The sequence below is a fragment of the Mesorhizobium sp. LSJC269B00 genome (genome assembly GCF_000502815.1).
Lineage (GTDB): Bacteria > Pseudomonadota > Alphaproteobacteria > Rhizobiales > Rhizobiaceae > Mesorhizobium.
Window position 1 is genome coordinate 57672 of the sequence record NZ_AYVN01000012.1, and the last position, 55168, is coordinate 112839.

Consider the following 55168-nt stretch of genomic DNA (forward strand, 5'->3'; position numbering starts at 1 on the left):
GATCGACCCGGACCGGCCCTCGCCGGGCGTCGTCATTCCGTTCCATTCGCCGTCGCCCGACGAGGCTGCCAGCCCCGGCTTCACCGGCTCGACGGTGACGACGCAGATGTTCTGGGACTCCGATTGGGGCAAGACCATCGAGACCGCGGCCTATTCGCTCTACCGGCGCAAGAACGCGGCGCTCGAGAAGAAGATCGATGCCGTCATCGACCTCTACGGCAGACTGCAGCAGGAAGACGGTTATCTCTCCAGCTGGTACCAGCGTATCCAGCCCGGCAAGCGCTGGACCAATCTGCGCGATTGCCACGAGCTCTATTGCGCCGGCCATCTGATCGAAGGCGCGGTCGCCTACTACCAGGCCACCGGCAAGCGCAAGCTGCTGGATATCATGTGCCGCTACGTCGACCATATCGCCGACACCTTCGGTCCGGAGCCGGGCAAGAAGAAGGGCTATTGCGGCCATGAGGAGATCGAGCTGGCGCTGGTCAAGCTGGCGCGGGCGACCGGCGAGCAGAAATATATGGACCTGGCCAGGTATTTCATCGACCAGCGCGGGCAGCAGCCGCATTATTTCGACGAGGAGGCGCGTGCGCGCGGCGCCGATCCGAAGGCCTATCATTTCAAGACTTATGAGTACAACCAGTCGCACAAGCCGGTGCGCGAGCAGGACAAGGTCGTCGGCCATGCGGTCAGGGCGATGTACCTCTATTCCGGCATGGCCGACATCGCCACCGAATATGGCGACGACACGCTCAGGGTAGCGCTCGACCGTCTGTGGAACGATCTCACCACCAAGAACCTCTATATCACCGGCGGCCTCGGGCCGTCGGCGCACAATGAGGGCTTTACCAGCGACTACGACCTGCCCAACGAAACCGCCTATGCCGAGACCTGTGCCTCGGTCGGCCTGGTGTTCTGGGCCAGCCGCATGCTCGGCATGGGTCCCAACGCCCGCTACGCCGACATGATGGAGCGGGCACTCTACAACGGCTCGATCTCCGGCCTGTCGCTCGACGGCTCGCTGTTCTTCTACGAGAACCCGTTGGAGAGCCGGGGCAGGCACAATCGCTGGAAATGGCATCGCTGCCCCTGTTGCCCGCCCAATATCGGCCGCATGGTCGCCTCCATCGGCAGCTATTTCTACTCCCTGTCGGACGACGCGCTGGCCGTTCATCTCTACGGCGACAGCACCGCGCGCTTCGACATATCGAACCGGGCGGTCAGTCTGATTCAGACCAGCAATTATCCTTGGGATGGCGCGGTCTCGATCCGGATCGAAGCCGACGCGCCGGTCGAGTTCACCTTGCACCTGCGCGTCCCCTCCTGGTGCGGCAAGGCGGCGCTCAAGGTCAACGGCGCCGCGGTCGGTCTGGACGGCATCACCAGCGACGGCTATGCCGCGATCCGGCGCGAGTGGCGCCAGGGCGACCGGGTCGAACTCGATCTCGAAATGTCGATCGCCCGTCTGTTCGCCAATCCGGAGGTGCGTCAGGACATCGGCCGCGTCGCACTTGCGCGCGGTCCGCTGATCTATTGCGTCGAGGAGACCGACAATGCCGGCCAGTTGCATCGGATCGCTCTGCCGCGAACGGCAACAATCGAGGCGCATGCCGAGCCGAACCTGCTCGGCGGCATCGTCACGCTTTCGGCACTTGCCAGCAAGGAAGCCCAGGAAAACTGGGAAACCGGGCTCTATCGCACCGATCCGCCGGCGGTGAGCGAAACGAAAATCACCGCCGTCCCGTACTTTGCCTGGGACAACCGTAAACCCGGCGAGATGCTGGTCTGGCTGCGGGACGGATGAGTTAGAGGCTGACGAACGCCGTCAGCGGCAAATGATCCGACGCAACCCGCGACAGCGGCGTGTCATGGGCTTCCACCGACGAGACCATGCCGTGCCGGTTGGCCATGATCCGGTCGAGCGCCAGCACCGGCAGGCCTGAGGGGAAAGTCGGCACCGCCGCCGGCGTGAAACCAAAGGTGGCGTGCAGCGTCTTGAGCGCCGAGCGGTTGCCCAGCCGCCATTCGTTGAGGTCGCCGAGCAGCAAGGTCGGCCTTTCATCCTGGTTGCTCATGATGTCGAGCACGACGCGGGCCTGCTCCGAACGCGAGCGGCGCAACAGGCCGAGATGCGCGGCGATGACGCGCAGAGTGCGCGTTTCGTCGAGGTCGATCTCGGCAACCAGCGCTCCGCGGGGCTCCAGTCCCGGAAGCTTGATCTGATGGACGTCGCGCACGGTGCCGCGCTTGAACAAAAGCACATTGCCGCGCCAGCCATGGCCCTTGCCGCTTCCGGAAACCGGCACCGGCACAAGCCCGGTTTCGTGTTCGATCCGGGCAAGATCGAGCAGCCCGGCGCGATCGCCGAAGCGGTTGTCGGCCTCCTGCAGCGCGATGACGTCGGGGCCGATCTCGCGGATGACGCGGGCGGTGCGTTCGGGGTCGAACCTGCGGTCGGTGCCGATGCATTTGTGGACGTTGTAGGAGGCGACCACCATCTGGGCGCCTTCAATGTGCTTGCGCGGCGTCGCGTTCGCCTTGCGCGCTTTCCTGCCGCGGATCGACAGGAGCACTGTTTCAGGAAGGCTGCGTCCGTTTATGTCCATAGGCCTGCGTTCAATCTGTCCTGATTCTAAAGATAGGGCGATCCCAGCCATAACAACCGGTCAAAAACCCGGATGACAAATGGCCGCGCTCTTAGGGTTGCGAGTGTGACGGGTTTGGCGGAAGCGATTGCCGCTCCGATGCGCCCCTCGATCTCGGCGGCAAAGCCGGTATCCAGCACCTCCAGGTCGATTTCGAAATTCAGCCGCAGCGACCGGGCGTCGAGGTTGGAGGAGCCGACATAGGCCCAGACGCCATCGACCGACAACAGCTTCGAATGGTCGAACGACCCCTCATGCCGCCAGACGCGGCAATAGTGCTTCAGCACCTGGTCGTACTGCGCCGTCATGGCGCGGCCGACCAGGAAGAGATTGTTGACCGCGGGCACGACGATGTCGATCTCGACGCCGCGCCGGGCCGCCGTGACCAGCGCGCTGACAAATTCCCGGTCCGGCAGGAAATAGGGCGACATGATGCGGATCGATTTGCGGGCGACGGAAAATGCCCCCGTCAGCAATTTGTGGTTGGTTTCGATGCTGGCGTCCGGCCCCGACGCCACCGCCCGCACCAGGATCGGCTGACCGGGAGGCGGCGAGGGCTTTGCCACGTGCCAGACCTCGTCCTTGAGGGCCTCGTTGCCGGCAAAACGCCAGTCCTCGGCGGCAACCGCGAACAGGTCGGCCACGACCGGCCCCGTGACCTGGAAATGCGTATCCGCCGAGCTGGCAGTGCCAGCGAATTCAGCCGAGAACCCCTTGCGGATGTTCATGCCTCCCGTGAACGCCACCACACCGTCGACGATCAGGATTTTCCTGTGCGTCCTCAAATTCGCATAGGGAAGTCTTAGGCCCATGACGATGTTGCCGTTGAACAGATCGACGGTGACGCCGGCTTCCCGGAGTGTCCCAAGGATGCTGGGCACGGAATAGCGCACGCCGACCGCATCGATCAGCACGCGAACCGTCACACCGCGCCGGACCGCGCCGGCCAGCGATTCCACAAAACGTCGTCCGATCTCGTCATTGTCGAAGATGTAGGTCTCGAGCAGGATGCTGCGCCGTGCGCCGTCGATCGCCCCGCACATTGCCGCATAGGCTTCGTCGCCGGTCCTCAGGATGGTGATTGCATTTCCCGAAAGCAGGCCGCGCCGCGCCACCCTGTCGCCTAGCGTCTTCAGGCCGGCAAAGCGCTGGCCGAATTCGGCTGAGATGAGTGTTTCGAGCGCAATGTCGTGGTCGTGTTTGGCTGTCTCGGCTTCACCGGCGACGGGCCGCATGGCGCTGATCGTGGCGCGGCGGATGCGGTTGATGCCGGCAATGGCATAGATGATCGCGCCAAGGAATGGCGACAAGATCATCACGCCGACCCAGCCGGTGGCGGCGCGCACGTCTTCCTTGGTCATGATTGCGTGGACGATGCCGATGGCGGCCATCAGCATCGGAATGATCACAAGGATCAGAGGCCAGTAGGTCACAAAGGTCTGCCACATCGGCAGGACTATCGAGCCAGCGGCCGCAGAAGGCAATGTGGGGGATTAGTACCGGGCAAGGGATTAACCAGGACGGAGGCGCTCGCGCCTCAGTCCTTCGCCCGCTCCACATAAGCGCCATCGGCCGTCATCACCACCACGCGGGTACCCGGCGCGATGTGCGGCGGCACCAGCGTGCGCACGCCGTTGGAAAGCACGGCCGGCTTGTATGACGAGGACGCCGTCTGGCCTTTGGTCGTCGGCTCCGTCTCGACCACTTCGAAAGTAGCGCGCTGCGGCAGCACCAGGGCTATGGCGATGCCGTTGAACTGCGAAATCTGCACCGCCATGCCTTCGAGCAGGTAGGGCGCCATGTCGCCGACCACGCTTTCCGGCACCGCGACCTGGTCGTAGCTTTCCGGGTTCATGAAGTGATACCCCTCGGCGTCGGCGTAGAGGAAGGTGTGCTCGCGCTCCTCGACATAGGCGCGCTCGACCTGCTCGGTGGTGCGGTAGCGCTCCGAAACCTTCACCCCGTCGGAGATGCGGCGCATGTCGAGCTGGGTGACCGGCGTACCCTTGCCAGGGTGGATGTTTTCGGCAAAGAGGATCACGTAAAGCTTGCCGTCCTTGTCGACGACATTGCCTTTACGGAGCGAACTGGCGATGACCTTCACCACGGTTTTCAATCCTAGACTTCGTTGGCCTGAAACGATCGTTCGGCGCAAATCGGCTGCGAGAGCCGTCGCCGTAGCGCATCTTGGCCCGAACCGCCAGCCCTGTCAGCAATTCCGTTGCCCGGCAAACCCATGACTGGCGCTTCGCCCTGGTGGACGCCGGATGTTCACGCCGACCGCCGGCCGCGGCTGATGGCGCGTAACGCCATAGCTGCCGCAATGCGCAGCTGGTTTGGCGAGCGCGACTTCATCGAGGTCGAGACGGCGGCGCTGCAGATATCACCGGGCAATGAGGCGCATCTCTCAGCCTTTGCCACCGAGGCGATCGGCGCCGACGGTGCGCGCCGGCCGCGTTACCTCCACACCTCACCGGAATTCGCCTGCAAGAAGCTGCTTGCCGCCGGCGAACGGCGCATCTTCAGCCTGGGCGCCGTCTGGCGCAACCGCGAGCGCGGTCCTTTGCATCACCCGGAGTTCACCATGCTCGAATGGTACCGGGTCGGCGAAACCTATGAGAGCCTGATGGCTGATTGCGCCGAACTGCTGAAGCTCGCGGCTGAGCGGGCCGGCGCCAAAACCTTCCGCTTTCGCGGCCGCGAGGCCGATCCGTTTGCCGAGCCGGAACGCGTGAGCGTGGCGGAAGCTTTTGCGCGTTACGCCGGCATCGATCTTCTTGCCACCGTTTCTGCCGATGGCGGCACAGACCGCGCCGCACTCCATGATGCTCTGGTCAAGGCCGGCCTGCGCACGGCCGACGATGACAACTGGGCCGATTTGTTCAGCCGGGTAATGGTCGAGAAGGTCGAACCGGTGCTGGGGCAGGGGCGGGCCACCATCTTGTACGGCTATCCGATCTCGGAAGCGGCGCTCGCCCGGCCGAGCGCGGAGGACCAGCGCGTGGCCGAGCGCTTCGAGCTCTATTGCTGCGGCGTCGAGCTCGCCAATGCTTTTGGCGAACTGACCGATCCGGCCGAGCAGCGCCGGCGCTTTGCCGCCGAGATGGACGAGAAGGAGCGCGTCTATGGCGAGCGCTATCCGCTGGATGAGGATTTTCTCGCCGCCCTCGCCATCATGCCGCAAGCCAGCGGCTCGGCGCTCGGCTTCGACCGGCTGGTGATGCTGGCAACGGGCGCGACGAGGATCGATGACGTGATCTGGACGCCGGTCGCCACTCCTTGACGGAAATCGGCCTCGGTTAAACTCGCAAACCGGTCAAGCCGCGCGTCTGTGGCGGCCGCCGCGGATGGGCTTTGCGGGCCGCTTGGGCGCTATGCCGCAGCGGGACAATTGCCCGGGCGCCATTGCACAAGGCGCATCGGGACAATAGATGGTGCAACAGCCGCTACCGCCCGGCGCGGCTTCAGCCAGGACCATGCGCATGACCGATACATCCGAGGCAGCGAAATTGACCGACCGCGTCGCGGCACTGGTCGAGGCTGCCAAGCGGGCCGGCGCCGACGCCGCCGACGCGGTTGCCGTGCGCGGCCGCTCGATCGGCGTGTCGGTGCGGCTGGGAAAGGTCGAGAACACCGAAGCGTCCGAGGGCGACGATGTCTCGCTGCGCGTCTTCGTCGGCAACCGGGTGGCGAGCGTCTCGGCGACGGCGGCATCGGACCCCAAGGCGCTGGCTGAACGCGCCGTGGCCATGGCCAAAGTCTCGCCCGAGGACCCCTATCAGGGTCTCGCCGATCCGGCTTTGCTGGTCGGCAAGGTGCGCGACCTCGATCTGTTCGACGCCACCGAGGTTTCGGCCGATCAGTTGAAGGAAGCGGCCCTTGCCGCCGAGGAAGCGGCCCTTGCAGTCAAGGGCGTCACCAATTCGGCCGGCAGCGGCGCCAGCGCCGGTCTTGGCGGGCTGGTGCTGGCCACGTCGAACGGCTTCGTCGGCCACTATGTCGCATCGCGCTTTTCGCGTTCGGCCAGCGTTATTGCGGGCGAAGGCACCGGCATGGAGCGCGACTACGAATACTCCTCGAACCAGCATTTTTCCGATCTCGACGCGCCGGAGCTGATCGGCCGCAAGGCCGGCGAGCGCGCCGTGCGCCGCCTCGGCGCCCGCAAGGCGGCGACCGGTCCGGTCAACGTTGTGTTCGATCCGCGCGTCGCGCGCGGCATTGCCGGCCATCTCGCCGGCGCCATCAACGGCGCTTCGGTGGCGCGCAAGACCAGTTTCTTGCGCGAGATGATGGGCAAGCAGGTTGCGTCGGCTGCCATCACCGTCACCGACGAGCCGCTACGGCGTCGCGGCCAGGCCTCGCGCCCGTTCGACGGCGAAGGCGTCGAGGGCGAAAAGCTGTTGATGGTCGAGAACGGCGTGCTGAAGCACTGGTTCCTGTCGACGTCCGCCGCGCGGGAATTGGGGCTGACCACCAACGGACGCGGCGCGCGCAGCGGCTCGTCGGTATCGCCGTCTTCGACCAATCTCGCCATCGAGCCGGGCGACAGGACGCCGGAAGACCTGATCAGGTCGCTGAAATCCGGCTTTTATGTCACCGAAGTGTTCGGCCAGGGCGTCGACATGGTGACCGGCGAATACAGCCGTGGCGCATCCGGCTTCTGGATCGACAATGGTGAGCTTGCCTATCCGGTGGCCGAGGTGACCATCGCCTCCAATTTGAAGACGATGTTCCTCAACATGGTGCCGGCGAGCGATCTTGACCGCGATTTCGGCACCGCCGCACCGACGCTGCTGATCGAAGGAATGACCCTTGCCGGAGCGTGACCCGGTCATATCGGCCGGGGCCTCGGACGACCTCGATCTGCTGCGCGACGCCGCCCGCGAGGCGGGCGCGATCGCCATGCGCTATTTCGGCAAGAACCCGCAAGTGTGGATGAAGGGCGGCACCTCGCCGGTCAGCGAAGCCGACCACGCGGCGGACGCCTATTTGCGCGAGACCCTGCTTGCGGCGCGGCCGGACTATGGCTGGCTATCAGAGGAAACGACTGACGATCCGGCGCGGCTTCTGGCGCGGCGCACCTTTGTCGTCGACCCCATAGACGGCACCCGCGGCTTCCTCGAAGGCCTGCGCTCGTGGTGCGTCAGCGTCGCGGTGGTCGAGAATGGCCGCACGCTCACCGGTGTGCTCGAATGTCCGGCCAAGGGCGAAACCTATTGGGCGCTGCCTGGCCATGGAGCTTTCCGCAACGGCAAGCCGATTGCCGTGCGCGGCCTGGGTAAGACGGTCGAGATCGGCGGGCTGAAGCAGTTGATCGACCTGATGCCGGCGCAATGGCAGGGCCGGGTGCGGCGGGCGGCGCACATTCCCTCTCTCGCCTACCGGCTGGCGATGGTCGCCAACGGCACGCTCGACGCAACCTTCGTCAAGCCCAACGCGCATGACTGGGATATCGCCGCCGCCGATCTCATCTTGCGCGAGGCTGGCGGCGCCGTGCTCGACGGCCATGGCCGCGCGCCGCTTTATGCCGGGGAGATCATCCGTCACGGCGCGCTGGTCGCCGGCAGCGGGCAGTTGCTGACCGTGCTTGCCGGCGTCATTGCCGATACGGAAGCGTGATCGAAGGTTCCAAAGTCGGCAGCTTTGGGCTAGACCTGTCGCAAACTCACAATATGTGAAGGACCGAAATGGCCGCGGAAGACGGAAAGAAACAGCTTTTGCACCTGGTGTTCGGCGGCGAGCTGAAGAAGCTGGGAGGCACCGAGTTCCGCGATCTCGACGCGCTCGACATCGTTGGCGTTTATCCGGACTATCAAACCGCGCACACCGCGTGGAAGGCAAAGGCGCAAGCCAGCGTGGACAATGCCCATATGCGCTATTTCGTCGTCCATCTGCACCGGCTGCTCGACCCTGAAAGCAAGGCCGCCGGTTGACAGCGATGGAGCATGAAGCGGTGAAAGGGCAGCCCACCGGCGCCGCGGTCCGAAGAAGACGCGGCGGCAGTTCGAAGACGTTCTGGCGCAAGATCCGCGAGCCGTTGGCGCAGTCGCGAATCGTCAAGAGCATGATCGTCAGCCTGCTCGCCCAGTTCGTCCGCCTGGTGCGCCTGACCAACCGCGTGGTCGAAGGCTCGGCTAAATTTTCAGGCGGCGACTACGCCGAATTCGAACCCGGCATCATCGCGCTCTGGCATGGCCAGCATCTGCTGACCCCAGCCTATTATCCCAAGGGACGGCCGCTGGTCGCCATGGTCTCGCGCAGCGCCGACGCCGAACTCAACGCGCTGATGATCGAAAAATTCGGCATCGAGGCGGTGCGCGGCTCCGGCGGGCGTGAAAGCACGAAGCATCTCGACAAGGGCGGCGCCAAGGCGCTAATTGCCCTGAAAAAGTCACTCGTCGCCGGCAAGAACGTCGCCATGATCGCCGACATTCCCCACGGCACGCCGCGCGACGCGGGGCTTGGTATCGTTCTGCTGGCACGCCTTTCCGGCCGGCCGATCATGCCTGCCGCCATCGCCACCAGCCGCCGCAAGGTGCTGGAAAGGAGCTGGGACAAGACCACCATCAACCTGCCGTTCGGCCGCTCCTCGATCGTCATCGGAACGCCGGTTTTCGTGCCGGCCAATGCCGACGAGGCCGAGATGGAGCGCAAGCGCCAGGAAGTCACGGCCGCGCTCAATGCCGCAACCGCCGAGGCCTATCGGCTCGTGGACGGCAGGCCATGAGCGTCGGCTGGGCGCGCGCCTTCCTGGCGGCCTACCGCCTTGCCGGTGCAGCCGCCTATCCGCTGATGGGTCCCTATGTCGCCTGGCGCACATCGCAGGGCAAGGAAGACCGCAGCCGCAGCCGTGAGCGCTACGGCGTTGCCGGGCGGCCGCGCCCCGAAGGGCCGGTGATCTGGATCCATGCGGCAAGCGTCGGCGAGACCCTTGCGGTCGTGCCGCTGGTGCAAAGCATCCTCGACTACGGTGTCAACATCGTGCTGACGACGGGAACAGTGACCTCGGCGCAGGTTGCCGACGAACGGCTGGGCGACCGCATCATCCACCAATATGTTCCGCTCGACCTCAAGCCGGCCGTCAGCCGCTTTCTCGATCACTGGCGGCCGGACCTGGCTATCATCGCCGAATCCGAGATATGGCCGATGACGATCCTCGAGCTCGGCGCCCGCCACGTGCCGCAGGTGCTGGTCAACGGCCGGCTCTCCGACCGTTCGTTCAAATCCTGGAAGAAGCGCGCCAACATCGCCGAGGCGCTGTTCGAGAACCTTGCACATGTCGTTGCCCAGTCCGATGTCGACGGCGAACGGTTTCGCGCGCTTGGCGCCCGGCCGGTCACCGTGTCCGGCAACCTCAAGGTCGACACCTTGCCGCCGCCCGTCGACGAACGGGCGCTGGCGACGCTGAAGCGCCAGATCGCCGGCCGCCCGACCTGGGCGGCAATTTCGACCCATGACGGCGAGGAGGTGGTCGCGGCGGAAGTCCACGCCACGCTCTACAAGCGCCACCATGGCCTGCTGACGATCATCGTCCCGCGCCATCCCGACCGCGCCGAAGCGCTGGCCGCACAGATTTCCGGCATGGGCCTGAAGCTGGCGCGGCGCAGCAAGGGCGACCGGATCACCGCCGACAGCGATATCCTGCTCGGCGATACGATCGGCGAGATGGGGCTTTATCTCCGGCTGACGGAAATCGCCTTTGTCGGCCGCTCGCTGACCTCGGAAGGCGGCCAGAATCCGCTGGAGCCGGCCATGCTCGACACCGCTGTGCTGGCCGGCCGCAACGTCCAGAATTTTCGCGAGGCCTATCAGCGCCTGCTCGACAGCGGCGGCGCCAAGCTGGTGCGCGACCGCGACATGCTGGCCGGCGCCGTCAATTTCCTGCTGAGCAATGAAGTTGCGCGCCACGAGATGATGGCGGCCGGTGCCGCCACAGTCGACCAGATGCGCGGTGCGCTGGCGCACACGCTGAAGTCGCTCGAGCCTTATATCCAGCCATTGATCGTCAAGTCGCGCCTGAAGGGCGCCGACGGGCGATAGGTGGCGTCGGAAGCACCACCTTTCTGGTGGGAAGCGCCGGACTGGCGGGTCTTTGCGCTGTCGCCGCTATCAGCCGTCTATGGCATCGTCGCCGGCCGCCGCATGCATCGGGCGGTACGTGAAAAGATCGACGCGCCAGTGCTTTGCGTCGGCAACTTCACCGTCGGCGGCAGCGGCAAGACGCCGGTCGCCATCGCGCTGGCCAAGCAGGCCAGGCGCATGCAGCTCAATCCCGGATTCCTGTCGCGCGGCCATGGCGGCTCGTTTGCGCAGCCGCATGTCGTCGATGCCAGTCACGACGCCGCCAAGCATGTCGGCGACGAGCCGCTGCTTCTGGCCGAGCATGCGCCGGTTGCGGTAAGCCCGAACCGCGCCGCCGGCGCCAAGCTGCTCATGGAAGCCCATGGCTGCGATTTCCTGATCATGGATGACGGTTTTCAGAGCGCGCGCATCCATATTGATTATGCGCTGGTCGTCGTCGACGCCCGCTACGGCATCGGCAATGGCCGCGTCATTCCGGGTGGGCCGCTGCGCGCCAACGTCGTCGACCAACTGGTGTTCACCGATGGGCTGTTGAAGATGGGCGAGGGCACCGCCGCCGACCAGGTCGTGCGCCAGGCGGCGCGCGCCGGCCGGCCGATCTTCGAGGCGCATGCTGAACCGGGCGGCAAGGAGCGGTNAGGTCGTGCGCCAGGCGGCGCGCGCCGGCCGGCCGATCTTCGAGGCGCATGCTGAACCGGGCGGCAAGGAGCGGTTCGCCGGCCGGCGGTTCCTCGCCTTTGCCGGCATCGGCCATCCCGAAAAATTCTTCGAGACGCTGCGCGGCACGGGCGCGGAAGTGGCGCTGAGCCGGTCGTTTCCGGACCATCATTTTTATGCCCCCGACGAACTCGCCGAACTGGCGGCAACCGCGCGCCGTGAGGGACTGGGCCTCGTGACCACCGCCAAGGACGCAGCCCGGCTGCGCCATGGCGCAGCCTCGGCTGAATTCCTTGGTCAACTCGACGTGCTGGAGATAGACGCCACGTTCGAGCTCGACAATGTGCCGGAGCGGATCATCGACGAGACGCTGGATGCCTGGAGACAGCGCCGGCTGCGAGGGTAGGGCGCTCCCGCGTTGACACAGGATATTTCTCGCCGCTTATCACAATTATAAGTCAGACCGGCTTCAGCGCGGGGGGTGGAATGGTTAGGTTGCGGGCACTCTTTGTGGGCTTTGTTCTTGTGGCGATGGCGACCCCATCTTCGGCGCAGGCACCCACCGCGACCGACAGCGAATTTCTGGTCTCGGTCACCGAAGCGGACGGTGCTACCCACGTTCGGCCCTCAAACATTGTACCGCTTATCCCCGATAGCGCCTGCTTTGAATGGCGCGTACGTCTGGCGCAAGGCGACAGACTGGTATCGGTCACCGAGGTGTTCGCGCTTCCCGCGGAGCCCAGGCAGTGGGGTGGTATCGACGGAAACGAATACAGCTTGAGCAAGCTATCGGGCGATCGAAGGGTCTCCGAGACCACCATGTTCTACAAACCGCAGGACGGATGGATCTCGCATGGGTGGTGCATGGCCGAGGGTGATCCGATCGGGCCGTATTCCATCAAAGTGCTTGTCGGAGATCGGCTTGTTCATAAATTCGACTTTTCGGTCGAAAACGCGCCGGCATCCTCAAAGCCATAGTCCTGCAGGCGTTCCAGGAAAATCAGATCGACGGTGAGCCTTGCTTTCCGGTGTGCCGATCTAGCCCCGGCTGCGCAGGTCCGGATGCGTTTCGATCTCGCGGCGCAGCGAGGCGGCGGCGCTGACATAGGGCTCCTGCCTGGCGACGCTCCAATATTTGAGCTCGTCCAGCGGAATGCTCTCACCGGTCACAGCGCAGCGCACGAATGCGCCGGGGCTGGTGACCTGGAAGTCGCCGTCGAGATAGCGGATCCGGGCTTCCTTGCCGCCAGGGCCTTCGAAGCGGTTCATCATGGGGTGGTGCCAGAGTTCATGCTGATTTCATCGCCATAAATTGCCGGCAAGGTCAAGCTTGACGCAATGCTGAGGCGCTATTGTCGGCTCCAAACCATTCTTATGGGACCGGCATGGACATTTCATCCGCCCGCCTGACTGCGCTGCTGCGCGAGGCCATGATATTGGCAGCGGTGCCGTCGGCGAAGGCCGATCCGGCGAAAGCAGCACTTATAAAGGCGCTGGTGCAGCCGCCGACGCCATCCGGTGCGCCTTTGCAGCCGGCAGCGGCGCCGGCGCTGCAGGCGCTGTTGTCCGCAGCCGTCGCAAAGGGGCAGCAGACGGGTTCAGCCGAGATCCTGCAGGCCTATCTGGCGCTTGCCGAACCGGGTGACGCGGCGCCCGACGATTTCGGGCCGACAACGGCTGCGACAGGCAAGGCGACGCCAGCCAACGACGATGCACAGCGCGGTCTGCCGGTGCCGCCGGCCAGGGCCGATGATGGCGCTGCCGCAAAGCCGGCAGGACTGCCCTGGTTTGCGCTTCTCGCACCGGGGGTTTCGCCGCCGCGCCGCGCCTCCGCCACCGACGCGGCGGCGAAGCGGGGGCAGGCGATGTCTGGGTCGAATGACACGGTCCAGCCCGAAGGCCGGCAGCAGATGCGTGTCGGCCTGATGGCGCTGGCAGCCGGGTTTCTGGCCGTCGCCATTGTCGGGCTCGCCTTGCTGGTGCTTGGCTGAGCACCGAACAATCGCCGCTATCGCTCGGCTTCGAGGAACGCTTCCATCTTTTCCATCGCCAGCCCAGCCTCAATTGCGATGCGGCGCGAAAGCTCGGCGGCAGCCGTGCGCGGCCGCCCCAGCGGCCGGTCGAGCCAGTACGACACCGGGTTCAGCGCCGTGCGCTCATCGACGGCAACGATGCGGCCCGACTCCAGCTGATGTCGGGTCAATGGCGGCCGCGCCAGCGCGATGCCGAGCCCATAGGCGGCAGCGTCGAGCACCAGATTATAGTCCTCGAAGCGGCGGTCCTGCGGGCGCGGGCGGTAGTCCATGCCTTGCGCGGCAAACCAGGCACGCCATCCGGAGGCGTCGGAATCGTTGATCAGTGGAAATTTGAGCAGCCGGGCCGGGTCGCCGCGACCGATCTCGCGGGCAAGGCCAGGCGCGGCGACGGGAAAGACATGTTCCTCGAACAGCTTCACCGAGATCCGGCCCGGAATGCCGCCGCGCCCGCAGCGGACCGACAGGTCGATGCCTTCATCGGCAAGGTCGGCCTGGCGGATGTCGACGTCGAGCACGATGCGCAGCTTGGTGGGATTGTTCTCCAGCGCCGCCATGCGCGGCATCAGCCACAGCCCGCTGACGGAGGGTATCGATGTAAGCCGCACCACGGCGGTGCCGCGCGGCTCGACCCAGCGGTCGGAATGGCTGGAGATCAGCGCAAAGGCTTCCGCTGTGCGCAGATGCAGGCGGTTGCCCTCGATGGTCAGCGAGACGCCGCGGGCCCCGCGGTCGAACACTTTCAGGCCCAGCCAGTCCTCCAGCTTGGCGATCTGCCGGCTGACGGCGCCATGGGTGATGTTGAGCTTCTCGGCCGCGGCCGAAAAGCTCCCCGTGCGCGCCGCCGCATCGAAAGCACGCAGTGTCTCGAGCGGCACCATTGTGTCTGAGCTGTGATCCATAGTCACAGGTGATCCTCGATTTGATCGTTTGTCAACGGCGCCGAAAAGGCGCTTTCTGCGGTTCATGACTGAAAAACGCGAGGACAGTGGGATGAGCGCAGTAACCGGCACATCGAATCAGACACAGCGGATGGACACCACGGCAGCCATCGCCGTGGCTCTGACGGTGGTCGGCTGGGCGTCGGCCTTTCCAGCGATTCGTGCGGGTCTCGCCGCCTTCGGGCCGCTGGAACTCGGTTCGCTGCGCTTTGCCATTGCCGCGGTGCCGGCGGCGATCTTTCTTGCCGTCAAGCGCCCGGCACTGCCGAGGCTCGATGAAGTGTGGCGCCTCGGCTTTGGCGGCGCCATTTTCGTCGCGCTCTACACCGTCATGCTTAATTACGGCGAACTGACCGTGTCGGCTGGCGCCGCCGGTTTCATCATCAATGTCAGCCCGATCTTCACCGCCATCATGGCAATGGCATTGCTGGGCGAGCGTTTCTCAACGTGGGCCTGGTTCGGCACGGCCATTTCTTTCGCCGGCATCGGCATCATTGCGGTCGCCGACGGCAATGGCTTGAGTTTCGACACCGGCGCGCTGCTGGTTCTTGGCTCCGCGCTGTGCTCGGCCGTCAACACGATCGTCCAGAAGCCGCTCTTTGCCCGCCATCACCCGCTGACCATTTCGGCCTCGAACATGATCCTTGGCGCACTTTGCCTGGCGCCCTTTTTGCCAAGCGGCTTTGCGCAGGCAGCGGTCGCCAACACGGCCGGGATCGGCGCCGTGATCTTTCTTGGCATCGTGCCCAGCCTGATCGCCTATGCCGCCTGGGCAACCGCTCTGTCGCGTCTCCCGGCCGCCCGTGCCTCGAACTTCCTTTATCTGGTCTCGCCCATGTCTGCCCTGATCGGTTTCTTCTGGCTGGGCGAAGTGCCGACACTGCTCGGTCTCCTCGGCGGCGCGCTGGCGCTCGGCGGTGTGATCGTGGTGAATTTGAAGCGTTAAATCAAAAAGTTGGAACCGTTTCCGGACTCAAACCGGGAACCGTATCCCCAGCATGCAGACACCCGGAGGAAGGACCGTTATGGTGAGTTGCCTGGCTGGGGGATGGAATGGGAAAACTGTTCATATCGGCAATCTTTTGCGTTTTGCTGCTGACCGGGAAAGCCTTCGCTGGCTGGTACCAGGTCGAAAACTACGAAGGGTCCATCGGGCCTAATCCAGTCCATCTGTCACTGCAGAGATATGACAGGGCAGCGGGATTACGGTCGAAGGAAGCTATTTCTACGACGCGAAGCAAAGCCCGATAGCGGTGTACGGCAAGATCACCGGTACCAGCGTCTCCCTTTGCGAGATTGCGGACGACAAGGAATTCGACCGGGTCCTGGTCATTGGATCGAAAACGCCGGTCGACACCGCCCGATGTCCGTTTTCTCTCGACCTTGGCGAAAGCGGCGCAACGGGGACCTGGAACAGAGGCCTGGACAAGTTCCCGATCGTGCTGAAGAAGGTCGCAAGCCTCGACGATACCGGTGAGGCGAAGGTTGACGGCACCGTCGAGATCCCCTTCTGGGCGCAGACAGCCACCCACAGATTTGCCGGGGTCTACGAGAAAGCCGGCTTTCTCGTCTGCATGAGTAAGCTGCGGGTCATCGACAAGAAGAAAAAGAAGGTCGTTCAGGAGATCGTTTTCGATGACGACGATTGCGATGCCGGCATGCTGATGACTCCCATCTACATGAATGTTCAAAAACAGGTTGGGGGAAGCTTCGAGACAATCTCCGTGAATTTTCGCGGCGGTAGCGCCGGCTACTCAAGGGATTACGTTTTCTCTCATAGATTCAAGGACTATCGCCTGTTGGTGAATTGAGCGTGTGCCCTGACCTGGCTTGTGCTCACCGCCGTCCGAACAGCCGCTCGATATCGGCAAGCTTCAGCTCGATATAGGTCGGGCGGCCGTGGTTGCAGGTGCCGGATCCCGGCGTCGCCTCCATCTGGCGCAGCAGCGCGTTCATCTCCTCGGCCTTGAGCAGGCGGCCGGAGCGGACCGAGCCGTGGCAGGCCATAGTCGCGGCGATCTTGTCCAGTCGTTCCTTCAGCGTCTCGATCGTGTCGTTGTCGGCGATCTCGTCGGCAAGATCACGCACCAATTGCTGGACATTGGTTTCGCCGAGCATCGACGGCGTCTCGCGCACCGCCACCGCGCCGGGACCGAAACGCTCAATGCCGAGGCCGAACCGGGCCAGCGTTTCGGAATGCATGGCCAGCCGCTCGGCGTCCTCCTCCGGCAGGTCGACGATCTCCGGCAGAAGCAGCATCTGCGAGGGCACCGCGCGCGAGTGCAGGGCATTCTTCAGCGCCTCGTAGACCAGCCGCTCATGCGCCGCGTGCTGGTCGACGATGACAAGCGAATCCCTCGTCTGGGCGACGATGTAGTTCTCGTGGACCTGCGCGCGGGCGGCGCCCAGCGCGGTGCCGAGCAGCGTCTCGGCCGGCTCGGCTAAGCCGGCACGCGCATCGGCGCTGGCGAGCGGACCGGCGTCGAATCCAGCCTGGTCGTTTTCGCGGAAGCCGGCGCCGTTAAATCCCATATCCAGCGGCCGCTGTGGCGAGCGGTCAAAGCCCGAAAAGCCCGAGGCCCGGTAGGCCGCGTCATAACTGCGATGACCGTTGGCAGGACCCGCATGGGCGTAGGAGGCGGCTCCCGGCCGGAACGCCGCCACCATCCCGGCGGCCCCGCTGGTGGCGGCGCGGATGCCGGCATTGGCCAGCGCCTCGCGAATGGCGCCGACGATCAGCCCGCGCACCAGGCCGGGGTCGCGAAAGCGCACATCGGCCTTGGCTGGGTGGACGTTGACGTCGACGGTCGCCGGATCGAGCGTCAGGAACAGCACGGTCACCGCGTGCCGGTCGCGCGGCAGCACATCGGCGAAAGCGCCGCGAATGGCGCCGGCAATCAGCTTGTCGCGCACTGGCCGGCCGTTGACATAGGCATATTGCTGCAGCGCGTTGGCGCGGGTGAAGGACGGGATCGAGACGTGGCCGGTCAGGTGCACGCCGTCCCGGCTGGCGTCGATAGCGATGGAATTGTCGGGAAACTCGGCGCCCATCACCTGGGCGACGCGGCGCAGGCTGCCCTCGGTACTGTCATCGGTCGCCGGCAATTCCAGCGTCGAGCGGTCGGAGCCGGCGAGCGTAAAGCGTACGGCAGGGAAGGCGATGGCGATGCGCTTGACCACGTCGCTGGTGGCGGAGCTTTCGGCGCGCTCGCCCTTCATGAATTTGAGCCTTGCCGGCGTGGCGAAGAACAGGTCGCGCACCTCGACCGTGGTGCCGCGGTTGGCCGCCGCCGGTTTGACCGCCGAAACGCGGCCGCCTTCGATGGCGATCTCGGCGGCAGCGTCGCCTGCGGCCGTGCGCGAGCGAACCGACAGTCGCGACACCGAACCAATTGACGGCAATGCCTCGCCACGGAACCCGAGCGAGCGGATATCGTGAATGTTGCCGGCAAGTTTCGAGGTGCAGTGGCGCGCAATGGCCAGCGCCAGTTCCTGTTCGGGGATACCGGAGCCGTCATCGGTGACGCGGATCAGGTTCAGCCCGCCGCCGGCAGTGACGACCTCGACGCGGGAGGCGCCGGCGTCGAGCGCGTTCTCGACCAGTTCCTTCACCACGCTCGCCGGACGCTCGATAACTTCGCCGGCGGCGATCTGGTTGATCATCGTTTCGGAAAGCTGGCGAATGGGCATGGGGGTATTATAGGCGGATTCGAAGGGTGTGCGGAAGGCTTCAATGAATGCCGTACATTGGAGACGCCAGCGGGACAGCACCCCCCCCTCCGGCCTGCCGGCCATCTCCCCCGCAAGGAGGGAGATCAGATGTCACGACGGCTTTCGCCAATCTCCAATGCTTGAAGGGTGACGCGACATATGAACTGCCAATCTCCCCCCTTGCGGGGGAGATGTCCGGCAGGACAGAGGGGGGGTGAAGGAACTCCGCGATAGTGACTACGCTGCAACCGATTTCAAGCCTGCGCCGCCAGCCAGTCCCTGACTTTCCGCGCATTCTCGCTCAACTCCCGGTTCTTCGGCCAAACCACATAGAACGCCTTGCCGGTTCTCAGCACATGGTCGGTCACCGGCACCAGCAGCCCCGACGCCAGGAGCCGTTCGGCCAGATGCCGCCAGCCGAGCGCGATGCCTTGGCCCTCCATGACGCCCTGGATCACGAGGCCGTAATCGTTGATGCGCAGGCCGCGCGCGGTGTTGTCGAGCCTGCCGCCCGCAGACTGGAACCATTCGTCCCAGCTAGCCGCCTCGCGGTAGGGCTCCTCGAGGTGGATCAGGCGATGCGTCGCCAGCTCCGCGACGCTCCTTGGCATGCCGAATTTCGCGAGATAGCTGGCGCCAACCACCGGAAAAATCTCCTCGTCGGCCAGCGGCAGCGAATGATAATCGGCCCAGTCGCGCGGTTCGCCGCCGCGAACTGCGAGCGGGATGCCCTCGGCGATGATGTCGAGATCGCGGTCGGCGGTCTGGATGCGCAAGTCGATGCCCGGCAGTTCGTCGCGGAACTGCTGCAGCCGCGGCATCATCCAGAACGAGCCGAAGGCGGTCGACGCCGCCAGCGTGACATGGCCGCCGCTCGCCTGCAGGCGCAGATCCTCGGCCGATTTGCGGATATGCGACAGACCGAGCGAGACGTCGGCATGGAAGCGTTCGCCCGCTTCTGTCAGGATGACCTGGCGGTGGCGGCGCTGGAACAGCTGCGCGCCAAGCTGTTCCTCCAACCCGCGCACCGCATAAGAGACGGCGGCCTGCGTCATGCCGAGCTCGCGCCCGGCAGCGGTGAAGCTCGACAGCCGGCCCGCCGCCTCGAAGACGATCAGGCTGCCGGCCGAGGGCAGGAGGTGGCGCAGGCTTCGCATAAGCTGAGCTTATACAAGAGATCAGGATTTTCCAGCATCACATCCATATTTCCTCTCGCTAACTTGGTTGGACGGAATGAGGAGGCTCCATGAACGCACCGGCCGCTGAACTGACCGAGCAAACCCACCGCCGCGGCGGCGGTCGCCTCGGACGCAAGGCGCTGAGGAGCGCCCCCGTCACCTCGTTCCCGACGCTGGTCCGCGAGATCCCCACCTACCAGATGGTCCCGGACGAGGCGGTGGAACTGATCCACCAGGAGTCACTCGCCATCCTCGAAGAGGTCGGTTGCGAGTTCCGCGACGACGAGGCGATCGCCATGTGGAAGGCGGCGGGCGCCGACGTGTCCGAGACACGCGTCCGCATCGACCGCGGCCTGCTGATGGAACTGGTCGCGAAGGTTCCGTCCGAATTCACCCTCAATGCGCGTAATCCCGAGCGCACCGTGCGCGTCGGCGGCAAGAACTCCATCTTCGCGCCGATGTATGGCGCGCCTTACGTGCGCGACCTCGACAACAACCGGCGTTATGGCACGCTTGAAGACCTCAACAATTTCCACAAGCTCGCCTACATGGCCCCGGCGCTGCATTCGTCGAGTTCGATCATCTGCGAGCCGATGGAGATCGCGGTGCCGAAACGGCATCTCCACATCATCCATTCGGCGCTGAAGCATTCCGACAAGCCGTTCATGGGCATCGTTACTTCCAAAGACCGCGCCGAAGACACGATGGCGATGGCGGGCATCGTCTTTGGCGAAGATTTCGTTCGCGACAACTCGGTGCTGGTGTCGATTACCAACTGCAACTCGCCGCTGGTGTGGGACGCCACCATGCTGGACGCGATGAAGGTCTATGCGCGCAGCAATCAGCCGCTGATCCTGGCTCCCTTTGCGCTGTGCGGCGCATCGACTTCGGCCTCGGCCGTCGGCGCGGTGGCGCAGGTCAATGCCGAAGCACTGGCCGGCGTCGCTTTCACCCAACTGCTGCGCCCGGGTTCGCCGCAAATCTACGGCCAGTTCATGGTGACGGTCGACATGAAGACCGGCGCGCCGATGGGCGGCACGCCGGAAGCCGCCCAGATGATGTATCTGATGGGCGCGCTGGCGCGGAAATACAAACTGCCCTGGCGAACCTCCGGCTTCCATGTCGGCTCCAAGCTCAACGACGCCCAGGCCGGCTATGAATCCAACATGCTGATGCATGCCGCCATCCTCGCCGGCGCCAATTATATCTGGCACTCCGCCGGCTGGTTGGAGGCCGGGCTGACATGCGGCTATTCGAAATTCGCCACCGACTGCGAGCAGCTTGTCGGCTGGTATAAATATGCCGGCGGCCTGCCGTTCGACGATTTCAAGGAGGCCATGGCGGCGATCCGCGAAGTCGGGCCGCAGGGCCATTTCCTCGGCACCCAGCACACGCTCGATCATTACGAGTCGGCATTCTTCATGCCCACCATCATGGATTTCAACTCCTACGAACAATGGAAGGCCGGAGGGGCGAAGGACCACGACACGCGCGGCCGCGAGAAAGCCCGCAACATGCTGGCCGACTATGAAGAGCCGAAACTCGATGAGGGCATTGCCGAGGGCCTCAGGGACTTTATCGCGCAGCGCGAAGAGAGGCTGCCCGACAGCGTTAGCTAAGAGAACGACGAATGAGTTGATAACGGGCGAAGACCCGATGGGAACCGCAAGGGAGAAAGACATGACACTTTTCAAAAGCAATGGCGATCGCGTGCCGACGGCCATCGAGGCGATGGCGCAAGAGACGCGTGCTGGCCGTATGGACCGGCGCGAGTTTCTTGCATTGGCAAGTGCGTTCGGCGCATCGACGGCGCTGGCCTACGGCATGATCGGCCTTGCCGCGCCGGGACAGGCTTTTGCCGAGGAGCCGAAGAAGGGCGGCACGCTGCACATATCGATGTCGGTCAAGGCACAAAAAGATCCGCGCACCTATGACTGGGTGGAACTGGCCAACATCTCGCGCTGCTGGCTGGAGCCGCTGGTCCGCTACACCAGGGAATTCACCTTCGAGCCAGTGCTGCTCGAAAGCTGGGACATCAATGACGACGCCACGGAATACACGTTGCATGTGCGCAAGGGCATCACCTGGAACAATGGCGATGCCTTCAACGCCGATGACGTGGTCTTCAATGTTACCCGCTGGTGCGAGAAGAAGGTCGCCGGCAACTCCATGGCCGCTCGCGTCGGCGGGCTGATCGACGAAAAGTCGGGCAAGGCCAGGGAAGGCGCGATCGCCAAGGTCGACGACAATACGGTCAAGCTGACGCTCAGCGCGCCCGACATTTCGCTGATCCCGAACCTCACCGATTATCCCGCGCTCGTCGTCCACCGCAATTTCGACGCCGAAGGCGCCGACCCGGTCAAGAAGCCGATCGGCACGGGCCCGTTCGAACTGGTCTCCTACGATGTTGGCCAGAAGGCGGTGGTCAAGCGTCGTGAAAACGGCAAGTGGTGGGGTGGTGAAGCGCCGCTCGACAGCGTCGAGTTCATCGACTACGGCACCGACTTCAACGCTTCGATCAACGCCTTCGAATCCGGCGAGATAGACCTCAATTTCGAGACGCCGGCCGACTTCATCGACATCCTGGATAAGATGGGGCTGGAGAAGTCCGAGGTTGCGACGGCAACCACGCTGGTTGCCCGCACGAACGTTACCCACAAGCCCTATGACGACCAGCGGGTGCGCAGCGCGCTGCAGATGGCGGTCGACAACAATGCGGTGCTGGAACTCGGCTATGCCGGGCGAGGGACGGTCGGTGAAAACCACCATGTCAGCCCTATCCATCCTGAATATTTCGCGCTGCTCAAGAAGACGCGCGACGCGGCCGGCGCCAAGAAGCTGATGGCCGACGCAGGGCAGGCCGATTTCGAGCACGAGCTGATCACCGTCGAGGACGATTGGCAGAAGAACACCGGCGACGCGATTGCGGGCCAGCTGCGCGACGCCGGCATCAAGGTGAAGCGCACGGTGCTGCCGGGCTCGACCTTCTGGAACGACTGGACGAAGTATCCCTATTCGATGACCATCTGGTACATGCGCCCGCTTGGCGTCCAGGTGCTGGCGCTTGGTTATCGCACCGGCGAAGCCTGGAATGAATCGGCCTATTCCAACCCGGACTTCGACGCCAAGCTGAAGCAGGCGCTGTCGCTGATCGACGTGGAGAAACGGCGTGAGGTGATGAAGGATGTCGAGCAGATCCTGCAGGATTCCGGCGTCATCATTCAACCCTTCTGGCAGAAGCTCTACAGCCACATGAACAAGAAGGTGAAGAACTACGGCGTCCACCAGACCTTCGAGATGGACCTGCAGAACGTCTGGCTGGATGGCTGAGACGGTGCAAGCCGGGGCTTCATGAGCCGCAAAAAAGCCGATATGCAGGATGTCTGGTATTGCCGCCTTGCCGCCAAACGTCCGGAGATCCTGCATGAAACCGATAGTGCTTGCCGCTGTCTTTTCGATTGCCTTGCCTGCGACGGTGCTGGCCGGGCCGGCTTCCAACGCCGTGAAGTTCTTTTATCTGCCCGAGGTGAAATTCGAGGGAGATGCAAAGTACCGCGACCGCTTCACCGAGCCGGTGACCAAGCTGTTCGATCTCAACGACCAGGCAACGAAGAACAAGCCCGACGAAGTCGCCTGCCTCGACTTCGATCCCGGCCTCGACGCGCAGGATTTCGACCAGAAGTCGATTGCCAAGACATTGAAGCTGGCCGAGACCGTCAATGGCGATACGGCCGAAGTCACCGCCACCTTCAGCCTTTTTGCGGAAGGCGATGATTCCAAACGCGAAATGCTGTGGTCGCTGAAGAAAATCGACGGCAAATGGAAGGTCGCCGACATCACCTCCAAGACCAGCAGCTGGACGCTGAGCGCGCTGGAATGCATGCCCGACAAAGCGCCGGAGTGATCCCGACGCGCTGTTCCGGCGTCGCGGCTCGCCAGCAAATTGGCAGCATTCAGGCATAATCGCCGCCGCCGGGTCCAGGCGAGGGTGTATTCGGCCCATGACAGCCGCAATTGGGTAGTGTCTCAGTTTGAAATTTCGGCCGCGCTTGTCGCGGTCCGGGCCGAACTCCTATATGTTTAGCGGAAAGCATGGGAGGTTTCATGTCGTATACCGTCGAGACATGCCCGGACGACATTGAGCGGCTGAAGACCCTTCTCCATAGCCTAGGCGAAGAGGGCAGCCGGGTCATCAATGTGATTTGGCAGCCGAAGCGCGAAATCGCCACAGAGATTGGCCCCTACGATCTACCATCCGGCTATGTCGTTATCGTGGAGTACCCCAGCTAAATGCCCACCGGACCTAAAGGCCAGAAGCGCCCCGCCGACGTGATCGGCAATGCCGTGCGCGTCATGCGAATTGCCACCGGCGATGAAGCCGACGACGTGATTGACGACGGTAAGAACGCCGCCGCCAAAGAGCTTGGTTCGAAGGGTGGCAAGAAGCGCGCCGCCAACATGACGCCAGAGCGGCGCGCCGAGATTGCTAAGAAGGCGGCTTCGAAGCGGTGGGAGGGGCGGCATAAGTAATTTCCCCTTGGAGAACCTTCTTGCTTATAGCTATGGTATTTTTGTGATCGGCGGAAGAAAGCACCAATTCCATAACAGAATTGGGTTCTTTCACTTTGACCTTGAAGGACGCTATTGCGAGCGGCCCTGTACCACGAAAGGGTCCGTCTGCTTCCCCAACAAACACACTCTCGCCGTTTACCAGCAATTCTAGCTTGAGCAGTCTGATATTTACTTCATCGAGAATAAGAAAAATGCCAAACGGTATTTCAACCGGGAACTCCCTTGCCACAACATCGCCGGAAAAGACATTGACCAGCGTATGCTTGTTGAAGCTTCCCTGCGCTACATACTCACACAGGATCGCGTTCGTAACGTTTATCGGTTTCTTTGCCATTTAGGCCGGCTCGAATTTAATTTCGACCGCCTTCGCATTTGACGCTGTAGCGGAAGGCGCCTGCGGAAGCCGCAGCTTGGACGGTTGCTCGGAAGGCGGTTCAAGCAAGGCCTCCACCGTCATATTTTGCGGCTTCCTTCCGGCCAATTTCTTCGAAGTTAGAATCGGCTCCTCGCCAGCGATCCCAACCAATAGGCGAGCGAGGGTGCCAATCGTCCAGTTGCCGGGCGAAGCCAGCATGCGGTTGACTTGGTCAGGCCCGCGCCCGATGCGTTTAGCCAGAGTTGCCTTAGTCAGCTTGGAATTCTTTTGCTCTTCCGCAAACCGGCGCATGACATAGTCGTAGAACCCGTTCAGGGCCCTCTGCTCAAAATAGGCCATCTTGGCCTCTGGGATTTTGATGCCCTCAGATATCTCCGAGAGAAAATCCGGTTTCGGTGACATAGTCATCAGCGTCTTCTCCATGCATAGGTTTGTGTCTAGGGAACAGAGCGTTCCATTGCGACAGGCATTCGGCCTTCATTTTCTCCCACTCCTGATCGTAGCGGTCACCCATAGGCTGGCGACCATTCCACGGCTTTGAGCGCGGTCGCCACGTAAAGGCCACGAACTGGTTAGGAGCGGCAAAGCTGCCAAATAAGCGCAGGCCAGGCTTCGGGCTGCGGCTGCGAATATCCCAAACCTCGTCTGAGACATCTGACAGCCTCCCGAAGAAGGCTTTGCCAGCCGAATACGGCTCAAGGCAAAGGGAAACTGTCTCACCCTTTACAAACGCTTCTAGATCAGCCTGAAGCCTCATGACACGCGGATGGCAATTTTCAGATGCCCATGGTCCATAGATCAGCCCCCGCATGTCTTCCGACAGGTAAATGCCTCGAACAACCGGGTCGCTTGCCAACTCCATTTCTAGAGGGAACAAGCGTCCAGCCCTAACGTGCCGCTTGATAGCAGCAAGGATTGACATATAAGTCAATAGTCCGCCCCGCCAAGGGTTGCGACAATTTGACTCGATACCCTAACAGGAGGCTAAAGCCAAATCGATATTTGTCCTTGACGCTAAGCATAAAAGTTCACATATTAGGCGAATGAACAAGCTGCCTCTCAAAACCCGCGTCCAAATCCTCACCATGCTTTGCGAGGGTTCTTCGATGCGCTCAATCTCCCGCGTTGCCGATGTGTCGATCAACACCGTGTCCAAGCTGTTGGTCGATGCTGGCAAGTTCTGTGCCGAACTGCACGACAGCGAAGTGCGCAACGTCGCTTCCAAGCGCGTCCAGTGCGATGAAATCTGGTCGTTTGTCGGCGCGAAGGCAAAGAACGTTTCGGCCATGAAGCAGCCGGTTGACCGCGCTGGCGACGTGTGGACTTGGACCGCCCTGGACAGCGACAGCAAGCTTATCATTTCCTGGCTGGTCGGCGGTCGCGACGGCGAATATGCGCTGGCCTTCATGGACGACGTGAAGGACCGTCTTGCCAACCGCGTCCAGCTTACGACGGACGGCCACCGCGCCTATCTCAATGCGGTCGAGGAAGCCTTTGGAGCGGATATCGATTACGCCATGCTCATCAAGCAATACGGTGAGCCGGAAGGCAAGAAGACCTCGCCAGAGCGCCGCTATAGCCCGGCTGTCTGCACTGGCGCGACCAAGACGCGGATTGCAGGCAATCCCGATCCGGTGCACGTCAGCACGTCGCATATCGAACGCGCCAATCTCACTATGCGCATGGCAAATCGCCGCTTCACGCGCCTTACCAATGCGTTCTCAAAGAAGTTCGAAAACCATGTCCACATGGTCGCCATTTACACCGTCTGGTACAACTTCATCAAAATGCACAAGACGCTGAAAATGACGCCGGCAATGGCCGCTGGCGTTTCCAGGACGCTCTGGTCGATGGACGATCTCTGCGAGAAGATGGACGCCGTTGCGCCGAAGCCCGGAAAGCGTGGCCCTTACAAAAAGTCAGCGGCCGAAATTTCAAACTGAGACACTACCCTGAATTGTCGCGGCTTGCCGAATCGTGCAACGGTCAGCATCCTGGGTCAGTGATTGTTTTCATGCTGTAACGGCGGTCTCTCAGCGCGACAGCCATAAAATTGCTAAGCAAAATATCGTAACATCCATTGTGATGGCCGCTATATTTTACGGCGATTCAGCAATATTTCTCGGTTGCAGAAAAGCCGGATTTAGAACAGTTGCATCCGCAGGGCTGGTCACATCAGTAGTTGCTTTTTTAGATGTAGCGGGGTATGTTTCCTTGCTCGGCTGCAAGTATTAACTTGCTCAAAATTTGGAGGGTGGGCATATGAAATCGATCACATACCTATTGTCATCAATTCTAGTTGCAATTGTAGTGGCTTGTCTTGCCACGCCGGCGTCCGCACAGGCGACCCGGACATGGGTTTCCGGTGTTGGCGACGACGCCAATCCGTGCAGCCGTACCGCACCTTGCAAGACCTTCGCCGGTGCGATCTCGAAAACCGCCGCCGGCGGCGAAATCAATTGCATCGATCCAGGCGGCTTCGGCGGGGTGACCATCACCAAATCCATGACGATCGCCTGCGAGGACGTTGAGGCGGGCGTGTTGAATGCGTCGGTGAATGGCATCATCGTCAACGCGTTGGCGACCGACATCATCGTTCTGCGCGGTCTCGATATCGACAGCGCGACGGCTGGGCCAGGTCTCAATGGAATCCGGTTTCTTGCCGGCGCCGCCTTGCATGTCGAGGATTGCGTCATTCGCGACAACACGGCTGCGGCGCCGAACGGCAACGGCATTTTGTTCGCACCGTCGGGCGCAGCCGAACTTTATGTCAGCAACTCGTTCATCACCGGCAACAATGACGGCATTCATATCCAGCCGACCGCCGGCGGCGTTGCCAAGGTCATCATTGAGAACTCGACCATTGAGAACAACAACCTGGCCGGTGTGAAGGCTGACGGCACAAGCAACACGGGCGGCTCCAACACGACGATCGTGAACAGCAGCGTGTCGGGCAACACCAACGCCGGCATCAGCATATTCAATCCGGCTGGTGGCCCGGTGATCAGCATGATGGTTGACGGCGTTGCCGTCGCCAATAACGGCGTGGTCGGCGGGCTGCGTGCCGATGGCGCCAACGCAACCATCCGCGTCGGCCGCTCGACGATCTCCGGCAATGGCACCGGCACGGTCATCGTCAACGGCGGCTTGATCTCGTCCTACGGCACCAACCAGCTCAACGGCAACACTGCTGACGGTCCCAATCCGCCAACCATCGCGCTGAAATAGCTGCAGGGGTTAACTGTTGATAGCAACGCTTGGCGCGGCAACACCGCGCCAAGTGCATTTTATGGCTGGACGCGCAACCAGCTTGAATGACCGGGCGGGTCCCGGAGTACTGCCACCAGTCCTCTCTGTCGTTGTCGACTGCCAGTCCTGATGACATGATCTTGAGGCAGGACCACGCGAAGTAGGGCGTGGCTGACAGCCAGATTACAAGACGACCGAAATCGATGTCTTGCCACGGGCGCCCGATTTGTCGGTCCGCTCCACCGGGCTGTCAGAGAGACCATCGCAATCTTCGCGGGGATCGCTTTTGCCGGCCGAGAAACAGAGCCGATTTCAGATTGAATTGTGGTCTAGTTGCTCTTTTGGCTGTGGTGTGTTAGATTTCTATTGCATATCTGCAATAGTTCCTAGTTTTCCATTGAGGGGGTGAGAAGATGAATAAAATTGTATACATGGTATCTTCTATTTTAGTCGCCATGGTGATGGCTTGTCTTGCCACGCCGGCGTCCGCGCAGGCGCCCCGGACGTGGGTTTCCGGCGTTGGCGACGACGTCAATCCGTGCAGCCGCACCGCACCTTGCAAGACTTTCGCCGGCGCGATCTCGAAAACGGCTGCCGGCGGCGAAATCAATTGCGTCGACCCGGGCGGCTTTGGCGCGGTGACGATCACCAAGTCGATAACGATCGCTTGCGAGGACGTCGAGGCAGGCATATCGAATGCGGGGACGCAAGTGACCATCAACGCGTTGGCGACCGACGTCGTCGTTCTGCGCGGTCTCGATATCGACACAGCGACGGCATCGCCTGGAATCAATGGCGTCCGCTTTCTCGTCGGCGCCGCCTTGCACATCGAGGATTGCGTCATTCGTGGCAACAGCTCTGCGGCGCCGAACGGCAACGGCATCCTGTTCGCACCGTCGGGCGCGTCCGAACTCTATATCACCAACAGCTTCATCACCGGCAACGGCGCGGACGGCGTTCATATCCAGCCGACCGCAGCCGGCGTTGCCAAGGTCATCATCGAGAACTCGACGATTGAGAACAACAACCTGGCCGGCGTGAAGGCTGACGGCACCAGCAACACGGGCGGCTCCAACACGACGATCGTGGATAGCAGCGTGTCGGGCAACACGAATGCCGGCATCAGCATCCTGAACCCGGTCGGCGGGCCTGCGATCAACATCATGGTTGACGGCGTTGCCGTGGCCAACAACGGAGCGGCAGGCGGCCTGCGTGCCGACGGCGCCAACGCGACCATCCGGGTCGGCAGATCGACGATCTCCGGTAATACGACGGGCACGGCCATCGTTAATGGCGGTGTCATATCGTCCTATGGCACCAATCAGCTCAACGGCAACACGGCTGACGGTCCGAACCCGCCAATCATTGCGCAGAAATAGGTTTGCGGATTGCAGCGCTTCGCGCGGGAACCACCGGGGCGAAGCAAGCAATCGAGGGCTTGTTAGCTTCCTCAAAGTCTGCATCTTTGCCGCCAGGCGCCGATGACATGGCTGAACGTTTCGGCCGGTATGTGACTGATCGGGCCTGGAGTGATGCGTGATGGCCCATAGCCGTCTTCCGACTTTGTTGACTGTATGCCTGCTGGCAGGATTGAACACGGCTGCCGCTCAAGGGCTGCTCGGTCCGCCACCTGCAAATGCCCCGGCCGAGACAGTGCCGGGCGGCGCAGCACCGCCCGCAAATCCACCCGGGACAGCGGTGGAACCGGCGACACCGCCGGTTGGGTGGCCGCCGGCCGAGCCGGCCGCGCCCGTCCTGGCGGGCTCGCCGACGGCTGTGGTCAGGCGGTTCTACGAACATCTCGGACTGGAGCTCGATCCGACCCAGCGCAAGAACTTCGTCGACCCGGCCAAGACCGTACTCGACAAGAGCGACGCGTTGCGCAAATCCGGGCAGGGCGAATGCCTCGACCCCAACATGGCGCTCGACAATGCCGATTACGACAAGCTTGCGATCGACAAGAGCCTGAAGAGCATCGAGGCCGTCAATGGTGATCAGGCCAAGGTGGTGGTCGCCTTCGTCGTCGTAGGCAACCAGCACCGGCTGGAGTGGAAGCTGAAGAAGGTCGACGGCGACTGGAAGATATCCGATCTGCTTTCGGTGACCGGTGAATGGGCGCTCAGCCAGTATCAGTGCGAATAAGCCGCCGATTGTTTCCGGGTGGTCGGCAATGAAGCTTCGCGTTTTGCTCGCGATTGCGTTGGTCGGGTTGGGCGCTGCCGGCTGCGGCCTCGACTGGCACATCGGCACGATGCTGATCGCCCGCGCGCCTTGGCAAGCTTTGGCGGCTCCCGGCGATTTGCCCGTCGGGCGCGTCGTGCTCGACCAGCCCGGCGCTCCTGATCTGGTCGGCTGGGCGGCTGATCGAAAGGGCAGCTGCGGCGCGGTCGTACTGCTGCATGGGCGCGGCGCCAACAGGCTGGCCCTGGTTCAAAGAGCGAAACTTTTGTTCGACGCCGGCTATTCCGTCGTCCTGTTCGACCTGTCCGGGCACGGCGAGAGCGGCGGTGCCATTCAAGGTTTCGGCTACACGGAAGCGCAGGACGCCGCCCGCATCATTGCCTATGCCAGGCAACGTTTTCCTGGCCAGAAGCTTGGCGCTGTCGGCTCGTCGCTAGGCGCCGCTGCTTTCGTCTTTGCGGCACAGCAAGCGCCCGCCGATGCCTATGTTCTGGAGCAGCTTTACGCGAGTTTGCGCGAGACCACGGTATGGCGCATGCCTTTCAACTTCTGGCGCGGTTTTCAGGCCGATGTGCTTTTGGCGCAGATGCCGCTTCGTCTGGGGTTGAGCGCCGACAATGTCAGGCCGGTCGATCGCCTCGGCCAGATCGGTGAACCGCTGATGCTGCTTGCGGGAAGCACCGATCCCTTCATCGATCGCAGCCAGGTGCAGGCGCTGCACACAGCGCTGCTGCCGGCTCACAACTGGTCTGGTTCGAAGGAGCGGGCCATGTGGACCTGCTGCGGTATGACCAGCCGCGCTATCGCGATGCCGTCCTTCCCTTTCTGGCGACAAAGCTCTGCCGAGCCGCCTATGGCTGACGTCAGTTCAGCCACGGCCGCGATAGGGGGCAACGCCGGTGTCGGGCAACCAGGCGCCTTCGGGCGGAGCGCCGGTCTGCCAGAAGACATCGATCGGAATGCCGCCGCGCGGATACCAATAGCCGCCTATGCGCAACCACAGCGGCTTCGTTGCCGCCACAATGCGGCGGCCGATCATCACCGTGCAGTCTTCATGGAAAGCGCCATGGTTGCGAAACGAGGTCATGAACAGTTTGAGCGACTTCGATTCCACGAGCGTGGCATCGGGTGCGTAGTCGACGACGATATGAGCGAAATCCGGCTGTCCGGTTACCGGGCAGAGCGAGGTGAATTCCGGGCAGGTGAAGCGCACGATCGCCGGCGGTCCGTCGCCGCGCTGGAACGGCACGGTCTCCAGGAACGCGGTATCCGGGCTCTGTGGCGTCTCGACGTGGGCGCCGAGCTGGGTGAGGGTTTTGGTATCGATCATCGCGGTTTTCCTGGGGATTTTCCGCGCTCATTAGCATCGGATCGAAAAGTGTGCAGCGATTTTCGGATAAATTCGATGCTTAAGACAAGAACTGGAGCAGCGCGCGCTGCTCCGACACAAACTGGAATGGCAGGAAGATGATGACCAGCAACGACCCGCTTCTCCAGCCTTACCAGCTCAAACACCTGACGCTGAAGAACAGGGTGATGTCGACCAGCCACGAGCCGGCCTATTCCGAGGACGGCATGCCGAAACAGCGCTACCGGCTCTACCACGCCGAAAAGGCCAAGGGCGGCATGGCGCTGACCATGACGGCGGGCTCGGCGATCGTCTCGCGCGACAGCCCGGCCGCCTTTGGCAATCTGCATGTCTATGACGACCGCATCGTGCCGTGGCTGGCCGAACTGGCGGACGCCTGCCACGAGCATGACTGCAAGGTGATGATCCAGATCACCCATCTTGGTCGCCGCACCGGCTGGAACAAGGCCGACTGGCTGCCGGTGCTGTCGGCTTCGCCGGTGCGTGAGCCGGCGCACCGCGCGTTCCCCAAAACCATCGAGGACTGGGACATCGAGCGCATCGTCGCCGACTATGCGTCGGCTGCGCAGCGCTGCCAGGCCGCCGGCCTCGACGGCATCGAGTTCGAATCCTACGGCCATCTGATGGACGGTTTCTGGTCGCCGGCCACAAACCATCGCGACGACGAGTTCGGCGGTTCGCTCGACAACCGGCTGCGCTTCACCGACATGGTGCTGGATGCCGTGCGGGCGGCGGTCGGCGAAAAATTCGTCGTTGGCATCCGCATGGTCGCCGATGAGGATTTTGACAAAGGCCTGTCAAAGGCGGAGGGCGTCGAGATCGCGAGACGGCTCGCCAATTCCGGCAAGGTCGATTTCCTGAACATCATCCGCGGCTCGATCGAAAGCGACGCGGCGCTCACCAAGGTTATCCCGGTCGCCGGCATGCGATCTTCCCCGCATCTCGATTTCGCCGGCGAGGTGAGGGCGGCAACGAAATTTCCGACCTTCCATGCGGCGCGGATTTCCGATGTCGCCACGGCGCGCCACGCCATCGCGACCGGCAAGCTCGATATGGTCGGCATGACCCGCGCCCATATCGCCGACCCGCACATCATCAAGAAGGTCATGGAAGGCCGCGAGCACGAGATCCGGCCTTGCGTCGGCGCCACCTATTGCCTCGATCGTATCTATGAAGGCGGCGAGGCGCTGTGCGTCCACAATGCCGCGACCGGCCGCGAGGCCGAGATTCCGCATATCATCCTGAAGACCGAAGGGCCCAGGCGGAACGTCGTTGTCGTTGGCGCTGGCGCTGGCGGGCTCGAGGCAGCTCGCGTGATGGCCGAACGCGGCCATCATGTCACGGTGCTTGAAGCCTCCGGTCAGGCCGGCGGCCAGGTTCGGCTGGCGACGCAGAACCCGCGCCGCAAGGAGTTGATCGGCATCATCGACTGGCGGCTGGCCGAACTCGACCGGCTCGGCGTCGGGATCCGCTACGACACCTGGGCCGAGCAGGACCATGTGCTGGCGCTGTCGCCCGACGTGGTGGTGATCGCCACCGGCGGCCTGCCACAGAACCCGCCGCTGACATCAGGCGACAATCTCGTCACGTCGAGTTGGGACATCATGGCCGGCAGCATCAAGCCGGCGGAGAACGTGCTGCTCTTCGACGACAATGGTGGCCACCAGGGCATGGGCGCGGCGGAGCTGATCGCCAATGCAGGGTCAAAACTGGAGCTGGTTTCGCCGGAGCGCTTCTTCGCCCCCGAAATGGGCGGCATGAACCACGTGCCCTATATGCGCGCCTTCCAGGAGAAGGGCGTCACCATCACCATCAACACCAGGCTGCGCTCGGTACGGCGCGAGGGCAACCAACTGGTCGCCGAACTCGCCTCCGACTTTGCCGATGGCTGGCGTGGCGAAAGGCGGGTCGACCAGGTGGTGGTCGAGCACGGCACGGCGCCGCTCGACGATCTCTATCTCCAGCTGAAACCGCTGTCGAAGAATGGTGGCGCGGTCGATTACGAGCGGCTGGTCGGCGGCGGCGATATTTTTCCTTCACGCAACCCCGAAGGCGGCTTCGTGCTGTTGCGCATCGGCGATGCGGTCGCCTCGCGCAACATCCACGCCGCCATCTATGATGGCATCAGGTTCGGCTTGCGGGTTTGAGCCTACAAGCCGGCCTACGGCTTGTTCCAAAGCTCGATCTCACCCTTCCGGCGGGCGCATCTCGATCGATCAAAGTGATGGGTGGCGCGCAGCCAAACCTCTGTGCGGAGAGCCACCTTGCACATCCGTCCGAACTGCGCGCCGCGTACGCCACCAGCCGAGAGCCAGGCGACGCACGATGCGGAATGGTCTTCAACGGGAGGCGACGTGCGGCAGGGCTCAAATCATCCTGGCGGTCGCCATGCAAAGCACGGTGAGTACCAGAAGCCAGGCGGCGATGCGCTCGCCGCGGGCCATTTTGGTGCGCAGCGCCGCTTCCGTTGCGGCGTCCGCGCCGGCAAGCTGCCGGCTGGTCTTGCGGACGACGACGCTGAGAACGCCGGCAGCGGCGAAGGCGGCCAGGCTGCCCAGCGCCAGCACCATTTCCATCGAGCCGAAATAGGCGCCGTGGAAGAAATACCAGAGCAGGGCGCCGGTCACGAACACCATGCCGGCCGAGCCCATTTGCGGTCCGATAAAGCGCTCCGCCCTGATCTCGGGGTCGCGGGCAAGCGTGATGGTGGTGCCGGCCCAGAACACGCCGGACATGACGTGAAGGCCGATAATGACGATGTAGACATATTGCATGACCGCTTCCTCCTTGCCGCCGCCCGTCCTCGGATCCCTGTCGAACGCGGATAATACGAACTCGGCAGATCGACACGCATGATAGTTAGATATCAAATGGTTCGATGTCAATGTATAATGCCGCGTTCCATCGCTCGGCGCCTTGTTCTACTGTCGGCGCATGACTCCCTTTGACCGTCCGCCAATCGGCATGAATCTCGCGCGCACCTCCAAGCTGGTGGCGCAGGCCTTTGACGCCGCTTTGGTCGAGGCCGGCGGCACGCTGCCGGTGTGGCTGACCTTGCTTTCGGTCAAGTCGAGCGAGCTTGCCAACCAGCGCGAACTTGCCGGCATGATCGGCATCCAGGGCGCCACGCTCACCCACCATCTCAACGCCATGGAGGCGCAAGGCTTGCTGACGCGCCGCCGCGATCCGGACAACCGCCGGGTTCATCTGGTCGAGCTGACGCAGGCGGGCGAAACGATGTTCCTGAAGCTGCGGGCGGCGGCTCTCATCTTCGACAAGCGGCTGCGCGCGGGATTGCCGGACGACAGGCTGGCGGAGTTCGCCGAGGTGCTGGCGGCATTGCGGGCGAATGTCGCGCCGGCCAAATGACCGGCACCGGTGGGCAATAGTCTAGGCTAAATTGCCCTGAAGCACCTTCAGCTTGGCTTTCTTCGGGCTGCGCGCCAGCAGCCATTCGCGCGCTTTGTCCTGCGGCATCGGGAAGGCGATGGAATAGCCCTGCACCTGGTCGCAGCCGATTGCCATCAGCGAATCGAGCTCGGCTTCGGTTTCCGCGCCCTCGGCGACGATCGAAATGCCGAGACCGCCCGCCAGCTCGGTGATGGCGCGCACGATCTTGGTGTTGTCGCCATTCTCGTTGATGTTCTGGACGAAGCGGCGGTCGATCTTCAGCCGGTCGATCTCGTTGGGATTGACGTGGCTGAGCGAGGCATAGCCGGTGCCGAAATCGTCGAGCTCAAGATGGACGCCAGCAGCGCGGATGTGGCGCAGCTTCGCCGCGATGCCCGTCTTCTCGTCGTCGAGAATGACGGATTCGACGATTTCAAGCGACAGTTTCTGCGGCGCTAGGCCGGCCTTTTCCAGCGTCGCGAACAGGAAGCGGTCGAAGTCGGGTTCGCGCAGCTCGGTGCCGGACACGTTGACGGCGAGCCGGCCGAAGGCAATGCCGGCGCGATCCCATTCGGCTGCTTGCTCGATCGCCTTCGTAAAGACTATGCGGCCGATCTCGGGCATGAAGCCGCATTTTTCGGCGACCGGAATGAACTCGCCCGGCGCAATCATGCCGCGCTCGGCATGCTTCCAGCGCACCAGCGCCTCGATGCCGCTGATGGCGCCGTTGCTCAGCGACACCTGCGGCTGGAAATAGACCTGGAAGGCGTTCTCCGAAATGGCGACCTTGATGTCATGCTCGAGCTGCTTGCGGTAATCGAGTTCGCGCCTGAGTTCCTCGGAGAAGAACGAGAAGCTGCCGCCGCCGAGCTTCTTGGCGGAATAGAGCGCGAGGTCGGCGTGGACGAGCAGATCCTCGGCATTGTCGGCGTCGATGGGATAGACGGCAATGCCGGCGCTGGCCCCCGGAAGGATGGTCGTGCCCTGGAAGGTAATCGGCTCGTTGATCTCCTCCAGGATGCGACGGGCCAGCATGTTGATGTCCTCGGGGCCGCCGGCGCCATTGAGGATCATCACGAATTCGTCGCCGCCAAGGCGCGCGCACAGATCCGACGCACGGCAGGAATCGCGCATGCGCTGCGCGGTGACGACCAGCACATAGTCGCCGGCGGCGTGGCCGAGTGTGTCGTTGATCTGCTTGAACCGGTCGAGGTCGAGCTGGATGACCGCCAGCCTCTCGCGCCGGCGATGCGCGCCCTTGATCAGCGTTTCGAAGTGGTCGGTCAGGAAGGTGCGGTTGTGCAGGCCGGTCAGCCCGTCATGTACGGCGATGAAGGCCATCGAGTTGCGGGCATCGACAAGCTCGTGCGTCTTGCGCAGGATCGCCTTCGACATCGGCCGGAAGATGAAAAGCGCCACCAGGACGATGACGCCGATGGTGGCGTAGAACAAGGTGCGATGGAGATCGAGGAGCTTTTCCGACCGCTCGTCTGCGAATGCGGCGATGCGTTGGCCGAGCGCGGCATAACCCGACAGCGTCGCATTGGCGACGGAAGCATCGAGATTGACGCGCTCGCCGCCGCCCTTGTAGGCGGCATTGCCGGAGAGCTGGGATTCGAAGGACGAGATCAGCCTTTCGCCATTGGCGACCAGCCCGACCGAGAAATAGTCGAGGTGGAACGGCTTGCCGTAAAGGACGCTCTCGATCGACTTTGGATCGGACAATGCCGGCGACAGTGGGTCGGCTCCCGTCTGTTTGAGCAGCAGGTCGTAGTTCGTCTCGAACTCGGCGGTCGCCTGTTTCAGCGCGGCAACCAGGGCCGGCTGCTTGTCACGCGCGGCGGAGCCGGTTGCGCTGGTCAAAAAGACGATGCGCTGCGACAGCGCCTTCTGGGTGCTGACGATGTCGAGCAGAGTGTGGTTGTGCTGTTGCGCCGCCATCATCTGCTGCAGCAGGATGAAGGAAGCCATCACCATGGCCGCGATGATCAGCAGCGCCAGCCAATAGCCGCTCTTGATCAGCAGGATGAGTTTGCCCGAGACGGTTTGCGCCGGCTGCTGCGACATATTCTAGGTGACCCCTCGGTCGAACTGATTCTGCCACCGATTCGTGGCGAGAAGACCATTGGCTTGAAAGGGTTAACAGGTCTGGAAGCCGGCGGAACTGTTGCTTCGGCAGTAAACGAAAGCTGGCGAGATGGTTATCATGTTCTTTCGCGGCATGGCCGTATTCGCGTGCCTGCTACTCCAGCATGCGGGCCATGCGATCGGGTCGCGCCAGGGTTGAGCCCGCCGTGCCACCGAAACGGTCGCTTTTGCGATGGATTTTTAGTGCGCGTAGCGCGACAGTCGCGCCAATCTCAACAGGACCTGATCATGAGCGCGGCATTCCTCTCCCATATCGACAACGAACTGCAAGGGCTGAAATCCGCCGGGCTCTACAAATCCGAGCGGGTGATCACCTCGACCCAGTCGGCTGAGATCGAGGTCGGCGGCGACAAGGTGCTGAATTTCTGCGCCAACAACTATCTCGGCCTCGCCGACAACTCAGAATTGCGCGATGCAGCCAAAGGCGCGCTGGACCGCTACGGCTACGGCATGGCCTCGGTGCGCTTCATCTGCGGCACGCAGGAAGAGCACAAGCAGCTTGAATCAACGATTTCATCATTCCTCGGCATGGACGACACCATCCTCTACGGCTCCTGCTTCGACGCCAATGGCGGCCTGTTCGAGACACTGCTCGGCGAGGAGGATGCGATCATTTCCGATGCGCTGAACCATGCCTCGATCATCGACGGTGTGCGGCTGTCGAAGGCCAAGCGTTTCCGCTACGCCAACAACGACATGGCCGATCTCGAAGCCCGGCTGAAGGAGGCGAAAGACTGCCGCTTCCGCCTGATCGCCACCGACGGTGTGTTCTCCATGGATGGCATCATCGCCAATCTTAAAGGCGTCTGCGACCTCGCGGAAAAGTACGGCGCCATGGTGATGGTCGACGACAGCCATGCCGTCGGCTTCGTCGGCAAGAACGGCCGCGGCTCGGCCGAGCATTGCGGCGTCGAGGGCAGGGTGGATATCATCACCGGCACGCTCGGCAAGGCGCTCGGCGGCGCCTCCGGCGGCTACACCTCCGGCAAAAGCCAGGTCGTCGACTGGCTGCGCCAGCGTTCGCGGCCTTATCTCTTCTCCAACACGCTGATGCCGGCGATTGCCGGCGCTTCCATCAAGGTGTTCGAGCTGATCCGCAATGGCGACGCCCTGCGCGAACGCCTCTATGCCAATGCGGCGCGCTTTCGCTCCGAAATGGGCAAGCTCGGCTTCACGCTGGCCGGCGCCGATCATCCGATCATTCCGGTGATGCTGGGCGATGCCAGCCTGGCGCAGGAAATGGCGGCGCGCATGCTGAAGCGCGGCATCTATGTCATCGGCTTTTCCTTCCCGGTGGTGCCGAAAGGCCAGGCGCGCATCCGCACGCAGATGTCGGCGGCGCATTCCAGCGCCGACATCGACCGCGCCGTGGCAGCGTTCGCGGCGGTCGGCAAGGAACTGGGCGTGATTGGCTGAGAGTTTTACCCTCCCCCTTTGTGGGGAGGGTCGACTTTCGACCGCTTGCGAAGCAAGCGGGCGGGAGGCGGGGTGGGGGTCTGCAGGGTCACGACCTCCGCCAGTTTTTGACCCCCACCCGGCCCTTCGGGCCACCCTCCCCACAAGGGGGAGGGTAAGGAGTTGTAGCATGTCGAACATGATGAAGGCGCTGGTGAAGGCCAAGGCCGAACCGGGCATCTGGATGGAAGAGGTACCGGTGCCGGAGATCGGCCCCAACGACGTGCTGATCAAGGTCAAGAAGACGGCGATCTGCGGCACCGACGTCCACATCTACAATTGGGACCAGTGGGCGCAAAAGACCGTGCCGGTGCCGATGGTGACCGGCCATGAATTCGTCGGCACGGTGGCCGATTTCGGCGCTGCGGTCACCGAATACAAGGTCGGCCAGCGTGTCTCCGGCGAAGGTCACATCGTCTGCGGCCATTGCCGCAATTGCCGCGCCGGCAGGGGGCATCTCTGCCGTAACACGCTCGGCGTCGGCGTCAACCGCCCCGGCGCCTTCGGCGAATATCTGGCGATCCCGCAGCACAATGTCGTGCCGATCCCCGACGATGTGCCCGACGAGATCGCCGCGATCTTCGATCCCCTGGGCAATGCCGTCCACACCGCTCTGTCCTTCGACCTGGTCGGTGAAGACGTTCTGGTCACCGGCGCCGGGCCGATCGGCATCATGGGCGCGCTCGTTGCCCAATGTGTGGGGGCGCGAAAAGTCGTCATCACCGACATCAACCCGGTGCGGCTGGCGCTGGCCAAAAAGCTCGGCGTCCAGCATGTCGTCGATGCCTCGAAGGAAAAACTGCGCGACGTTATGCCGGCGCTGGGCATGACCGAGGGTTTTGACGTCGGCCTCGAAATGTCGGGCGCCGCGCCCGCCTTTCGCGACATGATCGACACCATGAACAATGGCGGCAAGATCGCCATTCTGGGCATCGCGCCGACCGGCTTCGAGATCGACTGGAACAAGGTCATCTTCAAGATGCTGCATCTCAAGGGCATCTACGGCCGCGAGATGTTCGAGACCTGGTACAAGATGATTGCGCTGGTGCAGGGGCCGCTGGATGTATCGGGTTTGATCACGCACCGCATCGGGATTGATGATTTTCAGGTGGGGTTTGATGCGATGAGGAGCGGCAGTTCGGGTAAGGTGGTGATGGATTGGTGAGGCACGTGTGGGTGCAAGATGGCGGAAAATGAGCACGGTCGTATCATTGCCTCGCAGGCAAAGATCGTACTGAAGCCCGCTGGATTTCGACGCAAGGGCCAATCCCGAATCTGGATCGCCGATCGCGGCTTCTGGCTAAGTGTAGTCGAGTTCCAGCCCAGCTCATGGTCCAAAGGCACTTACCTTAATGTAGCAGTCCACTGGCTCTGGGGTTCGCTTCCGGAAACGATTACCTTCGATCGTTTTGAGCGCATTGGACAGTTCGTTCCGTTCGAGAGCCCGGCACAATTTCTTCCCGCGGTTGATCAAATGGCCAAGAAGGTCGTCGAAATCGATCAGGTTCACCGATCCATGTTCCCTTCCGTCCAGGCGACAGCGAAAATCCTCGTGAATGAATTGCAGCCGGGCGCCTACGGCGAATGGGCGGCCTTCCACGCCGGGGTGGCGGCCGGTTTGGCTGGTGATTTTGAAACGGCAAGGCGACTGTTTGAAAGCGCGCAAAGACACGCGGCTTCGCAGGCGCAGGCGCTCCTAGCCTACATCGATGATCCGGCAGCATTTCGAAGCCATGTTAGAGGCTTCATTGAAGCCGAACGCGCCTATTACGGTCTAGGACGTTACCTGCCGCAATAGCGATCTGATTTCTACGACGGTCGGCCTGTGGGGAGGATTTCAACCCACTGTGAGTTTTGCCTCCAGCGCCGCCACGCCCGTAACAATCGCCGCCCGCTCCTCCGCATTCAGCCTCGCCAGCAACTCCCGTTCAAACGCCCTCGCCAGCGGCACCATCTCTTGATAGGCGGTCAGCCCGGCCTTGGTCAGCGTCAGATGCTCCACGCGGCGATCGTTCTCGTCCGGCGTGCGCGTCAGCCAGCGCCGCCGCTCAAGCTCCGCCACCGCCCGCGAAACCTTGGTCTTGTGCATGGCCGACTGCTCGCCGAGCGCCGTCGCGGTCATCGTGCCGCGCTGTCCGAGCCCAGAGAGTGTGCGCCATTCCGGCCGCGTCAGACCGTGACGGTCGCGGTAGATTTTTGAAAATTCTCGGCTGACGGCATCGGCCAGCCGGTACAGCCGGTAAGGCAGGAAGCTTTCGAGTTCCAGAGTCTCCGGTTCCATCTGCACCATGGATGCGGCATTCGCCCGTTGATAGTTACATTTTCGATCGTTACAAATGAAACCAGTTTGGTCAACATCGCCGGCAAGCAGCGCTTCGCGGGGCCGGGGTCAGGGAGGATCGGATGACCTTTTCCTACATGCCGGGCTTCGGCAACGACTTCGAAACCGAGACGCTACCCGGCTCGCTGCCGCAGGGGCGGAACTCGCCGCAACGGCCGGCTTACGGGCTCTATGCCGAACAGCTATCGGGCTCGCCCTTCACCGCGCCGCGCGGCACCAATGAGCGTTCCTGGCTCTACCGCATCCGGCCGAGCGTAAAACACACCGGCCGCTTCAAGGCAGCGAGCTATCCCTTGTGGAAGACAGCACCCAATGTCGGCGACCACGAACTGGCGCTCGGGCAGTATCGCTGGAACCCGGTGCCGATGCCGAAGGAGCCGACCGATTTCATTCAAGGGATGCGCACCATCACCACCGCCGGCGACGTGCTGGGCCAAAGCGGCATGGCGGCGCATGTCTATGTCGCCAACCGCTCGATGGTCGACGACCATTTCTTCAACGCCGACGGCGAGTTGCTGATTGTCCCCCAGGTCGGTGCCTTGCGCTTTGTCACCGAGATGGGCGTCATCGAGCTTCGGCCCGGCGAGATCGCCGTGCTGCCGCGCGGTCTGGTGTTCAAGGTCGAGCTCGCCGACAAGGAAGTGCGCGGCTATGTCTGCGAGAATTACGGCGCCAAGCTGACGCTGCCCGACCGCGGCCCGATTGGCGCCAACTGCCTGGCCAACCCACGCGACTTCAAGACGCCCAGCGCCTGGTTCGAGGAGAAGGAGACGCCGTGCCGGCTGACGGTGAAATGGTGCGGCAATTTCAACGTCACCGAGATCGGCCATTCGCCGCTCGACGTCGTCGCCTGGCACGGCAACTATGCGCCCTACAAATATGATCTGGCGACGTTTTCGCCGGTCGGCGCCATCCTGTTCGACCATCCCGATCCGTCGATCTTCACCGTGCTGACGGCGCCGAGCGGCGAGGAGGGCACCGCCAACATCGACTTCGTCATCTTCCCGCCGCGCTGGCTGGTGGCGGAGGATACGTTCCGCCCGCCCTGGTACCACCGAAACATCATGAGCGAGTTCATGGGCCTGATCCACGGCCAGTACGACGCCAAGGAAGAAGGTTTTGTCCCGGGCGGCATCAGCCTGCACAATCTGATGCTGGCCCACGGCCCAGACGCGCCTGGCTTCGAAAAGGCCTCGCGCTCGGAGCTGAAACCGGTCAAGCTCGACAACACCATGGCCTTCATGTTCGAGACCCGATTCCCGCAAATGCTCACCCGCTACGGCGCCGAGCTTGAAACGAGGCAGGACAATTACATCGATTGCTGGACCGATCTGAAGAAGCGTTTCAACGGCACGCCGGAGGGCGACTGGTCTTGAGATCAGCCCAATGAACGACCGGCTGGTGCTTCTCGGCTCCAAGGGCGGCCCTGCGCTGCGGCCGGGCGGGCCGTGGCCGAGTTCGTCGCTGCTGGAACTGGGCGGGCGAACCATCGTCGTCGATTGCGGGTTGGGCGTCACGCGCGGCCTGGTCGATGTCGGCATCAGCCTCAAGGCGCTCGACCTGGTCTTCGTCACCCATCTGCACTCCGATCATGTGCTGGAACTGGGGCCGCTGCTTCACACCGCCTGGACCGCCGGTCTGGCCAATCCGGTGACGTTGTTCGGACCACCCGGCACCGGCCAATACTGGCGCCGCTTCTGCCAGGCGATGGAGTTCGACATTGAAATTCGCATCGTCGATGAGGGCAGGCCGGACATTCGCGAAATGGCTTCGATCGTGGAATTCGGCGAGGGCGAGATTTTTGCGCAGCGCGGCCTGAAGGTCTCGGCACTGCGCGTCGACCATCCGCCGGTGACCGACTGTTTCGCGCTGCGCTTCGAGCATGGTGCGAACAGCGTCGTGTTCTCGGCCGACACAGCCTTCTTTCCGCCGCTCGCAGGCTTTGCCCGAAATGCCGACATTCTCGTCCATGAGGCCATGCTGGAAGAAGGCATCGAGCGGCTGGTCGCCAGGACCGGCAATGGCGCGCGGCTGAAAGAGCATCTGCTTGCCAGCCACTCATTTGCCGAGCAGGCAGGCCGCATCGCCAGCGATGCCGGGGTGAAGAGGCTGGTGCTCAACCACCTCATTCCGGCCGATGATCCCGAGATCGGCGAGGCCGACTGGGAGGCTGCTGTCAGGAAATCGTGGGTGGGTGACTTGACGATTGCCCGCGACGGCCTTGTTGTGAACTTAGACGGCGCCAAAGCCGCATCAGGAGAGGAAACCGCATGAAGCTTGCCACATTGAGGGACGGGACGCGCGATGGAAAACTCGTCGTCGTCTCGCGCGACCTGACGCGCTTCACCGACGCCTCGTTCCTGGCGCGAACGCTGCAGGCGGCACTCGACGACTGGCAGCGGATTTCGCCGCATCTGGCGACGATCGCGGAATCGCTGGAAAACAATGCGGTGCCGTCGGCGCGCTTCCACGAGCATGACGCGCATTCGCCGCTGCCGCGCGCCTATCAATGGGCAGACGGGTCGGCCTATGTGAACCATGTCGAACTGGTGCGAAAGGCGCGCGGCGCCGATATGCCGGCAAGTTTCTGGACCGATCCGCTGATCTATCAGGGCGGCTCGGATTCTTTCATTGCCCCGCGCGAGCCGATCCGCATGGCGGACGAGGCCTACGGCATCGACATGGAAGCGGAAGTCGCCGTCATCGTCGAGGACGTGCCGATGGGCGCCAGCCTCGACCAGGCGCGCGCCGCGATCCGGCTGGTCATGCTGGTCAATGACGTGACGCTGCGCGCGCTGACCGGCCCCGAACTCGCCAAAGGGTTTGGCTTCTTCCAGTCGAAGCCGTCCTCGGCCTTTTCGCCGGTGGCGGTGACGCCGGACGAACTCGGCGATGCCTGGGATGGCGGCAAGGTCAGCCTGCCGCTGCTGGCCGACGTCAACGGCAAGCCGTTCGGCCGCGCCAACACCGGCGTCGACATGACCTTCGACTTCCCGGCGCTGATTGCCCATGCCGCAAAGACACGGCCGCTGGTTGCCGGCACCATCATCGGCTCCGGCACCGTCTCCAACAAGCTGGATGGCGGGTCGGGCAAACCGGTGGCGGCCGGCGGCGCCGGCTATTCCTGCATCGCTGAACTGCGCATGATCGAGACCATTGAGTCTGGCGAGCCCAAGACGCCGTTCCTGCGCTTTGGCGATACGGTGCGTATCGAGATGAAGAATAAAAGCGGAAACTCGATCTTCGGCGCCATCGAGCAGAAGGTCGAGAAGTCCCAGGCATAAGAGGGGGCAATGCAATGACGGGCGAGGCGTTCTACCTGCTGGCCGGCGTCTGGGCGTTGGCCATTCTGATGGTCTTCATCCAGGCGATCCGGCTGAGCTACCGCATCGAGGCGCGCTCGCCCGATCTGACCAACCGCAGCGGCTACCCGCGCAAGGCGATGATGTTCCACACCATCACCAACACCAATGTGGCGCGGGACGAGGAGACGCAGGCGACGCGGCGGCGCATGAACCGGCTGCTGCTGATCGTTGTCGCCGGCTTCGCGGTGATGGCGGCTGGCATTGGCCTGATCAGACGAATGAACGCGTGACCCTGCTCGAGCATTTCAGCCGCATGGCCGGCAACAATCTCTGGTCGAACGACCGGCTCTATCGCGCCGTGCTGCAGCTAAAGCCCGGCGAATTCGAAGCCGAACGCACAAGCTTCTTCCCGTCGATCAAGGCGACGCTCAACCACATCCTTGCGGTCGATCATCTCTATCTCGATTTTCTGGAGGAGGGCGGCGTCGGCGCGGCCGCTTATGACGACTACGTGCCGTTCGATGAGCCGCAGGCACTGTTTGCTGCCCAGACCGCGGCCGACAGGCGGCTGATCGCCTTTTGCGACGGCCTGTCGGAGGCGGATCTCGACCGTCAGGTCATCACGGACCGGCGCGAGGACGGCATGATCCCCGAAAAGATCGGCGACATTCTCGCCCATGTCTTCCTGCACGACATCCACCATCGCGGCCAGGTTCACGCGATGCTCTCGGGCAGCTCGGTCGCGCCGCCGCAGCTGGACGAGTTTTTGCTCGATTATGATTTGAAGGTGAGGAAGGAGGAGGTCGAGCGGCTGGGCCTCTGACCTTTATCTGGTGTACTCGTTCCATTCAGGGCCGAGTTTGTCGAAATCGTCAGAAATCCAAATCTTGCCCTTCAGGGCACCTATGCGCGACAACAAGTCTTCTCGAACTGGTGCCACGAGCCGCGCCGCGATCTTGCCGTGACGAGTGATGACTATCTCCTCGCCGGCCTCCGCGCGGCCGACGAGTTCCGATAGTTGGCCTTTGCTTCGGTTATGGAGACGTTCACGGCTTGACCCTTTTGATCGAAACTTAGATCAAGGCCGATCGAGCCGAAAACGGGGGTTCACGCCGCCTTGCCATCGACCTTGATTACGCCGCGCTTGATCTGGTCCTGCTCGATCGACTCGAACAGCGCGCGGAAATTGCCTTCGCCAAAACCTTCGTCGCCCTTCCTCTGGATGAATTCGAAGAAGATCGGGCCGATCACGGTTTTGGAGAATATCTGCAGCAGGATCTTGGTCATGCCGCCGTCGACCACGCCTTCGCCGTCGATCAGGATGCCGTGCTTCTTCATCCGCTCGATCGGCTCGTCATGCCCGTTCACCCTGTTGTACGACATGTCGTAGTAGGTCTCCGGCGGACCGGGCATGAACTTCAGCCCGTTGTCGGCAAGCTTGTCGGTGGCGGCGTAGATGTCGTCGGTGCCGACGGCGATATGCTGGATGCCTTCGCCATTGTACTTCTTCAGGTATTCGGCGATCTGGCTGGTGTCGTCCTTGGATTCATTTAGCGGAATGCGGATCTTGCCGCAGGGCGAGGTGATGGCGCGGCTGACCAGGCCGGTGATCTTGCCGTCGATGTCGAAGAAATGGATCTGCTTGAAGCCGAACAGCTCGCGATAAAAGTCCCACCATTTGTCCATCTGGCCGCGATAGACATTGTGGGTGAGGTGGTCGAGGAAATAGAAGCCGACGCCTTGCGGCCGCGGGTCGCGTTCGCCCAGCCACTCGAACTCGGCATCATAGGCCGAGCCCTTCTTGCCATAGGCTTCGATGAAATAGAGCAGCGAGCCGCCAATGCCGACAATGGCCGGCACGTCGAGCGCCTTGTCGTTGCCGTCGTAGGGCGTGGCGCCTTTCGATACCGCATGCTCGAATGCGTGCTTGGCATCGACAACACGCCAGGCCATCGAGGCGGCGCAAGGGCCGTGTTTGTCGACGAACTTCATCGCATGCGAGCCCGGTTCGGCATTGACGACATAGTTGATATCGCCCTGGCGCCAGACGGTGATGTCCTTCGTGCGGTGCTTGGCCATCGCGACATAGCCCATGCGGGTGAACAGTTCTGCTAGCTTCTGCGGCTCCGCATGCGCGAACTCGACGAACTCGAAACCGTCGGTGCCGGCGGGGTTTTCCTTGCTGATCTTTGCGGGCGGGGCGTCGTGCGGGAAGGGACCCATGGCATTGCTCCAAAACTGGCGGTGGCCGCAGCGGACCATGTGCAATCATAACGCGGAGCGGCTGCACGGTGCTTGCATTCAAACGCTTGAAATGATCAGATCGTGCGTGAATTGTGCACAAACGGACCAAAGATCATGAATGAGACGCGCATCGATCAGTTCGACCGCAAGATAATGGCACTTCTGCAGGGCGATGCGCGGCTGACCAACAACGACCTGTCGGAGCGGGTGAACCTCTCCGCCTCCCAATGCTCGCGACGCCGCCAGCGGTTGGAAGAGGACGGCTATATCAAGGGCTACCGGGCGGTGCTCGACCGCGACAAGCTCGGCTTCTCGCTGGTCAATGTCATCTCGGTGACATTGGCCACCCACAACCGCGACAATGCGCGGCGCTTCGGCGAATTGCTGGCGCGGCTGCCGGAAGTGCAGGAGGCGCACGCGCTGACCGGTGAGATGGACTACATCTTGAAAGTGGTGACCCCCGATCTGAAATCGCTGTCGGAATTCGTCAACGGCGTGCTGTTGCCGCACGACTCCGTGCAGCATGTAAAGACCGCGATCGTGCTGGAGACGCTGAAGGAGACCGGGGCGCTGCCGATCTAGTTTGAGAGAGTTTCAGTTGATACGTCGGCGGGACAGCACCCCCCTCTGGCCTGCCGGCCATCTCTCCCGCAAGGAGGGAGATCAGCAGCTTTGTCGATAGCGCTCATCCTGCAACGTCGGCGATTGGCGAAAAGCGAAGGCGACATCCGATCTCCCCCCTTGCGGGGGAGATGATGTCCGGCAGGACAGAGGGGGGTGTGAGGGATCGCCAGCGCCTCAGATGCTCACCCCTTGGACTGCTGAATCAGCCCGTAGAGATTGGTGCAGCGCGCGCCGGAGCGGCAATAGGCAAACACCGGGCCTTCGAGCGCGTCGAGCGCTTTGGCCTGATCTTCGACATTCTCGGCTGTGATCTGGCCGCTGATTACCGGGATGTAGCGGAAGGCCAGCCCCGCGGCTTCGACCGCCGCCTTGACGCTGTCGGCCGAAGGCTGGTCGGGCTGCTCGTCATCCGGCCGGTTGCAGATCACGCTCTTGAAACCGGCTTCCTTGATGGCGGCGGCATCTTCGGGCTGGATCTGGCCCGAGACCGAATAGTCCTCGCTGATTTCTCGATATTCCATGGCTCTCATCCTCTCAACCTGGTTTCGCGCGAAGTCTTGCCACTCTCACACGAGGTCGGCAATCCGCGCCGGAAAGAAATACCTCGGCGCAGATAGACATTTGCGGTCTAAGATCCAACCCAGGCTCAAGAGGTTTCGCGATGTTGGCCTTGCCCGAAGCCGGCAGCGACTCTAAACAGGCGCACCGACAAACGAAGGAACCATCCCATGAGCATTCGTCGCATCGATGTTGGCCCGCGCATGAGCCAGATCGTCATCCACGGCAACACCGTCTATCTCGCCGGCCAGGTCGGAACGCCCGGCGCCAGCGTTGGCGAACAGACGAGGTCGATCCTCGCATCTATCGACGAACTGCTGGCCAAGGCCGGCACCGACAAGACCAAGATCCTGCAGGCGATCATCTGGCTGGCCGATATGGGCACCTTCGCCGAGATGAACAAGGAATGGGACAAGTGGGTCCCGCAAGGCAACACGCCCGCCCGCGCCACGGGTGAGGCCAAGCTTGCAGGGCCGGAATATGTGGTCGAGATTATTGTTACGGCGGCGATTTAAAGTGCAGCCTTCTACCTCCCCCTTGTGGGGAGGTCGGACCGAAGGTCCGGGCGGGGGGCTGGCGCCGACCCCCACCCCGCTGCTTCGCAGCGACCCTCCCCACAAGGGGGAGGGTAAAGGAGCTACCCCTGCGAAGGCCTGAACCGCGCCACCAGCGTGTGGCTCTCCGCGGCATAAGTGAACCTCACCTGCGTCACCGGGTGCTCCGCGCTCCAGGTCCGGCGTTCGACCACCAGGCACGGTGCGCCGGTTGCGACGTCGAGGGCTTCGGCAATATGCCTGTCGGCCGCCACCGCGCGGATGCGGTGCTCGGCCTCACTCCATGGCACGCGGCCGATCAGCCAAGGACCGGGGGCAATGTCGAGAAACTCCTCCTCGGCGGCTTCCGCGACGGCGGCCAGATTGATCAGCCGCTGTTCGTGCGCGAACGGCCGCTTGCCGGCGAAATGCCGGCATTCCAGCGCCAGCACCTGTCCAGCCGCTCCCAATTCCAGCAAGGCGCGATCCTCGGCGCTGCTGCGCCTTTTCTGCCGCGCCATGCGCTCAAAGCGATAGGCCAGCCCAAGCGCCTCGACCTCGATCCTGATGTCGTGGATTTCCAGCACCGCGGCCTGCGATTGCGGCTGGCGCACGAAACTGCCCGAACGGCGGCGGCGCTCGATCAGCCCGGCCTTGGCCAGTTGCGACAGCGCCTTGTTCACCGTCATGCGCGAGCAATGATACTGCGCCGTCAGCTCGTGCTCGAACGGGATGCGGTGGCCCGGCGCCCAGGCGCCGGACATTATTTTCTCGCTGATGTCGGACAGGATGCGCTGGTGCAGCGAGCCGCCGCCTTCCGACGCCGCTGTCTCAATCATGCTCATGCCGAAAGCGCCGTCATCACCTGGCGAAAGCGCTCTGCAATCGGCTCGCGCCTGGAATGCCGGCCGCCGCTGACCTGCTTTTTCCCATGCACCCAGACGCAATCGACCTTGCCGCAATTGGCAAAGATCCAGGCGTCGAGGATCGCATCGCCACTTTTTCCGGCCAGCGAAGGATGGTTTTCGTCGAGGGAGACGAAATCAGCCGCGGCGCCGGCGGCGATCCGCGACGGGCCGGCGCCGAGTGCGGTGCTGCCGCCATCGAGGGCGGCGTCGAACAGAGCCCGCCCGGTCGAGCCGCCGGCCACCGCCAGCACATTGCGGGCGCGGTGTGCGAGGCGCTGCGAATATTCGAGCTGGCGCAATTCATCCGGCAGGCCGATCAGCACGTTGGAATCCGAGCCGACGCCGAAGCGGCCGCCATGTTCGATGAACAGAGGTGCTGAAAAGGTGCCGTCGCCGAGATTGGCCTCCGTGATCGGGCAAAGCCCGGCAATGGCGCCGCTTCTGGCCATGCCGGTTGTCTCAGCCTCGGTCATGTGGGTGGCGTGGATCAGGCACCAACGCTTGTCGATCCCGGCATTGGCGAGCAGCCATTCGACCGGTCGCGCACCCGACCACGCCAGGCAATCCTCGACCTCCTTCACCTGCTCGGCGACGTGGATGTGGATCGGTCCGTCCGGCGCAATGGCGGCAACAGCGCTGAGTTCCTCCGGCGTCGCGGCGCGCAGGCTGTGCGGGGCGACGCCGACGACAGCCTGATTCAACGCACGAACCGATTCGCGGCTTTTCTCAAGCAAGCGTTCGAACCGATTCACATCGTTGATGAATCGCCGCTGGCCTTCGTTGGGCGCAGCGCCGCCGAAGGAGGAATGGGCATAAAAAACCGGCAGCAGCGTCAGGCCGATCCCGGTTTCGCCGGCGGCCGCGGCAATACGTTCGGCCATCTCGGCAAGGTTGGCATAGGGTTTTCCGTCGCGATCGTGGTGGAGATAATGAAATTCGCCGACGCGCGAGAATCCGGCCTCCAGCATTTCGACGTAAAGCTGTGCGGCGACCGCCTCGACCTGGTCCGGCGTCATTGACAGCGCGAAGCGGTACATCACCTCGCGCCAGCTCCAGAAGCTGTCGGCGGAGGGACCGCGCAGTTCGGCAAGCCCGGCCATGCCGCGCTGGAAGGCGTGGCTGTGCAGGTTCGGCATGCCGGGCACCAGAATGGCGTGGCGTTCGTCGTCGGCTTGCTGCGAAGAGCCCGGCTCGACTGCCGTGATGCGACTATTGGTCAACGAAATCCGCACCTTGTCATGCCAGCCATCGGCCAGCAGCGCCTGTTCCGCAAAGATCGCCGTCACGTTTTTCTCCGCGTTCCATGAACAATGCACTTGCAGTGCGTTTCAATATGTATATACATAATCGCCATCCAAGCAACGGAAAAAGATGATGGCGGCACAAGACAAAAGCCGGGCAGGGGGCCTTCAGCTTTGGCGCAATGCGCGCCTGGCAACCATGGCGGAAGGCGTTGCCGGACTGGGCATCGTCGAAAAGGGCGCGATCATCGCCCGTGACGGCGTCATCGTCTATGCCGGTCCGGAAGCCGACATGCCGTCAGCGTTGGCTCAGGGCAGCGAGACTACCGATTGCGAAGGCCGCTGGATTACGCCCGGCCTGATCGACTGCCACACCCATCTCATCCATGCCGGCAACCGTGCCAACGAGTTCGAGATGCGGCTGGCCGGCGTCACCTATGAAGAGGTCGCCAGAGCCGGCGGTGGCATCGTCTCGACGGTCAAAGCCACGCGTGCAGCGCACGAGGATGAATTGGTCCGGCAGAGCCTGCCGCGCCTCGACGCTTTGATTGCCGAGGGCGTGACGACCGTCGAAATCAAGTCGGGCTACGGCCTTAGCCATATGCATGAGAGATGGTCGCTACGTGCGGCGCGGCGGCTGGGCACAATGCGGGATGTGTCCGTGGTCACCACTTTTCTCGGCGCACACACACTACCGCAGAATCTGGGCGATCTTTCCGTGCCGTCGGAGCCCTATCGCGACAACGACGAATACATCGACAATATCGTCGACAATATTCTGCCCGCCATCGCCGTCGAGGGCCTGGCGGATGCCGTTGATGGGTTCTGCGAAGGCATTGCCTTCTCGCCGGAGCAAATCGCCCGCGTGTTCGACAAGGCCAAGGCGCTTGGCCTGCCGGTCAAACTCCATGCCGACCAGTTGTCCAACCTGCATGGCGCCGAACTCGCCGCCCGCTATGGCGCGCTGTCGGCCGACCATCTCGAATACACCGACGAGGCCGGCGCCGCAGCGATGGCCAAGGCCGGCACCGTGGCGACCATCCTGCCCGGCGCCTACTATTTCATCCGCGAAACCAGGAAGCCGCCGGTCGGCCTGTTCCGCCAGCACGGCGTCAAGATGGCGGTCGCCACCGACAACAATCCCGGGACGTCGCCGCTGACCTCGCTGTTGCTGACCATGAACATGGCAGCGACGCTTTTCGGCCTGACCGTCGAGGAATGCCTGGCCGGCACCACTCGCGAGGCTGCCCGCGCGCTTGGGCTGCTTGGCAAGACCGGCACGCTTGAGGCAGGAAAATCCGCCGACCTGGCGATCTGGGACATCGAGCGTCCGGCCGAACTCGTCTACCGCATGGGCTTCAACCCGCTCCATGCCCGCATCTGGAGAGGACAATGACCGAACTTAACCTGAAGCCCGGCAATGCGACGCTGGCCGACTGGCGCGCTATCTATCGTGGCGCCATGCCGAAGCTCGACGCCTCCTGCCGGCCAAAAATCAAGGCCAGCGCCGAGGCAGTCGCCCGCATCGTCGCCAAGGGTGAGCCGGTCTACGGCATCAACACCGGCTTCGGCAAACTGGCCAGCGTCCGCATTCCGGCCGAGGATCTAGAGACCCTGCAACGCAACATCGTTTTGTCGCATGCCGCCGGTGTCGGCGAGCCGATGCCGGTTTCGGTGGTTCGGCTGATGATGGCGCTGAAGCTCGCCAGCCTTGCGCAGGGCGCGTCGGGCGTACGGCCGCAAACCATCGAGTTGCTGGAATCGATGCTGGCCAACGACGTCATCCCCATGGTGCCGGCGCAGGGCTCGGTCGGCGCCTCCGGCGATCTCGCGCCGCTGTCGCACATGACGGCGGTGATGATCGGCGTCGGCGAATGCTTTACACCGCATGGCCGCTTCCCGGCCAAGGTCGCTTTCGTCTCGCACGGCCTGGAGCCCGTGACGCTCGGCGCCAAGGAAGGTCTGGCGCTGCTCAACGGCACGCAGTTTTCCACCGCCTACGCGCTGGCCGCTCTGTTCGAGGCCGAAGTGCTGTATCAGTCGGCGCTGGTCGCCGGGGCGCTGTCGACCGACGCTGCCAAGGGCTCGGACGCGCCCTTCGATCGGCGCATCCATCTCCTGCGCAAACATCCCGGCCAGATCGAGACGGCGGAAGCGCTGCGCAACCTGATGGCCGGCAGCGCCATTCGTGAATCGCACCGCGTCGGCGATGAGCGCGTGCAGGATCCGTACTGCCTGCGCTGCCAGCCGCAGGTGATGGGTGCGGCGCTCAACGTGCTGCGCCAGGCCGCCGATACGCTCGGCACCGAGGCCAATGGCGTCACCGACAATCCGCTGATCTTCGCCGAGGACGATACTGCGCTGTCCGGCGGCAATTTCCACGCCGAGCCGGTGGCTTTCGCTGCCGACATGATCGCGCTTGCCGTCTGCGAGATCGGCTCGCTGTCGGAGCGCCGCATCGCCATGCTGGTAGACCCCGCGCTGTCCGGCATGCCGGCCTTCCTGACGCCGAAGCCCGGCCTGAACTCCGGCTTCATGATCCCGCAGGTGACGGCGGCGGCGCTCGTCTCTGAGAACAAGCAGAAGGCCTATCCGGCAAGTGTCGATTCCATCCCGACCTCGGCCAACCAGGAAGACCATGTCTCGATGGCCGCACACGGCGCTCGCCGGCTGATCGGCATGATCGAAAACGCCACGGCCGTCATCGGCATCGAACTCCTGGCCGCCGCGCAAGGCTGCGATTTCCATGCGCCGCTGGCGTCGAGTGCAGCTCTGGAAGCGGTTCGTAAGCTGGTCCGCGCCGAGGTGCCGCATCTCGACAATGACCGGCATTTCCACCCTGACATGGAAAAAGCCATCGCCATGGTGCGCAGCGGCGCTGCCATCAAGGCTGCGAGCGCGGTGACATTGCCTTCGATCTCGGGAGTCTGACATGACCGACTGGCTGACAGTGACGGAAGGCACGGCACCCCTGTTGGTGTCCATCCCGCACACGGGTATCGATCTCGCCGGCATCGACAATCGGCTGGTCTCGCCCTGGCTCGGCCGCCGCGATTGCGACTGGTGGATCGACAATCTCTACGATTTTGCCGCCGGCCTTGGCGCGACTGTCGTGCACACGTCGATCTCGCGCACCGTCATCGATGTCAACCGCGATCCTTCCGGCGCCTCGCTCTATCCCGGGCAGACGACAACGACGCTATGCCCGACCGAGACCTTCGACGGCGATCCGCTGTATCTGCCCGGCGCGGAACCGACGCCATCGGAGATAGACCAGCGCCGCATAGCGTATTTCGTGCCCTACCATGAAATGCTGGCGGCTCAGTCCGTCAGGCTGCGCGGCCTGCATGAGAAGGTCGTCATTTACGATTGCCACTCGATCCGGTCGGTGCTGCCGCGCCTGTTCTACGGCACGCTGCCGGTGTTCAATCTCGGCACCAATGACGGCCAGACCGCGGATCCTACGCTGCAGGCGCTGGTTGGCCAGATCATGGCCGAGAGCGGTGAAAGCAATGTCATCAACGGCCGTTTCAAGGGTGGCTGGATCACCCGCTATTTCGGCAATCCGCAAGGCGGCTACCATGCGCTGCAGATGGAACTTGCCGATCGCGGCTATTTGCGCGAGCCCGAGGGCAAGGGCGAACCGGACAATTGGCCGGTGCCTTATGATGCCGAGTTCGCCGCGCCGATGCGCGCCACACTGACGAAAATCCTCCAATCCGCCATTGACTGGGCCGGGCGCTGAGACGCCGCCTTACTCCAAAGGGACAATGATGAACAATCCTCGCCACAACATCCGCGAAGTGCGCGCGCCCCGCGGCGACAAGCTCAACGCCAAATACTGGACGACCGAAGCGCCGCTGCGCATGCTGATGAACAACCTCGATCCCGATGTCGCCGAAAACCCCAATGAGCTCGTCGTCTATGGCGGCATCGGCCGGGCCGCGCGCACCTGGAACGATTTCGACAGCATCGTCGCCTCGTTGAAGACCCTCAATGAAGACGAGACGCTGCTGGTCCAGTCCGGCAAGCCGGTCGGCGTCTTCCGGACGCACACCGATGCGCCGCGCGTGCTGATCGCCAACTCCAACATCGTGCCGCATTGGGCGACCTGGGACAAATTCAACGAACTCGATAAAAAAGGCCTGATGATGTACGGCCAGATGACGGCCGGCTCCTGGATCTATATCGGCACGCAAGGCATCGTGCAGGGCACCTACGAGACCTTCGTCGAGGCCGGCCGCCAGCACTACAATGGCAACCTTACGGGCAAATGGATCCTGACCGGCGGCCTCGGCGGCATGGGCGGCGCCCAGCCGCTTGCCGCCGTCATGGCCGGCGCCTGCTGCCTCGCCATCGAATGCAATCCGGACTCGATCGATTTCCGGCTGCGCACCCGCTATGTCGACGAGAAGGCCGAGACGCTCGACGAAGCGATGGAAATGATCGAGCGCTGGACCAAGGCCGGCGAGGCGAAGTCGGTCGGCCTGCTCGGCAATGCGGCCGACATCGTGCCGGAAATGTTCAAGCGGGGCATCCGCCCCGACATGGTCACCGACCAGACCTCGGCGCATGACCCGATTAACGGCTATCTGCCCAAGGGCTGGACGATAGCTGAGTGGCGCGAGAAGCGCGTCTCCGATCCCAAGGCTGTCGAGAAGGCCGCCCGCGCCTCGATGCGCGAGCATGTCGAGGCGATGGTGGATTTCTGGAATGCCGGCGTGCCGACGCTCGACTATGGCAACAACATCCGCCAGGTCGCCAAGGACGAAGGCTTCGAGAACGCCTTTGCCTTCCCGGGCTTCGTGCCGGCCTATATAAGGCCGCTGTTCTGCCGGGGCATCGGCCCGTTCCGCTGGGCCGCCCTTTCGGGCGATCCCGAGGACATCTACAAGACCGACGCCAAGGTGCGCGAACTCACCCCTGGCAACACCCATCTGCACAACTGGCTGGACATGGCACGTGAGCGCATCGCCTTCCAGGGCCTGCCGGCGCGCATCTGCTGGGTCGGCCTCGGCGACCGCCACAGGCTGGGCCTCGCCTTCAACGAGATGGTGGCCAGGGGCGAACTCAAGGCGCCCGTCGTCATCGGCCGCGACCACCTCGATTCCGGCTCGGTCGCTTCGCCGAACCGCGAGACGGAAGCGATGAAGGACGGCTCCGACGCCGTCTCCGACTGGCCGCTGCTCAATGCGTTGCTCAACACCGCGTCGGGCGCGACCTGGGTGTCGCTGCATCATGGCGGCGGCGTCGGCATGGGCTTCTCGCAGCATGCCGGCATGGTCATCGTCGCCGACGGCACGCCGGACGCCGCAAGGCGCCTGGAGCGCGTGTTGTGGAACGATCCGGCGACAGGCGTCATGCGCCACGCCGATGCCGGCTACGACATCGCCATCGAGTGCGCGAAGGAGCACCAGCTCAATCTGC

The 55168-nt window shown here is 63.1% G+C and carries 56 protein-coding genes and 2 pseudogenes (2 of these 58 only partly in view); 37 read left to right on the forward strand and 21 right to left on the reverse strand.

Translation table 11 applies throughout. The annotated features are described in order from the left end of the window. On the forward strand, window positions 1–1804 hold the 3' portion of the coding sequence (locus tag X771_RS141885) for a glycoside hydrolase family 127 protein (protein ID WP_023689588.1). The gene continues 164 nt to the left of window position 1, outside the view; the window shows 1804 of its 1968 coding nt (coding positions 165–1968); the start codon falls outside the window, past its left edge; it ends in the stop codon at window positions 1802–1804. A 1-nt stretch (window position 1805) separates the two neighbouring features. Here the strand turns inward: X771_RS141885 and X771_RS141880 are convergent, their stop codons facing one another. The 3 genes from X771_RS141880 to efp form a co-directional block, all read right to left on the reverse strand. Then, window positions 1806–2606, reverse strand: a complete 801-nt coding sequence (locus X771_RS141880; protein ID WP_023671569.1) for an endonuclease/exonuclease/phosphatase family protein — start codon at window positions 2604–2606, stop codon at window positions 1806–1808. Window positions 2607–2632: 26 nt separating this feature from the next. Further along, window positions 2633–4093, reverse strand: coding sequence for a phospholipase D-like domain-containing protein (locus tag X771_RS141875; RefSeq protein WP_023689589.1), 1461 nt, complete (start codon window positions 4091–4093; stop codon window positions 2633–2635). A gap of 89 nt (window positions 4094–4182) precedes the next feature. Next, window positions 4183–4752 carry an elongation factor P gene (gene efp / locus X771_RS141870; protein ID WP_023682947.1) on the reverse strand — a complete coding sequence of 190 codons (570 nt, stop codon included), beginning with the start codon at window positions 4750–4752 and terminating at the stop codon, window positions 4183–4185. A 129-nt stretch (window positions 4753–4881) separates the two neighbouring features. On the opposite strand from efp, the gene epmA reads away from it, so the two are divergent. The 8 genes and pseudogenes from epmA (at window position 4882) to X771_RS141835 (ending at window position 12362) form a co-directional block, all read left to right on the forward strand. After that, on the forward strand, window positions 4882–5928 hold the full coding sequence (epmA, locus tag X771_RS141865) for an EF-P lysine aminoacylase EpmA (protein WP_023689590.1): 1047 nt from the start codon (window positions 4882–4884) through the stop codon (window positions 5926–5928). Window positions 5929–6127: 199 nt separating this feature from the next. Next, window positions 6128–7471, forward strand: a complete 1344-nt coding sequence (locus tag X771_RS141860) for a TldD/PmbA family protein (RefSeq protein ID WP_023709712.1) — start codon at window positions 6128–6130, stop codon at window positions 7469–7471. After that, entirely contained in the window at window positions 7458–8264 is an 807-nt protein-coding gene (locus X771_RS141855; protein ID WP_023689592.1) for a 3'(2'),5'-bisphosphate nucleotidase CysQ, read from the forward strand. Before X771_RS141860 ends, X771_RS141855 begins: the two co-directional genes overlap by 14 nt. A gap of 68 nt (window positions 8265–8332) precedes the next feature. Beyond that, window positions 8333–8578 (forward strand): DUF4170 domain-containing protein, encoded by a 246-nt coding sequence (locus X771_RS141850; RefSeq protein WP_023682943.1) that lies wholly within the window; start codon window positions 8333–8335, stop codon window positions 8576–8578. Window positions 8579–8583: 5 nt separating this feature from the next. Further along, a complete protein-coding gene (locus X771_RS141845) occupies window positions 8584–9372 on the forward strand; it encodes a lysophospholipid acyltransferase family protein (RefSeq protein WP_023682942.1) in 789 nt (262 codons plus the stop codon). Beyond that, a complete protein-coding gene (gene waaA, locus X771_RS141840; protein WP_023689593.1) occupies window positions 9369–10685 on the forward strand; it encodes a lipid IV(A) 3-deoxy-D-manno-octulosonic acid transferase in 1317 nt (438 codons plus the stop codon). The genes X771_RS141845 and waaA overlap by 4 nt, the downstream gene beginning before the upstream one ends. Next, window positions 10686–11790 (forward strand): annotated as a pseudogene (gene lpxK / locus X771_RS01000000165315) (tetraacyldisaccharide 4'-kinase). 89 nt (window positions 11791–11879) lie between these two features. Continuing rightward, window positions 11880–12362 (forward strand): hypothetical protein, encoded by a 483-nt coding sequence (locus tag X771_RS141835; RefSeq protein ID WP_156936028.1) that lies wholly within the window; start codon window positions 11880–11882, stop codon window positions 12360–12362. A 60-nt stretch (window positions 12363–12422) separates the two neighbouring features. On the opposite strand, the gene X771_RS141830 is transcribed toward X771_RS141835, so the two are convergent. Continuing rightward, a complete protein-coding gene (locus X771_RS141830) occupies window positions 12423–12656 on the reverse strand; it encodes a DUF2093 domain-containing protein (RefSeq protein WP_023671580.1) in 234 nt (77 codons plus the stop codon). A 113-nt stretch (window positions 12657–12769) separates the two neighbouring features. Between X771_RS141830 and X771_RS141825 the strand changes: the two genes are divergently transcribed. Beyond that, entirely contained in the window at window positions 12770–13375 is a 606-nt protein-coding gene (locus X771_RS141825; protein ID WP_023671581.1) for a hypothetical protein, read from the forward strand. Window positions 13376–13392: 17 nt separating this feature from the next. On the opposite strand, the gene X771_RS141820 is transcribed toward X771_RS141825, so the two are convergent. Continuing rightward, window positions 13393–14319, reverse strand: coding sequence for a LysR substrate-binding domain-containing protein (locus X771_RS141820; protein WP_023826123.1), 927 nt, complete (start codon window positions 14317–14319; stop codon window positions 13393–13395). Between the two features lie 91 nt (window positions 14320–14410). On the opposite strand from X771_RS141820, the gene X771_RS141815 reads away from it, so the two are divergent. Both X771_RS141815 and X771_RS01000000165320 read left to right on the forward strand, forming a co-directional pair. Next, window positions 14411–15304 (forward strand): DMT family transporter, encoded by an 894-nt coding sequence (locus X771_RS141815; RefSeq protein ID WP_023734232.1) that lies wholly within the window; start codon window positions 14411–14413, stop codon window positions 15302–15304. Between the two features lie 307 nt (window positions 15305–15611). Further along, complete coding sequence (locus X771_RS01000000165320) at window positions 15612–16169, forward strand: hypothetical protein (RefSeq protein WP_023689599.1); 558 nt, start codon at window positions 15612–15614, stop codon at window positions 16167–16169. A 25-nt stretch (window positions 16170–16194) separates the two neighbouring features. Here the strand turns inward: X771_RS01000000165320 and mutL are convergent, their stop codons facing one another. Together mutL and X771_RS141805 are read right to left on the reverse strand one after the other, a co-directional pair. After that, window positions 16195–18048: a DNA mismatch repair endonuclease MutL gene (gene mutL, locus X771_RS141810; RefSeq protein ID WP_023689600.1), complete on the reverse strand. Its 1854-nt coding sequence runs from the start codon at window positions 18046–18048 to the stop codon at window positions 16195–16197. Between the two features lie 275 nt (window positions 18049–18323). Next, window positions 18324–19226 carry a LysR substrate-binding domain-containing protein gene (locus tag X771_RS141805; protein WP_023689601.1) on the reverse strand — a complete coding sequence of 301 codons (903 nt, stop codon included), beginning with the start codon at window positions 19224–19226 and terminating at the stop codon, window positions 18324–18326. Between the two features lie 89 nt (window positions 19227–19315). On the opposite strand from X771_RS141805, the gene X771_RS141800 reads away from it, so the two are divergent. From X771_RS141800 to X771_RS141780, 5 genes are all read left to right on the forward strand, one after another. Then, window positions 19316–20866, forward strand: coding sequence for a trimethylamine methyltransferase family protein (locus tag X771_RS141800; RefSeq protein WP_023689602.1), 1551 nt, complete (start codon window positions 19316–19318; stop codon window positions 20864–20866). 61 nt (window positions 20867–20927) lie between these two features. Then, window positions 20928–22577, forward strand: a complete 1650-nt coding sequence (locus X771_RS141795; RefSeq protein ID WP_031203012.1) for an ABC transporter substrate-binding protein — start codon at window positions 20928–20930, stop codon at window positions 22575–22577. A 94-nt stretch (window positions 22578–22671) separates the two neighbouring features. Next, complete coding sequence (locus X771_RS141790; protein WP_023671589.1) at window positions 22672–23151, forward strand: DUF3828 domain-containing protein; 480 nt, start codon at window positions 22672–22674, stop codon at window positions 23149–23151. 200 nt (window positions 23152–23351) lie between these two features. Further along, complete coding sequence (locus tag X771_RS141785; protein ID WP_023689604.1) at window positions 23352–23537, forward strand: hypothetical protein; 186 nt, start codon at window positions 23352–23354, stop codon at window positions 23535–23537. Beyond that, complete coding sequence (locus X771_RS141780; protein WP_023689605.1) at window positions 23538–23777, forward strand: RNA-binding protein; 240 nt, start codon at window positions 23538–23540, stop codon at window positions 23775–23777. It abuts the gene before it with no gap. Here the strand turns inward: X771_RS141780 and X771_RS1000000168325 are convergent. From X771_RS1000000168325 to X771_RS1000000168330, 3 genes are read right to left on the reverse strand one after another with little or no spacing between them, the layout of a single operon-like run. Then, on the reverse strand, window positions 23734–24153 hold the full coding sequence (locus tag X771_RS1000000168325; RefSeq protein ID WP_027049645.1) for a hypothetical protein: 420 nt from the start codon (window positions 24151–24153) through the stop codon (window positions 23734–23736). The genes X771_RS141780 and X771_RS1000000168325 overlap by 44 nt on opposite strands. Beyond that, window positions 24154–24618 (reverse strand): hypothetical protein, encoded by a 465-nt coding sequence (locus X771_RS141775; protein ID WP_023689606.1) that lies wholly within the window; start codon window positions 24616–24618, stop codon window positions 24154–24156. Then, window positions 24560–25051, reverse strand: a complete 492-nt coding sequence (locus X771_RS1000000168330; protein WP_155923242.1) for a hypothetical protein — start codon at window positions 25049–25051, stop codon at window positions 24560–24562. The genes X771_RS141775 and X771_RS1000000168330 overlap by 59 nt, the downstream gene beginning before the upstream one ends. A 187-nt stretch (window positions 25052–25238) precedes the next feature. Here X771_RS1000000168330 and X771_RS141770 point away from each other — a divergent pair, with 187 nt between their 5' ends. From X771_RS141770 to X771_RS0134750, 4 genes are all read left to right on the forward strand, one after another. Then, window positions 25239–26138 carry a hypothetical protein gene (locus X771_RS141770; RefSeq protein ID WP_023689607.1) on the forward strand — a complete coding sequence of 300 codons (900 nt, stop codon included), beginning with the start codon at window positions 25239–25241 and terminating at the stop codon, window positions 26136–26138. Window positions 26139–26457: 319 nt separating this feature from the next. Further along, a complete protein-coding gene (locus tag X771_RS141765; RefSeq protein ID WP_031203014.1) occupies window positions 26458–27423 on the forward strand; it encodes a right-handed parallel beta-helix repeat-containing protein in 966 nt (321 codons plus the stop codon). A gap of 434 nt (window positions 27424–27857) precedes the next feature. After that, window positions 27858–28823 carry a right-handed parallel beta-helix repeat-containing protein gene (locus X771_RS141760; RefSeq protein WP_031203016.1) on the forward strand — a complete coding sequence of 322 codons (966 nt, stop codon included), beginning with the start codon at window positions 27858–27860 and terminating at the stop codon, window positions 28821–28823. 160 nt (window positions 28824–28983) lie between these two features. Beyond that, window positions 28984–29586, forward strand: coding sequence for a hypothetical protein (locus X771_RS0134750; protein ID WP_031203018.1), 603 nt, complete (start codon window positions 28984–28986; stop codon window positions 29584–29586). Here X771_RS0134750 and X771_RS1000000169375 read toward each other — a convergent pair. The 3 genes from X771_RS1000000169375 to queF form a co-directional block, all read right to left on the reverse strand. Beyond that, entirely contained in the window at window positions 29564–30019 is a 456-nt protein-coding gene (locus tag X771_RS1000000169375; protein ID WP_023689611.1) for a hypothetical protein, read from the reverse strand. The two genes, X771_RS0134750 and X771_RS1000000169375, sit on opposite strands and share 23 nt — an antisense overlap. Window positions 30020–30058: 39 nt before the next feature. Beyond that, on the reverse strand, window positions 30059–30346 hold the full coding sequence (locus tag X771_RS141750) for a hypothetical protein (RefSeq protein WP_031203020.1): 288 nt from the start codon (window positions 30344–30346) through the stop codon (window positions 30059–30061). Window positions 30347–30493: 147 nt separating this feature from the next. After that, entirely contained in the window at window positions 30494–30955 is a 462-nt protein-coding gene (gene queF, locus X771_RS141745) for a preQ(1) synthase (RefSeq protein WP_023689614.1), read from the reverse strand. A gap of 140 nt (window positions 30956–31095) precedes the next feature. Here queF and X771_RS141740 point away from each other — a divergent pair, with 140 nt between their 5' ends. Continuing rightward, complete coding sequence (locus X771_RS141740) at window positions 31096–33141, forward strand: NADH:flavin oxidoreductase (RefSeq protein WP_031203022.1); 2046 nt, start codon at window positions 31096–31098, stop codon at window positions 33139–33141. Between the two features lie 219 nt (window positions 33142–33360). On the opposite strand, the gene X771_RS141735 is transcribed toward X771_RS141740, so the two are convergent. After that, window positions 33361–33768, reverse strand: coding sequence for a hypothetical protein (locus tag X771_RS141735; RefSeq protein ID WP_023689616.1), 408 nt, complete (start codon window positions 33766–33768; stop codon window positions 33361–33363). 160 nt (window positions 33769–33928) lie between these two features. Here X771_RS141735 and X771_RS141730 point away from each other — a divergent pair, with 160 nt between their 5' ends. Beyond that, window positions 33929–34363: a MarR family winged helix-turn-helix transcriptional regulator gene (locus tag X771_RS141730; RefSeq protein ID WP_023682928.1), complete on the forward strand. Its 435-nt coding sequence runs from the start codon at window positions 33929–33931 to the stop codon at window positions 34361–34363. A 21-nt stretch (window positions 34364–34384) separates the two neighbouring features. Here the strand turns inward: X771_RS141730 and X771_RS141725 are convergent, their stop codons facing one another. Beyond that, entirely contained in the window at window positions 34385–36451 is a 2067-nt protein-coding gene (locus tag X771_RS141725) for an EAL domain-containing protein (protein WP_023689617.1), read from the reverse strand. A gap of 309 nt (window positions 36452–36760) precedes the next feature. On the opposite strand from X771_RS141725, the gene X771_RS141720 reads away from it, so the two are divergent. From X771_RS141720 to X771_RS1000000165980, 3 genes are all read left to right on the forward strand, one after another. Then, window positions 36761–37948: a glycine C-acetyltransferase gene (locus X771_RS141720; RefSeq protein ID WP_023689618.1), complete on the forward strand. Its 1188-nt coding sequence runs from the start codon at window positions 36761–36763 to the stop codon at window positions 37946–37948. Window positions 37949–38117: 169 nt separating this feature from the next. Continuing rightward, entirely contained in the window at window positions 38118–39152 is a 1035-nt protein-coding gene (gene tdh, locus X771_RS141715) for an L-threonine 3-dehydrogenase (RefSeq protein WP_023689619.1), read from the forward strand. Between the two features lie 18 nt (window positions 39153–39170). Next, window positions 39171–39785, forward strand: coding sequence for a DUF4304 domain-containing protein (locus tag X771_RS1000000165980; protein ID WP_023689620.1), 615 nt, complete (start codon window positions 39171–39173; stop codon window positions 39783–39785). Window positions 39786–39824: 39 nt separating this feature from the next. Here X771_RS1000000165980 and X771_RS141710 read toward each other — a convergent pair whose 3' ends face one another. Beyond that, window positions 39825–40268 (reverse strand): MarR family transcriptional regulator, encoded by a 444-nt coding sequence (locus tag X771_RS141710; RefSeq protein WP_031203025.1) that lies wholly within the window; start codon window positions 40266–40268, stop codon window positions 39825–39827. A 122-nt stretch (window positions 40269–40390) separates the two neighbouring features. Here X771_RS141710 and hmgA point away from each other — a divergent pair, with 122 nt between their 5' ends. The 5 genes from hmgA to X771_RS141685 are packed head-to-tail and all read left to right on the forward strand — an operon-like array spanning window position 40391 to window position 44456. Next, a complete protein-coding gene (hmgA, locus tag X771_RS141705; protein ID WP_023689622.1) occupies window positions 40391–41704 on the forward strand; it encodes a homogentisate 1,2-dioxygenase in 1314 nt (437 codons plus the stop codon). 10 nt (window positions 41705–41714) lie between these two features. After that, window positions 41715–42602 carry an MBL fold metallo-hydrolase gene (locus X771_RS141700; RefSeq protein WP_023689623.1) on the forward strand — a complete coding sequence of 296 codons (888 nt, stop codon included), beginning with the start codon at window positions 41715–41717 and terminating at the stop codon, window positions 42600–42602. Beyond that, a complete protein-coding gene (locus tag X771_RS141695; RefSeq protein WP_023689624.1) occupies window positions 42599–43612 on the forward strand; it encodes a fumarylacetoacetate hydrolase family protein in 1014 nt (337 codons plus the stop codon). The genes X771_RS141700 and X771_RS141695 overlap by 4 nt, the downstream gene beginning before the upstream one ends. A 14-nt stretch (window positions 43613–43626) precedes the next feature. After that, window positions 43627–43923 carry a hypothetical protein gene (locus X771_RS141690; RefSeq protein WP_023689625.1) on the forward strand — a complete coding sequence of 99 codons (297 nt, stop codon included), beginning with the start codon at window positions 43627–43629 and terminating at the stop codon, window positions 43921–43923. Then, the gene (locus X771_RS141685) at window positions 43920–44456 is read left to right on the forward strand and encodes a DinB family protein (RefSeq protein ID WP_023689626.1); all 537 of its coding nucleotides are present in this window, start codon (window positions 43920–43922) and stop codon (window positions 44454–44456) included. The genes X771_RS141690 and X771_RS141685 overlap by 4 nt, the downstream gene beginning before the upstream one ends. Before the next feature lie 3 nt (window positions 44457–44459). On the opposite strand, the pseudogene X771_RS1000000167245 reads toward X771_RS141685, so the two are convergent. Further along, window positions 44460–44618: pseudogene (locus X771_RS1000000167245) on the reverse strand (type II toxin-antitoxin system prevent-host-death family antitoxin); the annotation flags it as partial. A 122-nt stretch (window positions 44619–44740) separates the two neighbouring features. Next, window positions 44741–45856, reverse strand: coding sequence for a 4-hydroxyphenylpyruvate dioxygenase (gene hppD, locus X771_RS141680; protein ID WP_023711616.1), 1116 nt, complete (start codon window positions 45854–45856; stop codon window positions 44741–44743). Window positions 45857–45991: 135 nt separating this feature from the next. Between hppD and X771_RS141675 the strand changes: the two genes are divergently transcribed. Beyond that, window positions 45992–46459, forward strand: coding sequence for an Lrp/AsnC family transcriptional regulator (locus X771_RS141675; RefSeq protein ID WP_023689628.1), 468 nt, complete (start codon window positions 45992–45994; stop codon window positions 46457–46459). A 224-nt stretch (window positions 46460–46683) separates the two neighbouring features. Here X771_RS141675 and X771_RS141670 read toward each other — a convergent pair whose 3' ends face one another. Beyond that, the gene (locus X771_RS141670) at window positions 46684–47022 is read right to left on the reverse strand and encodes a TIGR01244 family sulfur transferase (protein WP_023689629.1); all 339 of its coding nucleotides are present in this window, start codon (window positions 47020–47022) and stop codon (window positions 46684–46686) included. A 207-nt stretch (window positions 47023–47229) separates the two neighbouring features. Here X771_RS141670 and X771_RS141665 point away from each other — a divergent pair, with 207 nt between their 5' ends. Continuing rightward, a complete protein-coding gene (locus X771_RS141665) occupies window positions 47230–47574 on the forward strand; it encodes a RidA family protein (protein ID WP_023682919.1) in 345 nt (114 codons plus the stop codon). Window positions 47575–47696: 122 nt separating this feature from the next. Here X771_RS141665 and hutC read toward each other — a convergent pair whose 3' ends face one another. Further along, a complete protein-coding gene (gene hutC, locus X771_RS141660; protein ID WP_023689630.1) occupies window positions 47697–48437 on the reverse strand; it encodes a histidine utilization repressor in 741 nt (246 codons plus the stop codon). Continuing rightward, window positions 48434–49786 carry a formimidoylglutamate deiminase gene (locus X771_RS141655; RefSeq protein WP_023689631.1) on the reverse strand — a complete coding sequence of 451 codons (1353 nt, stop codon included), beginning with the start codon at window positions 49784–49786 and terminating at the stop codon, window positions 48434–48436. The genes hutC and X771_RS141655 overlap by 4 nt, the downstream gene beginning before the upstream one ends. 88 nt (window positions 49787–49874) lie before the next feature. Between X771_RS141655 and hutI the strand changes: the two genes are divergently transcribed. The 4 genes in view from hutI to hutU are tightly spaced (at most 28 nt apart) and all read left to right on the forward strand, a layout consistent with a single transcriptional unit that may run on beyond the window. After that, window positions 49875–51137 carry an imidazolonepropionase gene (hutI, locus tag X771_RS141650; RefSeq protein WP_023829520.1) on the forward strand — a complete coding sequence of 421 codons (1263 nt, stop codon included), beginning with the start codon at window positions 49875–49877 and terminating at the stop codon, window positions 51135–51137. Beyond that, window positions 51134–52672, forward strand: a complete 1539-nt coding sequence (gene hutH / locus X771_RS141645; protein ID WP_023689633.1) for a histidine ammonia-lyase — start codon at window positions 51134–51136, stop codon at window positions 52670–52672. The genes hutI and hutH overlap by 4 nt, the downstream gene beginning before the upstream one ends. A gap of 1 nt (window position 52673) precedes the next feature. Beyond that, window positions 52674–53486, forward strand: a complete 813-nt coding sequence (hutG, locus tag X771_RS141640) for an N-formylglutamate deformylase (protein ID WP_023689634.1) — start codon at window positions 52674–52676, stop codon at window positions 53484–53486. A gap of 28 nt (window positions 53487–53514) precedes the next feature. Continuing rightward, a protein-coding gene (gene hutU, locus X771_RS141635; RefSeq protein ID WP_023689635.1) for a urocanate hydratase crosses the window boundary here: on the forward strand, window positions 53515–55168 show its 5' portion. The gene runs 17 nt beyond the window's last position; only the first 1654 of its 1671 coding nucleotides appear in the window; it begins with the start codon at window positions 53515–53517; its stop codon lies beyond the right edge, outside the window.

What these genes read in the sequence shown, in the direction of transcription:
- X771_RS141880 (WP_023671569.1), bottom strand. Translation starts at nt 2,606, where the DNA reads ATGGACATAAACGGACGCAGCCTTCCTGAAACAGTGCTCCTGTCGATC.
- X771_RS141875 (WP_023689589.1), bottom strand. Translation starts at nt 4,093, where the DNA reads ATGTGGCAGACCTTTGTGACCTACTGGCCTCTGATCCTTGTGATCATT.
- epmA (WP_023689590.1), top strand. Translation starts at nt 4,882, where the DNA reads ATGACTGGCGCTTCGCCCTGGTGGACGCCGGATGTTCACGCCGACCGC.
- X771_RS141860 (WP_023709712.1), top strand. Translation starts at nt 6,128, where the DNA reads ATGACCGATACATCCGAGGCAGCGAAATTGACCGACCGCGTCGCGGCA.
- X771_RS141850 (WP_023682943.1), top strand. Translation starts at nt 8,333, where the DNA reads ATGGCCGCGGAAGACGGAAAGAAACAGCTTTTGCACCTGGTGTTCGGC.
- X771_RS141845 (WP_023682942.1), top strand. Translation starts at nt 8,584, where the DNA reads ATGGAGCATGAAGCGGTGAAAGGGCAGCCCACCGGCGCCGCGGTCCGA.
- waaA (WP_023689593.1), top strand. Translation starts at nt 9,369, where the DNA reads ATGAGCGTCGGCTGGGCGCGCGCCTTCCTGGCGGCCTACCGCCTTGCC.
- X771_RS141830 (WP_023671580.1), bottom strand. Translation starts at nt 12,656, where the DNA reads ATGATGAACCGCTTCGAAGGCCCTGGCGGCAAGGAAGCCCGGATCCGC.
- X771_RS141825 (WP_023671581.1), top strand. Translation starts at nt 12,770, where the DNA reads ATGGACATTTCATCCGCCCGCCTGACTGCGCTGCTGCGCGAGGCCATG.
- X771_RS141820 (WP_023826123.1), bottom strand. Translation starts at nt 14,319, where the DNA reads ATGGATCACAGCTCAGACACAATGGTGCCGCTCGAGACACTGCGTGCT.
- X771_RS141815 (WP_023734232.1), top strand. Translation starts at nt 14,411, where the DNA reads ATGAGCGCAGTAACCGGCACATCGAATCAGACACAGCGGATGGACACC.
- mutL (WP_023689600.1), bottom strand. Translation starts at nt 18,048, where the DNA reads ATGCCCATTCGCCAGCTTTCCGAAACGATGATCAACCAGATCGCCGCC.
- X771_RS141805 (WP_023689601.1), bottom strand. Translation starts at nt 19,226, where the DNA reads ATGCGAAGCCTGCGCCACCTCCTGCCCTCGGCCGGCAGCCTGATCGTC.
- X771_RS141800 (WP_023689602.1), top strand. Translation starts at nt 19,316, where the DNA reads ATGAACGCACCGGCCGCTGAACTGACCGAGCAAACCCACCGCCGCGGC.
- X771_RS141795 (WP_031203012.1), top strand. Translation starts at nt 20,928, where the DNA reads ATGACACTTTTCAAAAGCAATGGCGATCGCGTGCCGACGGCCATCGAG.
- X771_RS141790 (WP_023671589.1), top strand. Translation starts at nt 22,672, where the DNA reads ATGAAACCGATAGTGCTTGCCGCTGTCTTTTCGATTGCCTTGCCTGCG.
- X771_RS141785 (WP_023689604.1), top strand. Translation starts at nt 23,352, where the DNA reads ATGTCGTATACCGTCGAGACATGCCCGGACGACATTGAGCGGCTGAAG.
- X771_RS141780 (WP_023689605.1), top strand. Translation starts at nt 23,538, where the DNA reads ATGCCCACCGGACCTAAAGGCCAGAAGCGCCCCGCCGACGTGATCGGC.
- X771_RS1000000168325 (WP_027049645.1), bottom strand. Translation starts at nt 24,153, where the DNA reads ATGGCAAAGAAACCGATAAACGTTACGAACGCGATCCTGTGTGAGTAT.
- X771_RS141775 (WP_023689606.1), bottom strand. Translation starts at nt 24,618, where the DNA reads ATGGAGAAGACGCTGATGACTATGTCACCGAAACCGGATTTTCTCTCG.
- X771_RS141770 (WP_023689607.1), top strand. Translation starts at nt 25,239, where the DNA reads ATGAACAAGCTGCCTCTCAAAACCCGCGTCCAAATCCTCACCATGCTT.
- X771_RS141765 (WP_031203014.1), top strand. Translation starts at nt 26,458, where the DNA reads ATGAAATCGATCACATACCTATTGTCATCAATTCTAGTTGCAATTGTA.
- X771_RS141760 (WP_031203016.1), top strand. Translation starts at nt 27,858, where the DNA reads ATGAATAAAATTGTATACATGGTATCTTCTATTTTAGTCGCCATGGTG.
- X771_RS0134750 (WP_031203018.1), top strand. Translation starts at nt 28,984, where the DNA reads ATGGCCCATAGCCGTCTTCCGACTTTGTTGACTGTATGCCTGCTGGCA.
- queF (WP_023689614.1), bottom strand. Translation starts at nt 30,955, where the DNA reads ATGATCGATACCAAAACCCTCACCCAGCTCGGCGCCCACGTCGAGACG.
- X771_RS141740 (WP_031203022.1), top strand. Translation starts at nt 31,096, where the DNA reads ATGACCAGCAACGACCCGCTTCTCCAGCCTTACCAGCTCAAACACCTG.
- X771_RS141735 (WP_023689616.1), bottom strand. Translation starts at nt 33,768, where the DNA reads ATGCAATATGTCTACATCGTCATTATCGGCCTTCACGTCATGTCCGGC.
- X771_RS141730 (WP_023682928.1), top strand. Translation starts at nt 33,929, where the DNA reads ATGACTCCCTTTGACCGTCCGCCAATCGGCATGAATCTCGCGCGCACC.
- X771_RS141725 (WP_023689617.1), bottom strand. Translation starts at nt 36,451, where the DNA reads ATGTCGCAGCAGCCGGCGCAAACCGTCTCGGGCAAACTCATCCTGCTG.
- X771_RS141720 (WP_023689618.1), top strand. Translation starts at nt 36,761, where the DNA reads ATGAGCGCGGCATTCCTCTCCCATATCGACAACGAACTGCAAGGGCTG.
- tdh (WP_023689619.1), top strand. Translation starts at nt 38,118, where the DNA reads ATGTCGAACATGATGAAGGCGCTGGTGAAGGCCAAGGCCGAACCGGGC.
- X771_RS1000000165980 (WP_023689620.1), top strand. Translation starts at nt 39,171, where the DNA reads ATGGCGGAAAATGAGCACGGTCGTATCATTGCCTCGCAGGCAAAGATC.
- X771_RS141710 (WP_031203025.1), bottom strand. Translation starts at nt 40,268, where the DNA reads ATGGAACCGGAGACTCTGGAACTCGAAAGCTTCCTGCCTTACCGGCTG.
- hmgA (WP_023689622.1), top strand. Translation starts at nt 40,391, where the DNA reads ATGACCTTTTCCTACATGCCGGGCTTCGGCAACGACTTCGAAACCGAG.
- X771_RS141700 (WP_023689623.1), top strand. Translation starts at nt 41,715, where the DNA reads ATGAACGACCGGCTGGTGCTTCTCGGCTCCAAGGGCGGCCCTGCGCTG.
- X771_RS141695 (WP_023689624.1), top strand. Translation starts at nt 42,599, where the DNA reads ATGAAGCTTGCCACATTGAGGGACGGGACGCGCGATGGAAAACTCGTC.
- X771_RS141690 (WP_023689625.1), top strand. Translation starts at nt 43,627, where the DNA reads ATGACGGGCGAGGCGTTCTACCTGCTGGCCGGCGTCTGGGCGTTGGCC.
- hppD (WP_023711616.1), bottom strand. Translation starts at nt 45,856, where the DNA reads ATGGGTCCCTTCCCGCACGACGCCCCGCCCGCAAAGATCAGCAAGGAA.
- X771_RS141675 (WP_023689628.1), top strand. Translation starts at nt 45,992, where the DNA reads ATGAATGAGACGCGCATCGATCAGTTCGACCGCAAGATAATGGCACTT.
- X771_RS141670 (WP_023689629.1), bottom strand. Translation starts at nt 47,022, where the DNA reads ATGGAATATCGAGAAATCAGCGAGGACTATTCGGTCTCGGGCCAGATC.
- X771_RS141665 (WP_023682919.1), top strand. Translation starts at nt 47,230, where the DNA reads ATGAGCATTCGTCGCATCGATGTTGGCCCGCGCATGAGCCAGATCGTC.
- hutC (WP_023689630.1), bottom strand. Translation starts at nt 48,437, where the DNA reads ATGAGCATGATTGAGACAGCGGCGTCGGAAGGCGGCGGCTCGCTGCAC.
- hutI (WP_023829520.1), top strand. Translation starts at nt 49,875, where the DNA reads ATGGCGGCACAAGACAAAAGCCGGGCAGGGGGCCTTCAGCTTTGGCGC.
- hutH (WP_023689633.1), top strand. Translation starts at nt 51,134, where the DNA reads ATGACCGAACTTAACCTGAAGCCCGGCAATGCGACGCTGGCCGACTGG.
- hutG (WP_023689634.1), top strand. Translation starts at nt 52,674, where the DNA reads ATGACCGACTGGCTGACAGTGACGGAAGGCACGGCACCCCTGTTGGTG.